The sequence below is a fragment of the Escherichia sp. XD33 genome (assembly GCF_019375075.1).
GTDB lineage: Bacteria > Pseudomonadota > Gammaproteobacteria > Enterobacterales > Enterobacteriaceae > Enterobacter > Enterobacter flexneri_A.
Genome location: NZ_JAENDM010000029.1, coordinates 1 through 52,397, shown reverse-complemented (window position 1 = coordinate 52,397; position 52,397 = coordinate 1). Strand labels below are relative to the sequence as shown.

The following is a 52,397-nucleotide window of genomic DNA, read 5'->3' as shown; positions in this document are numbered from 1 at the left end:
GTCGGGGCTAAATCGCGCCAGCGCTGGCTGTTTTACGCGTATGACAGGCTCCGGAAGACGGTTGTTGCGCACGTATTCGGTGAACGCACGATGGCGACGCTGGGGCGTCTTATGAGCCTGCTGTCACCCTTTGACGTGGTGATATGGATGACGGATGGCTGGCCGCTGTATGAATCCCGCCTGAAGGGAAAGCTGCACGTAATCAGCAAGCGATATACGCAGCGAATTGAGCGGCATAACCTGAATCTGAGGCAGCACCTGGCACGGCTGGGACGGAAGTCGCTGTCGTTCTCAAAATCGGTGGAGCTGCATGACAAAGTCATCGGGCATTATCTGAACATAAAACACTATCAATAAGTTGGAGTCATTACCCCATCCTTTTAACAAAATTAAACTGTAAGTTATCTGGCAATGCTAAAAATAACACACGTATTAGATCATCGTCATTCTCGAATTTTTGGTATAAATAGGCTGCAACTTTGTCACTCTCTTGTGGCGTCATCCGCAATAATTGACCATGGTGTTTCATCTCTGCCAGCTTGAACGCTAAGCTTGTGACAACATTGTTTGATGAATCGTTCGCCAACTGCATTGCCTGATTGAAGGTGAGTTGTCCTCCAGCACCGACCTGACGAATAGAGGAATCATCACTGCGGATATAGCCATCAATAATGGATTCAGGCAATAACCACGCATCTTTATAAAGCTCCTGAATGATCATATCCCAATCTCTTTTCGCCAGAGTCATGACGATATCCAGAGGGAGATTTTCACGTAGCGCAAGATTCAACGGACCGACACCATCAGGTAGACGACTCATTCGCGTCATTATTTCGACAGAGAGCGGTTCACGGTTGAGCAACCCCAGAACCACAGGCTGGTAACCCAATTGCTGATCGGTCAACTCCAGAATCTCATTGTCAGGCATATATCTCGCCATACTTTCAATCGTTTGTTCATCATTGCTATTAATAAGTTGTTTGCGTAGGTTAGCTGAAATTCCTTTAAGCCTTGGGAGAGTTCGCATTATGGCAAGATCAAATGTCGCAATATCTCGTCCTTCAAATGCAGCAACTTTGCCTTCATCCAGCATTTGCAATTCTTGCACTAACTCAGGAGAAGGCTTAGGGCGAAACAGCGCTTCTTTTTTCATCTGATTACAGACATTTCCTGCCATGCGAATATTGCTTCGCTTAAAAATTTCTTTCAGAGCATCTTCATCATTAATTAGCCCCCAATAATATGCATCAGGATTTATTATCATCAGCGCTTTTTTGACATTTTCAGTGTCATGTTTGTCACTCGCACGGACCATGAATTCACTATTTGTCGAAGACGCAACAACAGGTGCAATTATGTCATTGATAAATATCCCACGCGCATTAACACTCCCCTTAATCGTAGACGGATTATCGTAATATGAGTCGATAAATACCAGTCCACTTGCATTTATCGAACCGGTAATTAACAGTGGTGAATCCGCAACTATATTCGTTGCCGTCACGTTACCGAGAATAACCCATGGATTAGAAAGAGAGAAAGTGGAAATATTACCTTTGACTGTCAAATTCCCAAGAACAATCAATTTTTGATTACTCTCTATATTACCTTCTACCACTAAATCGCCACGATGCACTTTCCAGTTCGATGCAGATAAACCGAAGGGGACAAGATTCACGCTACTGTTGATAGCTTGTTCAACTTGTTGTTTATCTTCAGCGGTAGCCGCAGAAAAAAATTGTTCAATATCAACTGCATTTGCAACACATCGAAGTTCCGCCTGTACTGGAAGACTCAGCATAAACAGGGGAAGTAAACCTATCCAGCCGCAAATCCTGGCCTTAAACATATGCACTCCATGCCATTAAAAAAGAAACAAAAGGGAAATGCATCTTTCCCTTTTGTATATTCGTTATTCTCGCGAAATACCATCCAACGTAGACAACACTTCCTCAGAAAGTTGCAATTTTTCAGCAGCCATATTCTCCCGTAAATGCGCAACCGAAGACGTCCCTGGGATCAGCAAAATATTCGGTGAACGCTGTAACAGCCACGCCAGCGCCACCTGCATTGGTGTTGCACCCAGGCTCGCAGCAACATCGGAAAGTGTGGACGATTGCAGCGGTGTAAAGCCCCCGAGCGGGAAGAACGGCACGTAGGCAATGCCATCGTGGGCCAAAGCATCAATCATTGCATCATCAGCACGGTGCGCGATGTTGTATTCGTTTTGCACACAGACAATTTCGGCAATCTTGCGCGCCTCTGCAACCTGCGTCGGTGTGACGTTGCTCAGGCCAATATGTTTTACCAGGCCTTGTTGTTGCATCTCTGCCAGCACGGTCAGGCTGGCCTCAATCGATCCTTCCGCTGGGCCATGACCATCCCCCATCATAACGCGCAGGTTAACCACATCCAGCACGTCCAGCCCGAGATTACGTAGATTATCGTGCACCGCTTTTTGCAGCTCTGCCGGAGAAAATGCGGGCAACCAGGATGCGTCCTCTCCACGCCGCGCACCAATTTTAGTGACAATTGTCAGGTCGTCAGAGTAAGGATAAAGCGCTTCGCGGATAATCTGATTGGTGACGTGCGGACCATAAAAGTCGCTGGTATCAATATGATTGACGCCCAATGCCAGCGCCTCACGCAGCACGGTTATAGCGACGTGGCGATCTCGTGGGGGGCCAAAAACTCCAGGACCTGCCAGTTGCATCGCGCCATAACCAAGACGGTTAACGGATTTTGTACCGAGAGTAAATGTGTTGCTGCTCATCGCACCCTGCCCTGTAATAAAACGGATTAAGAAAAATCAGTATAGAAACGAAAAGAGATAAATAATGCGAAGGTGTAAACAAGATTACTGGATGAGTTGCTCTGTTATCCTGAAAGACACCAAAACAAAACGCGTCAAGCGCCGCATCCGGCAATAAAAAAACCGCAACCTGTATCAGCGTTGCGGTTTAGGGATCACATGCTAAAAATTAGAACGTCCAGCATCAGGACGTTACTGTTTCGGTCGCAGATTCTCATCAAATACCAGGCGTTTCCTGCCAGGTTCAATTTCCCGCAATGGCTCGACTTGATGTAACGTCTGCTTACAGCGTGTCACCAGCACCTGGTACTCATGCGTACCCTGCTTTTTCCATGCCAACTCCTGCTCACTGAGTTCACGAATCGCTTTCGCCGGGCTGCCGACAATCAGGTAATTAGCTGGCATTTCTGCTTTGGCTTTCACAAATGCGGATGCACCAACAATGCTGTTCTCGCCAATCACCGCACCGTCCATCACTACCGCGTTCATTCCCACTAATGCATTGCGGCGGATAATGCAGCCGTGAAGGATAGCGCTATGACCAATATGTCCATCTTCTCCTACAACAGTATCCTGCTCGGGAAAACCGTGCATAACGCAATTATCCTGAATGTTCGCGCCATCTTTCACCACGATACGACCAAAATCGCCACGCAGGCTGGCATTTGGCCCAACGTAAACGCCCTTGCCGAGAATAACATCGCCGATCAATACCGCTGTCGGATGGACAAAACTCTCTTCTGGCACAACCGGAGTCAGACCGTCTATCTGATAAATTGGCATAACGCCTCCTGTTCAATATTCAAGCCGCCAAAACGTTGAAAATACAGGCTTCCCGGCGCAGGCAGTTCACCGACCGAGGTTTCACCTTTTTCACTAACGAACGCTAAAGCAGCAGGCGCTACGCGCTGATAAATGTTGATACACAGCTGACGCGCCGTATGCCCTGCCCAGTGTGCCGGAAGCAACTCCTCCGGCAACAATGGGTCTTTAAGGACGACACGGCGATAAAAATGGATCAGTAAAAGCTGAATATGAAATGCCCGCTCCGGGGTTAACTCGTCTGCCGCCTCTTTTAAAAGCGGCACCAGCGGGCGGAATGACTGAATAAAGGTTTCGTACATGGCATTTTGTTCAGTTAAATGCCAGCACTCTTCTACTCTGGCACGCAGTGCTGCGCGAGAAAGCGCCAGTGGTATTTGCGCTTCAAAACAAATCACGTTATCCGCCACACCCGCTTCATGCAAAAGTGTCTGTACATCGGCCAGTTTTTGCGACGGCGATGCCATCAGGCTGGGTGCCAGTGCGCCAAAACCTTGCCAGATCAACTGCTTTTTGACATCAGCCAGCGTTGATTTATCTAAACCTTCCGAGAGCAACAGGAGCCATTTACCATCCCATGCAGGTTGCTCTGCGCGATAAATTTTACTTTCTGCCCGTCGCGTCAGGCGCAAGCCTTTATCACTGAGGCTATAGAAACTGCGTCGCCCGATGCGGGAAACATCCAGCCAGCCTTCTTTATTAAGACGAAACAAAGCGGTGCGCACGAAACGCTCACCAAATCCCAGCCCTTTCAGCAAAGCAGCCAGACTACCCAACCAGATTTCACCACCACGATGGGAAAGCGAATCACCATACAGAGAGGAGATCAAAGATGTGCCACTGACCGGAACAGCGTTTACAGCATGTTGGATAAAAGTATCAAGTTTACTCATTCGCTTCAGTCTGTTGTTATTATTGTGATTTATGAATCATAGCACAGGTCGTATCGACTTCTGGCCCTGGCGCTTTACCCCACCAGGGCCAGACGATACGTCAGGCACCAACAATATTGCGCAGATCAAACACCCGACACGCCTTGCCTTCTGAACGCGGGATACTGCCACAGTTAACGATCATCACATCGGTAGAGATCCCCACCATCGACTTAATCCGATGGCGCAGCTGGTGGCATACCTGGCAACGCTGCTCATGCGTCAATGTCAGGCTACTTTCTTTCAACTCCACTTTCACAGAAAGTGAATCAAGATGCCCCCGGCGGTTCACCTCCAGTTGGTAATGCGGCGATAAATGTTCGAATTTGACAATCTCTTCTTCCAGTTGTGACGGAAAGACATTTACACCGCGAATAATCAACATGTCATCGCTGCGTCCGCTGATGCGATCCATGCGGCGCATAGTCCGCGCCGTTCCTGGTAACAGTCGGGTTAAATCACGCGTGCGGTAACGAATGACCGGCAATGCTTCTTTGGTCAGCGTGGTGAATAACAGTTCGCCATGTTCACCATCGGCAAGCGGTGTGCCGTCATGAGGATTAACAATTTCAGGATAGAAATGATCTTCCCAAATGGTTGGGCCGTCGGTAGTTTCCAGACACTCCATCGCCACCCCCGGCCCCATCACTTCTGACAGGCCATAAATATCCAGTGCGGTGATCCCCAGGCGACGCTCAATTTCTTTACGCATGGCCTGTGTCCACGGCTCAGCACCAAACACTCCAACCCGCAGCGAGCAACCGCTGGCATCACCGCCCAACTGCCGCTCCAGCTCTTCAATCAGGTTAAGGCAATAAGATGGCGTAACCATGATCATATCTGGTTGAAAATCACGGATCAGTTGCGCTTGTTTTTCTGTCTGCCCGCCAGACATCGGGATCACCGTAGCGCCCAGACGTTCGGCACCATAGTGCGCACCCAGCCCACCAGTAAACAGCCCGTAACCATAGGCGACATGAATTTTGTCTTTGGGCGTGCCACCCGCCGCACGCAACGAACGCGCTACAATATTGGCCCAGTTATCAATATCGTTTTGCGTATAGCCGACAACTGTCGGTTTACCTGTGGTTCCCGAAGAAGCATGAATGCGCACCACTTGTTCCATCGGCACGGCAAAGGTGTCGAAAGGATAGTTGTCGCGCAGATCCTGTTTGGTGGTACAGGGAAATTTACGCAGGTCTGAAAGTTCCCTGAAATCATCAGGATGTACGCCTGCTGCGTTGAATTTGCGCCGATACATCGGGACATTTTCATACGCGTGTTTGAGCGTCCATTTCAGACGCTGTGTTTGTAACGCCTGTAACTCATCAACAGACGCGGTTTCAATCGGGTCAAGCTTTGTATTGGTTATCATTGTAGGGTACTCGCAGGTTGATATGCTCAAACACGCTCCAGAATCATGGCGATGCCCTGACCGACACCGATGCACATGGTGCACAATGCGTAACGACCGTTACGCCGATGCAGCTCATGGCTGGCAGCCAGTGCCAGGCGGGCACCACTCATTCCCAACGGATGGCCTAAGGCGATAGCGCCTCCGTTGGGGTTAACATGTGGGGCATCATCAGGCAGCCCCAATTCGCGTAGTACACCCAACGCCTGGGCCGCGAATGCTTCGTTCAGTTCAATCACGTCCATATCGTGAATACTCAGCCCCGCGCGTTCCAGCACCCGGCGAGTTGCAGGCACCGGACCAAGCCCCATCAGGCGCGGTTCCACCCCGGCGGTTGCCATGGCTACGATACGCGCTCGCGGTGTCAGTCCTTGCGCTGCTGCCATCTGTTCACTGGCAATAATCAACGCAGCGGCTCCGTCATTCACCCCGGAGGCATTGCCTGCGGTGATCACTCCATTGGCACGAAATGGTGCTTTTAGTCCACGTAACTGTTCCAGCGTCGTTTCCGGGCGCAAATGCTCGTCATGTTGTATTTCTGTTACAACACCTTTCTTATTTTTCAACACAACCGGAACAATCTCTTCAGCTAAAATGCCTGAAGATTGCGCTTTTGCCGAACGTTGCTGACTGCGTAGCGCAAAACTATCTTGATCTTCTCGCGAGATTTTTAACAGTTCAGCTACATTCTCTGCCGTTTCCGGCATGCTGTCAGTTCCAAATTGTTGAGCCATGAGCGGGTTCACAAATCGCCAGCCAATAGTGGTATCAAACATCTCAGCCTGACGAGAAAATGCACTGGTTGCCTTGCCCATAACAAACGGTGCCCGAGACATTGACTCCACGCCACCGGCGATCAGCAAATCGCCATCGCCCGCTTTAATCGCCCGTGCGGCGAACCCCAGTGCGTCCAGCCCGGAACCACACAAGCGGTTAATGGTTGTGCCGGAAACACTCTGCGGCAGCCCCGCCAGTAAAGTCGCCATCCGGGCTACGTTACGGTTATCTTCTCCCGCCTGATTAGCACAGCCGAGGATCACATCATCGATACACTCCGCATCGAGACGCGGGTTTCGCACCAGCAGCTCCCGCAAAGGGATAGCAGCCAGATCGTCAGCCCGAACACCTGATAATGCCCCGCCGTAGCGACCAATTGGCGTACGAATTCCGTCACAGATAAAGGCTTCACGCATCAGGCTTCTCCTGTAATGGTGCCGCCGATGCGGTGAGATTTACCGCGAAACAGCGCAACCGTTTTTTGTTGTTGGTTAACAATTTCGATGTCGTAAACACCGGTTTGCTTGCCCTGATGACGTACCTGCGCAGTAGCAGTTAAGGTGTCTCCGGCAAAGCCTGGACGTAAAAAATCAATCGTGCAGGCAGAAGCGACGGCTGCCAGCCCCTGGCTATTGCAGGCGTAGGCAAAGGCAGTATCAGCCAGTGAAAATAGCTGCCCGCCGTGGCAACTTTGATGACCGTTAAGCATTTGTGCAGTGACGGTCATGGTCACTACAGCAAAGCCTTCATCCATTGAGATAATGTCGATGCCAAGCGCTTTGGCGCAGGCATCGTTCTCATACATTGCATGGGCATTTTGCCAGGCCTTATGACTCATAACCGCTCTCCAGAAGCGCCCGTTGGCGCAGCAATGAACATGGGCGATAGCGTTCTTCGCCATAGTGATGCTGTAGATTTTCAAGGAGCCTTAATATTCGCTGCCAGCCAAGTTGCGCTCCCCAGGCAAGTGGGCCATATGGATAATTCACCCCAAGACGCATGGCGGTATCGATATCCTGTTCAGAGGCCACGCCTTTTTGAAGCGCATCAAGGGCTTCATTGATGATCATTGCTACCGTTCGCCAAATCAGCATTCCTGGGTAATCTGCAATTTGCAGCACTGTTTTGCCCTGCTGTTGCAGGTAATAAATGGCCTTGCGGGTCGCTGAGTCCGGGTTCACCGCTGCCGCAGCAATGGTCACCACCTTGCTCGCCATTTTGTCGACCACTACCACCGGGCGTGCCAGTCGTATTGCCAGCGCCTGTGCCGTCTCGCCTTGTGTCTCAATCAATAAAACATCGTCAATTTCCGTGACACCGTCACTTTTCTTTTCTACTTTCATTGGGCTAAAACTGTCGCTTACCGCTTCCAGGCCAACAACTGCCTCACGTTCCGCGCGCCAGTCGTACACGCCCAGCCCACTTTTCTTGCCCAACCGTCCACCAATCACCAGTTCCTGTTGCACCAGCGAAGGTAAAAAACGACGCTCCTGCCAGAAAGCGTTAAACACCGAACAGGTGACAGCAAAATTGACGTCCTGACCAATCAGATCGGTTAATTCCAGCGGCCCCATCGGGAAACCAGCGCCATCGCGAAGTGCAGCGTCAATCACTTCTGGTGCAGCAACCTGCTCTTCCAGTGCCCGCCAGGCCTCGGAATAATAAGGACGCGCAACACGGTTAACGATAAATCCGGGGGTCGAATGACAGCGCACTGGCTGCTTACCCCAACTCAATGTCAGTTCACACAACTGCTCGACAACTTCCGCTGCCGTTGCCAGCCCACTGACCACCTCCACCAACTTCATCACCGGTGCCGGGTTAAAAAAATGCAGCCCCGCAACACGTTCAGGATTTTTTACCTCCGCAGCAATCGCGGTTATAGAGATTGACGAAGTGTTAGTGGTCAATAGCGTTTGTGGCGGGCAAACTTCCGCCAGTTGTGCAAAGAGCGCTTTTTTAACTTCCAGACGTTCAGACGCCGCTTCAATAACCAGATTCGCTGCTGCCAGCGCGTGAATATCGGTCACCGGGATCAGGCGTTTCAATGTGCGTTCACAGGTTTCAGCGGTCAGTTTTCCCCGCGTCACGCGTGAATTTAGCCGCGCGTGTATCCCGTCGATTGCGCGGGTCAGCGCTTCAGCAGAAATGTCATACAGTAAAACCTGATGTCCATGACTGGCAGCAACTTCAGCAATGCCTGCCCCCATGGTGCCGCTCCCAATCACTGCCACAGTTTGCACATTTATCATCATGCTATTTCCCCGTGAACTGCGGTGAGCGTTTAGCCAGGAACGCACTGACACCTTCACGATAATCTGCGCTCCGTCCGGCAAGTCGCTGATAGTCACGTTCCAGATCCAGTTGCGTATCGAGCGTATTGGTTTCAGCGCTATTTATCGCTTGCTTGATAAGTCCAAGACCAAATGTCGGTTGTGTCGCCAGATGCCGTGCCAGCTGTTGCGCGGTATCTGCCAGCGTTTCATCATCAACAACCTGCCAGATCATCCCCCATTCGTGCGCCTGTTCAGCACTCAGTTGATTCCCCAGCAGTGCCAGCCCCATGGCGCGCGCTCGTCCGGCAACGCGTGGCAGTAACCAGGTTCCACCGCAATCGGGTATTAAGCCTAACTTACTAAACGCCATGACGAATTTTGCTGAACGGGCAGCAATAACGATGTCGCCCCCCAGTGCCAGTGTTGCGCCTGCCCCTGCCGCCACGCCATTGACTGCACAGATCACCGGTTTTGGCAGTTTTGCCAGGCGACGTACCAGTGGGTTATAGAAACGTTCAACTGACATCCCTAAATCCGGTGCGGGGCCTGTGGGATCAACGTTACGATCGTTAAGATCCTGACCAGCACAAAATCCGCGCCCGGCACCTGTAAGTAACAGGCAACGGATAGTGTCGTCGCGCTCGACCTGTTTCAGGCACTCTGCCAGTTGTGCGTGCATCTCATCATTAAAACTGTTCAGGCGTTCCGGGCGGTTGAGCGTTAGTGTCATCACGCCCTTTTCTACATGACTGAGGATGAATTCCATCATTAGCGTCCTTTAAAGTCGGGCGTGCGTTTTTGTAAGAAAGCGGAGATGCCTTCATGACGATCTTCTGTTGCCGCCAGCAAGGTGAATAACTGTCGCTCCTGGGCAAGTCCGGCTTGCAAAGCCACTTCCTGCGACTGGCGCAGCGCTTGCTTTGCCGCTTGTAAGGCCAGCGGCGAGTGACGTGCCATTTTCGATGCCAGCTGTAAGGCGTATTCGAGGGTTAAATCGCTGGGGAAGACGTCGCTAACCAGCCCGGCCTGCTGTGCTTGCTGAGCGGTGATACTTTCTCCGCTCAGCACCATTTTGCTGGCTAACGATTTACCGACACTACGGATTAAACGTTGCGTTCCGCCTGCGCCAGGCATGATGCCGAGAGTGATTTCCGGCAACCCAAAACGCGCGTTCTCTCCGGCAACCACCACATCGCACAACAATGCCAGTTCGCAACCCGCCCCAAGCGCGTAACCATTGACGGCTGCGATAAGTGGTTTATTAAAGGCCTGCAATCGCGCCCATAGCTGCGGACGTGTATCGTTTAAGGTGGCCGCGAGATCTTTTTCTGCCATTTCGTTGAGATCGGCCCCAGCGGCAAAAAAGCGTGCATTACCGGTAATCACACAGACCGAAATGCTGGTATCGGTAGCCGCAGCTTCCAGTTCATTTACCAGTTGCATCAGCAGGGCATTATTTAGCGCATTACGTGCGGCGGGACGGTTAAGGGTCAGCAACAATACTCGTTGCTGACGGCTGACGATCAGTTCGCTCATGCCATCCCCTTCGCGTCAAAGTCAACCACCACATCGCTGGTCAGCGGCAGTGCCTGGCAACTCAACACATAACCTGCGGCCAGTTCATCCGGTTCCAGACTGTAATTGGTTTCCATCGCCACTTTGCCACGCAGCACTTTGCATTTGCAGGTCGCACAGACGCCGCCTTTGCAGGCATAGGGCAGATCTGCCCCCTGGCGCAATGCCGCATCGAGAATGCTTTCATCGTCGGCATTAAGCACGATTTCCCGATCCCGCCCATCCTGACGTACAGTCACTTTTTGTCCGTCACTTTGCACGTTAACGCTACGTTTGACGCGCGTGCCAGGCGTATTAAACCGCTCCAGATGAATGGTTTTATCTGGCATTCCCAGTGCTTTTAAGGCGGTTTCCGCGTCATCCATCATCGCCGCCGGACCACAAATAAATGCCTCATCATAAAGACGAAAATTAATGAGCGAGGCCCCAAGTGACTGTAATTTTTCACCGTCAATACGCCCGTGAAGCAGATCGCTGTCGAGGGTTTCCTGACTGAAAATGCACAACAACTGTAAACGCTGAGGATATTTGTCTTTCAGGTCTGCCAGTGCCTGGCGAAACATCATGCTCTGGCTGGTACGGTTACCGTAGATCAGGGTGAACTGACTTTCAGGCTCGGTTTGTAAAGTGGTGGCGATAATCGCCAGCATTGGCGTAATACCTGATCCTGCTGCAATTGCCAGATAGCGCCCCTGGCGTTCGGCCTGCGGCTGATAGCCGAAATGCCCCTGCGGCACCATGACCTCCAGCGTCATACCCTGGCGGATGTGTTCGCGGGCATAGCGGGAGAAACGTCCGCCTTCAATGGCTTTCACCGCCACACTAATTTCGCCAGGCAGATAGCTGCGGCAAATGGAGTAACAACGGCGTAATTCTTCACCATCAAAGCTGGCTTTTAAGGTCAAATGTTGACCGGGGCGAAAGCGATACGCCTCCTGCAAAGGCTGGGGCACCGCAAAGGTAATGGTCACCGCATCACGGGTTTCCGGCTCCACTTTTGCCACCGTTAAGGAATGAAACGTTGTCATGGCATCCTCAAATACATTTGAAATAATCGAAAGGTTCGCGGCAACTATCGCAGCGATACAATGCTTTGCAGGCCGTGGAACCAAATTCACTGATAAGTGTGGTATGGACGCTGGCACAGCGCGGGCAACGTACTTCTGGCGGCAAATGGGCATGGCAACTGTGTCCGGCGGGCGGGCTAATGCCATACTGTCGCAGACGCTCACGGGCATCGGGGGTCATCCAGTCGGTGGTCCATGCCGGGTCGAGTTGCAGCACAACCTGAACGGGGGTAAACCCGTGGGTTGTCATTGCCTCACGTATCGCGCCAATCAAATGTTCCGTTGCCGGACAACCGGAATAAGTCGGCGTAAAGCCGATCACCCATCCTTCTCCCATCTGTGTCACATTACGCACCATGCCTAAATCGGTAATGGTCAGCACCGGGATCTCCGGGTCCGGGATCTGGCTGAGTAGCGCCCATATCTCATGCACCTGCGGCGGTGCAATGGTGGCCAGACGTTGCATACCCATCTCCTCTGTTACCACTGCTGACCGGGCAAGACACGCTGGAGATACTGCATTTCTGCCAGCATGGGCCCAAGGTGTTCGGTATGCAGTCCTTTTTTACCGCCAGTGCGATACGCCTGCTCTTGCGGTACGTTCAATGTGGCTTCGTTGATCCCGGCAAAAACTTCGGCTTCCCACGCTGCGCGTAAAGTGCGTGGGTCAACCGCAATACCCTCTTCACTCAGTGCAATATCAATCTCGTCGGCATCGAACAGTTCGGCGGTAAAACGCCACAACTTGTTGATGGCCTGCTGCATCTTTTGCCCTGATACGTCAGTACCATTGCCCAGTCGCTCCAGCCAGCCACGACTAAAACGCAGGTGATAACGCGCTTCTTTAATTGCTTTGGCAGAAATCGCCGCCAGTTGCGGCTCGCGGCTTTCCATCAGACGGGTAAAGAGCGCCACATGCCATGCATCGATGAAATACTGGCGTGCAATGGTGTCGGCAAAATTGCCGTTTGGTTGTTCAACCAACAATAAGTTGCTGAACTGGCGCTCGTCTCGGGTGAAGGCCAGGGTATCTTCATCGCCTTCTCCCGCTAATTCAGCGGCATACGATAAGAAGTTGCGTGCCTGACCTAATAAATCGAGGCCAATGTTTGCCAGTGCGAGATCGATTTCCAGTTCCGGTGCATGACCGCACCATTCCCCCAACCGCTGGGAGAGCACCAGGCAGTTATCGCCCAGGCGCAAGGTGTAAGCCGTTAACTGATTCATTTCCAACCTCACATGTGCTCAATGCCATCAGGGATGGAGTAAAACGTTGGATGGCGATAGACCTTGCTTTCAGCCGGATCAAAAAATTCACCGCGTTCTTCCGGTTGCGAGGCAACAATTTCACTCGCCTTCACCACCCAAATTGAACATCCTTCGCTACGACGGCTGTAAGCATCACGGGCATTTTCCAGTGCCATCCGCTCATCGGCAGCATGTAAACTGCCAACATGGCGGTGTGATAAGCCCTGTTTGCCACGCACGAAAACTTCGTATAACGGCCAGTAAACATTACTCATTTTGAATCTCCTTATGCGACCTTACGGGCATGTTGTTTTTGTGCATGGGCCAGCGCTGCTTCCCGTACCCAGGTACCTTCTTCCCAGGCTTTACGTTTGGCGTCGAGCCGCTCCTGATTACAAATTCCGCGACCGTTTATCACTTCGTTAAACTCCTGCCAGTCGATCTCACCAAAGCGGTAGTGCCCGCTTTCAGTATCAAAATGCAGATCCGGGTCAGGAACGGTCATACCGAGCATTTCAACCTGTGGAACGGTGTTATCCACGAAACGCTGGCGGAGTTCGTCGTTGGTGAAACGTTTGATTTTCCAGGCGAGACTTCTGGCGCTGTTTGGCGAGTTATCATCGTTTGGCCCGAACATCATTAAGGCTGGCCACCAGAAACGGTTAATGGCGTCTTGCAACATCTGCTTTTGAGCTTCGCTGCCCTGCGCCAGTGCCATGCAGGCTTCAAACCCCTGACGCTGGTGAAAACTCTCTTCTTTGCAGATTTTCACCATTGCTCTGGCATACGGGCCATAAGAAGTGCGGCATAACGCCACCTGATTGACGATCGCTGCGCCATCCACCAGCCAGCCGATAACACCGATATCAGCCCAACTCAATGTCGGATAATTAAAGATGGAGGAATATTTCATCCGTCCGTCGAGCATTTTTTGGTAGATGTCTTCTCTGGCGCAGCCCAGTGTTTCGGCGGCGCTATAGAGATACAGGCCATGACCTGCTTCATCCTGCACTTTGGCTAACAGAATGGCTTTACGCCGCAAGGTTGGTGCGCGAGTGATCCAGTTACCTTCAGGCAACATACCAACAATCTCGGAGTGCGCATGCTGCCCAATCTGGCGGATCAATGTCTTTCGGTAAGCATCGGGCATCCAGTCCTGCGGCTCGATAGCCGTTTCCTGGGCTATCCGTTGCTCAAAGCGTTCTTCTTGGGTCACGTCATCACCTTTACGATTCCAGTTTTTGTGATTTAATTAAAAACACGAATCACGTTGTTTTGTAAAAGTTACACAATGGTTAACTAAAATCACAAATTTTGTATGTTTGAACTGTGACAGATTTCGCACCATATTTTTATAAATCATTATTTATCAGTGCATTAATGTTTTCCGCAGTTGCTATACAGATCGCATAGTTAACATTTCGTTAAAAGATCCCTTGCTTTTTATGATTCGCGATTTAACTATTAGCAACAGAAATGTGAAACATCTGGAGAGTAGCGATGCAGCAGTTAGCCAGTTTCTTATCCGGTACCTGGCAGTCTGGCCGGGGCCGTAGCCGTTTGATTCACCACGCCATTAGCGGCGAGGCATTATGGGAAGTGACCAGTGAAGGTCTTGATATGGCGGCTGCCCGCCAGTTTGCCATTGAAAAAGGTGCCCCCGCCCTCCGCGCGATGACCTTTATCGAACGTGCGGCGATGCTTAAAGCGGTCGCTAAACATCTGCTGAGTGAAAAAGAGCGCTTCTATGCTCTTTCTGCGCAAACAGGCGCAACGCGGGCAGACAGTTGGGTTGATATTGAAGGCGGTATTGGGACGTTATTTACTTACGCCAGCCTCGGTAGCCGGGAGCTGCCTGACGATACGCTGTGGCCGGAAGATGAATTGATCCCCTTATCGAAAGAAGGTGGATTTGCCGCGCGCCATGTACTGACCTCAAAGTCAGGCGTGGCAGTGCATATTAACGCCTTTAACTTCCCCTGCTGGGGAATGCTGGAAAAGCTGGCACCAACGTGGCTGGGCGGAATGCCAGCCATCATCAAACCAGCTACCGCGACGGCCCAACTGACTCAGGCGATGGTGAAATCAATTGTCGATAGTGGTCTTGTTCCCGAAGGCGCAATTAGTCTGATCTGCGGTAGTGCGGGCGACCTTTTGGATCATCTGGACAGCCAGGATGTGGTGACTTTCACGGGGTCCGCGACGACCGGACAGATGCTGCGAGTTCAGCCAAATATCGTTGCCAAATCTATCCCCTTCACGATGGAAGCTGATTCCCTGAACTGCTGCGTACTGGGCGAAGATGTCACCCCGGATCAACCGGAGTTTGCGCTGTTTATTCGTGAAGTTGTGCGTGAGATGACCACAAAAGCCGGGCAAAAATGTACGGCAATCCGGCGGATTATTGTGCCGCAGGCATTGGTTAATGCTGTCAGTGATGCTCTGGTTGCGCGATTACAGAAAGTCGTGGTCGGTGATCCTGCACAGGAAGGTGTGAAAATGGGCGCACTGGTAAATGCTGAACAGCGTGCTGATGTGCAGGAAAAAGTGAACACATTGCTGGCTGCAGGATGCGAGATTCGCCTCGGTGGTCAGGCGGATTTATCTGCTGCGGGTGCATTCTTCCCGCCAACCTTATTGTACTGTCCGCAGCCGGATGAAACACCGGCGGTACATGCAACAGAAGCCTTTGGCCCTGTCGCAACGCTGATGCCAGCACAAAACCAGCAACATGCTCTGCAACTGGCTTGTGCAGGCGGCGGTAGCCTTGCGGGAACGCTGGTGACGGCTGATCCGCAAATTGCGCGTCAGTTTATTGCCGACGCGGCACGTACGCATGGGCGAATTCAGATCCTCAATGAAGAGTCGGCAAAAGAATCCACCGGGCATGGCTCCCCACTGCCACAACTGGTACATGGTGGGCCTGGTCGCGCAGGAGGCGGTGAAGAATTAGGTGGTTTACGAGCGGTGAAACATTACATGCAGCGAACCGCTATACAGGGTAGCCCGTCGATGCTTGCCGCTATCAGTAAACAGTGGGTGCGTGGTGCGAAAGTCGAAGAAGATCGTATTCATCCGTTCCGCAAATATTTTGAGGAGCTGCAACCAGGCGACAGCCTGCTGACTCCCCGCCGCACAATGACAGAGGCCGATATTGTTAACTTTGCTTGCCTCAGCGGCGATCATTTCTATGCACATATGGATAAGATTGCTGCTGCCGAATCTATTTTCGGTGAGCGGGTGGTGCATGGGTATTTTGTGCTTTCTGCGGCTGCGGGTCTGTTTGTCGATGCCGGTGTCGGTCCGGTCATTGCTAACTACGGGCTGGAAAGCTTGCGTTTTATCGAACCCGTAAAGCCAGGCGATACCATCCAGGTGCGTCTCACCTGTAAGCGCAAGACGCTGAAAAAACAGCGTAGCGCAGAAGAAAAACCAACAGGTGTGGTGGAATGGGCTGTAGAGGTATTCAATCAGCATCAAACCCCGGTGGCGCTGTATTCAATTCTGACGCTGGTGGCCAGGCAGCACGGTGATTTTGTCGATTAATCGGTGAATGAAGGGCAACGGCGAATAGTTGCCCTTTTATTTCACTAAGTTTTGTGACGTTGTCACATTATGCATGATGTGTACATCTATTTTCAGGGCATCCACTGTATGAAAAGCTGGCACACCTGCCAAACAACCTGGCAGGTGCAGGCAATCCCCTTTGCATCAGTACTGATAATGTGAACCTGACTAAACCGCCCACAGAGCGCGGTTGCTAACAAGAACACAACATCTGACGAGGTTAATAATGGGAAGCCCCTCTCTGTATTCTGCCCGTAAAACAACCCTGGCGTTGGCAGTCGCCTTAAGTTTCGCCTGGCAAGCGCCGGTATTTGCCCACGGTGGTGAAGCGCATATGGTGCCAATGGATAAAACGCTTAAAGAATTTGGTGCCGATGTGCAGTGGGACGACTACGCCCAGCTCTTTACCCTGATTAAAGATGGCGCGTACGTGAAAGTGAAGCCTGGTGCGCAAACAGCAATTGTTAATGGTCAGCCTCTGGCACTGCAAGTACCGGTAGTGATGAAAGACAATAAAGCCTGGGTTTCTGACACCTTTATTAACGATGTTTTCCAGTCCGGGCTGGATCAAACCTTTCAGGTAGAAAAGCGCCCTCACCCACTTAATGCGCTAACTGCGGACGAAATTAAACAGGCCGTTGAAATTGTTAAAGCTTCCGCGGACTTCAAACCCAATACCCGTTTTACTGAGATCTCCCTGCTACCGCCAGATAAAGAAGCTGTCTGGGCGTTTGCGCTGGAAAACAAACCGGTTGACCAGCCGCGCAAAGCCGACGTCATTATGCTCGACGGCAAACATATCATCGAAGCGGTGGTGGATCTGCAAAACAACAAACTGCTCTCCTGGCAACCCATTAAAGACGCCCACGGTATGGTGTTGCTGGATGATTTCGCCAGTGTGCAGAACATTATTAACAACAGTGAAGAATTTGCCGCTGCCGTGAAGAAACGCGGTATTACTGATGCGAAAAAAGTGATTACCACGCCGCTGACCGTAGGTTATTTCGATGGTAAAGATGGCCTGAAACAAGATGCCCGGTTGCTCAAAGTCATCAGCTATCTTGATGTCGGTGATGGCAACTACTGGGCACATCCCATCGAAAACCTGGTGGCGGTCGTTGATTTAGAACAGAAAAAAATCGTTAAGATTGAAGAAGGTCCGGTAGTTCCGGTGCCAATGACCGCACGCCCATTTGATGGCCGTGACCGCGTTGCTCCGGCAGTTAAGCCTATGCAAATCATTGAGCCTGAAGGTAAAAATTACACCATTACTGGCGATATGATTCACTGGCGGAACTGGGATTTTCACCTCAGCATGAACTCTCGCGTCGGGCCGATGATCTCCACCGTGACTTATAACGACAATGGCACCAAACGCAAAGTCATGTACGAAGGTTCTCTCGGCGGCATGATTGTGCCTTACGGTGATCCTGATATTGGCTGGTACTTTAAAGCGTATCTGGACTCTGGTGACTACGGTATGGGCACGCTAACCTCACCAATTGCTCGTGGTAAAGATGCCCCGTCTAACGCAGTGCTCCTTAATGAAACCATCGCCGACTACACTGGCGTGCCGATGGAGATCCCTCGCGCTATCGCGGTATTTGAACGTTATGCCGGGCCGGAGTATAAGCATCAGGAAATGGGCCAGCCCAACGTCAGTACCGAACGCCGGGAGTTAGTGGTGCGCTGGATCAGTACAGTGGGTAACTATGACTACATTTTTGACTGGATCTTCCATGAAAACGGCACTATTGGCATCGATGCCGGTGCTACGGGCATCGAAGCGGTGAAAGGTGTTAAAGCGAAAACCATGCACGATGAGACGGCGAAAGATGACACGCGCTACGGCACGCTTATCGATCACAATATCGTGGGTACTACACACCAACATATTTATAATTTCCGCCTCGATCTGGATGTAGATGGCGAGAATAACAGCCTGGTGGCGATGGACCCAGTGGTAAAACCGAATACTGCCGGTGGCCCACGCACCAGTACCATGCAAGTTAATCAGTACAACATCGGCAATGAACAGGATGCCGCACAGAAATTTGATCCGGGCACGATTCGTCTGTTGAGTAACCCGAACAAAGAGAACCGCATGGGCAATCCGGTTTCCTATCAAATTATTCCTTATGCAGGTGGTACTCACCCGGTAGCAAAAGGTGCCCAGTTCGCGCCGGACGAGTGGATCTATCATCGTTTAAGCTTTATGGACAAGCAGCTCTGGGTAACGCGTTATCATCCTGGCGAGCGTTTCCCGGAAGGCAAATATCCGAACCGTTCTACTCATGACACCGGTCTTGGACAATACAGTAAGGATAACGAGTCGCTGGACAACACCGACGCCGTTGTCTGGATGACCACCGGCACCACACATGTGGCCCGCGCCGAAGAGTGGCCGATTATGCCGACCGAATGGGTACATACTCTGCTGAAACCATGGAACTTCTTTGACGAAACGCCAACGCTAGGGGCGCTGAAGAAAGATAAGTGATTGTTTCAGACAAAAAAACGGCACCAGGTGCCGTTTTTTACTTATGAGCGAACCAGATTAATACCGTACACACACCGACTTAGTTTCACACCAACCGTCCAGCCAGTCGGGGCCAAAATCACGGCCCGTTCCTGACTGCTTCATCCCACCAAACGGTAAGTTAGCGTCAATTAAGGTATGGCTGTTTACCCACACCGTCCCTGCCTGTAAGCGATCGCTATATTCCAGAGCCTGGGAGAGATTTTGCGTCCAGACACTGGCAGTTAAGCCATATTCCGTGTCGTTTGCCAGTTGTAACGCCTCTTCTCCATCCGCTACTCGCACCAGGTTTACCACCGGACCAAACACCTCTTCACGAGTTAAGCGCAATTTAGCATCGGGATTTACCACCAGCGTTGGCGCAACATAATACCCCTCTCCGGCTGGTCCATTCGACCCGCGAATCAGCTCTGCTTGCTGTGCCTGCGCATCGTCGAGGAATGAACACACTTTGTCGCAGTGCGCACGAGAAACCAAAGGGTTAATCTGTGCAACAGGTGACATCCCCGGTCCCACTTGCAACGATTTTACCGCCTGCTCAAATCCACTAACCAGCGTGTCAAACAACGGCGCTTCAATATAAATTCGCGAACTGGCGGCGCATACTTGCCCTTGATTCAGGAAGCTTCCGGTCATCAAGCCTTCAATAACCCATTGCGGATCAGCATCTTTTAATACAATTGCCGGGTTTTTACCGCCCAGTTCCAGCGTTACACGCGTTAAGTGATCAGCAGCAGTTCTGGCAATACCTTTTCCCGTCGCGGTTGAACCGGTAAAACTGATTTTCGCAACATGAGGATGTGACGTCAGGGCCGCGCCGCATACAGCACCTGACCCGGTGACGACATTAAAAACGCCATCAGGGATACCAGCCTCGCTGGCCAGTTCCGCCACGCGCAACATCGTCAGTGGCGTGGTTTCCGAAGGCTTAATCACGATTGAACAGCCTGCTGCCAGTGCTGGCATCACCTTCCACATACCAATCATCAACGGAAAGTTCCATGGCACAATTCCCGCCACTACGCCAACCGGCTCTTTACGCGTCCAGGCCTGATAACGCGCCCCCTGGGGTAAGGGAATCGACAAGTCCAGCGTTTTACCCGCGATTTTGGTCGTTAACCCGGCGGTATAACGCATCCAGTTCAGCGTACAGCCCACTTCAAAAGCACGGGAAATGGCAATTGACTTGCCTTGCTCCAGGGTTTCCAGTTGCGCCAGCTCCTCACTGTGCTGCTCCACCAGATCAGCAAAACGTAGCAGAATACGTTCACGCTCTGCGGGTAATCGCCCGGCCCAGCGACGCGAGACAAAGGCCCGCCAGGCAGACATGACTGCGTTATCTACATCCGCTTCGTTGGCATCAGCAGTAGACGCAATTTCTTGCCCGGTGGCCGGATCAAAGATCGCCAACCGTTTTTCACTTTGTGCGGGGCCAGGACGACCATCAATATAAAGACCGTGTTGACGATCGAGAAACTGTTGGACCTGGCTTAATACTGCTACATGCGGCTCTGTCATCACTTTTCCTTATTATTTACCCAGTGTGATTTCAGTGTACGCAGCGACAAGAAAAGTCACTTTTTTCGCTGTGACATTCGCTTTGTCAGCTGTGACAAGCTCCGCAAATCGTGACAATAACCGCTTATGTCTCTATGCCTGACAAGACTTATTTCCTATAGTCAGGCTCATTAGCTTCGTTTATTGCAACACAAATGCAACAATAAAAATACATTTCACAGAGCGAAAACGTGCCATGAACCCCGCAATGGATAATGAGTTTCAGCAATGGCTTTCCCAAATCAATCAGGTATGCGGAAATTTTACCGGACGCCTGCTGACTGAGCGTTACACGGGTGTACTGGACACGCATTTTGCCAAAGGACTAAAGCTGAGTACCGTGACAACCAGCGGGGTGAATTTATCCCGCACCTGGCAGGAAGTAAAAGGCAGCGACGATGCCTGGTTTTACACCGTTTTTCAGCTTAGTGGTCAGGCAATAATGGAGCAGGATGAGCGTCAGGTGCAGATTGGCGCAGGCGATATTACGTTACTCGATGCCTCACGCCCCTGTTCGCTTTACTGGCAGGAGTCTTCTAAACAGATTTCATTACTTTTGCCACGCACTCTGCTGGAACAATATTTTCCCCATCAAAAACCTGTCTGCGCAGAAAGACTGGACGCTGACTTACCCATGGTGCAACTCAGTCATCGTCTGTTACAGGAAAGCATGAATAACCCGGCACTTTCTGAAACAGAAAGTGAAGCTGCGCTACAGGCGATGGTGTGTCTGCTGCGCCCGGTACTTCATCAGCGGGAATCTGTCCAACCTCGCCGTGAACGTCAGTTTCAAAAAGTGGTTACGTTGATAGACGATAATATTCGCGAAGAGATATTACGCCCGGAGTGGATAGCCGCAGAGACGGGTATGTCAGTACGTAGTTTGTACCGAATGTTTGCCGATAAAGGTTTGGTCGTCGCGCAATATATTCGTAACCGTCGTCTCGATTTTTGTGCAGATGCGATTCGCCATGCCGCAGATGATGAAAAACTGGCAGGCATCGGCTTTCATTGGGGATTTTCTGACCAGAGTCATTTTTCAACGGTATTTAAGCAACGCTTTGGGATGACGCCAGGCGAGTATCGACGTAAATTCCGCTAACTAATTCGCGTTGCATGTACTGCAACGCCAATTAGTTAAAACAGATATTTGACTACGCATATTTCAGGGCAAAAGGCAATTTGACAGGAGTTTTTGAATATTCACCTTGTTTCCGGAAAATAGATTAATCGCCTTCTCCTGTAGCGTTATCCCGATATTGCGGTTTTGCTATTAAAATTTTCGCACCCATTTACCGTTTATCCCTTGTACATATTCCCCCGGTTTGGCCCGAGCTACGAGCTTTTGCCCGGCGAGTTTCGCGATATCATCTACCGACACATTATTTTGCTTTGCCAGTTGTTGGTAACTCGCTTTACGTTCGGCATTAATGTCGGCTACTAATTTCTCTGTTTCAGCATCCGTTTTCAGCGCAACCAGATAACCGTAAAATGTTTCACCTACCCGCCCCTGAGTTCTGGCTTCATCCAGAGTCAATGCCATTACATTGCTGCTTACCAGCCCAACAAGAAACGCACAAAGAAGTAATGTTTTCTTCATCATCACCTCAGAAAAGATCGCTACGAGTTTCAAGCAGCTCTTCGACATCTTTGTCTGCCTTGATGATGATCTCATGCTCAATTTTAACGTTCATATTGATAGTGATCGGTTCCTTAGGTGCAGCGACTTCAATGCGAGGCGTACAGCCAACCAGCATAAAAGATGACGTCAACGCAGCCAGTAAAATTTTCATTGTTTTTCCTCACACTCTTTTCCTTGCGGACAGTCATTTCCCGGCAGACGTACGTTCTGCTCCAACCATGCCTGGAGATTATCGCCAAAGCGTAAACTGCGCCACAGCGTAAAAATATTCTCTTCATGATGGTAATTAAGGTTTACCGTACCGCTTTTACCATCAACGCGACTGGTACCTGTAATGTTGGCCTGCATGGTTAATAAACCGAGATTATCTAAATTAATATTTGTCGATGAACGGCTAATTTCCATATAGCGCAACCAGTTAATTGCTGAACCCGCAGTCATATTGTCTTTCACCACCGCATCTGCGGTGTCTTTATCCAGCCGCAAGGTCATTGGCCCGCTGTTTGCCAGCCAACCATCTTTCACTATCCATTTTTCGTTGTTTAGCCATAACGGCAATGCACCACTAAATGCCCCGGACATGGCGAATTGTTTCGGATTGACGGCGCTAACCAGTTCGCTGGATGAGAGATTATTCAGCCGCAACAGCGCCGGGTCATGCTGCGGCATACGTAATTGTTTCATCAGTACGTTACCGCCTAACACATCGACGCTAACATCAGTCAACAGCAAGGGTTCTTCTTCAGTCCACGGATAACGCCCTTGCAAATCAGCCGTAATATTTTTCGCTGTCACCAGATTAATCACTTCGGCAATTCGCAACGTAACGGGGCCGCGAGTCCCCAGATGCCAGGCTCCATCGGCAAAACGGAAAGGCAGGACAAAATCGACACCGTTCACCTGATTATCTGGCATCCAGGCACTACCGCCTTTCAACACGCCGTGCCCTCCCGCGCGGAATCCTTGTTCAGGCGCAGCAGAAAATGCAACCTGAGCATACAGTTCACCATCGCGTAAGTTCATCTTCCAGTCGGGTGGCACCAGCGGCTGGAATACAGTCAGTGATTGTTTAGGCCACCAGGCGTTACCGCGCAGACGAATACCGTCCCAGCGACCGTTTACCCGAACCGGGCCAATCTCACCAGCATGTAAATCGCCTTTAAAGAGGAAATAGGTCGGATCGCGCCCATCGACGCTAAATTTTAAGATTGATGGCGGTAACACACTGCCGCCAGTGAACAGCGTTTGCCCGGCGTCCAGTGACAGCGCGCCGCTGAAGGAGGGATGCTGTGCGTCACGTACCCAGACGACGGGCTTGTCGAGAATTAATCGCGGCTTTTCTACCGTCATCGTACCGTATTGTAACTGGTCGAAACCGGTGGAGAGATCGGTCAGCGTAATCGTGCTGTCATGCCACTCACCTTTTCCTGCGACATCCCAGGTGGCATTCATCGGTGTAAAACTCCCTTTTCCCCAGTAGCGCCACTGCCAGCGGCCAGCGTCAGGGAGAAAATCATTCGCCAGCCCATCCATATGCAGCACGAAATCGCCCAGTTCATTTTCATGCGCCTGCAAGATGGCCTGCAAACGTCCGTCAACACCACGTTGGGTGACTTTTACACCCGCTAAAGGCCAGCGGATTTCATCGATGTCCAGCGAATCGATGACTCTTCCCTTCGAACGTAATAACGCGCCTGGCTCAAAGGCCAGCGTTGGGTCAGTCAGACTTCCACTTAGCTGCGCGGGTAAGCGGGCATATAAAATGAGGTCCGCCTGTTTCGCTTCACCGGTTAGCTGCAGAGGCAGCTGGCTGTTATCCATGCTTAATTTTCCTGGGCCAAAATTTAGCACCGCGTTGCCTTTACCCGCTTGCCCCTGGGTCAGCACACTCAGTCGTCCGCTGATCAGAGCGTTCTCAAGCCCTGCCTGCCAGTTGTCGACTTTGACACCCAGTCGGCCACTCAAAGGAAAACCTGCATACGGCCAACTCCAGCGACCATCGCTTACGGTCAATTGTTGACGAGTAATTTGCCACGGCAAATCGAGCAACGGATCGCCGTTATCCCGTGCCAGCACAATCAATTGCCCGCTATTTTCCTGCCAGTCCAGTTCTGCATCCACCAGTGACGGTTCCTGCGGCAAGTTTAACGTCGCAGTAGCATGCCCACTTACAGGAAGTCCATCCGGCACGAGCGGCATAGTAAATTCCCCCACCAGTTTAACCGGCGGCTGATTTTCAAACGCGACGACATCCAGTTCGCTGACTGTAAGTTGTTGCCCTTTCAGCTGGCCTTGAAATTTAACTTTTTCGCCCTGATAACGCAGTTGCTGGATATCAGAGGTTAATGCGAGAGAGAGTTTTCCCTGCCATTCCTGCCAGGGAGAAAAAATCAGTTTATCGATATTGATCCAGGTGTTAGGCAGCATGGACTGCCACTGCGCGAGGGTTTTTGGAGCAGCTGGCGATTGCTCCGTCTGCGGCAATTTCGCCAGACAAGCAGAATCAAGTTCTACCGTGCCGACGTTCAATAACCAGCGGCTGGGATGTGAAAGGCTGGCGTTGGTGATATGCGCAAGCTGACAATCTCCCACCAGATAACGGAGATCGGGAATGATTAAACCTTTACGCGTAATGCGTGGGCTTTCATCTAATGCAATACGTGTCCCGAGCGGTAGCCAGATGCCCGCCAGCGTGGGAACCCACAGCCCGAGCGTCATCAACAGCGTCAACGGCACAAGAATAATCAGTAATAACAGCGCGAGAACGGCTTTATATTTACCCAGCATGGGTAGTTAATATCCTGATTTAGCGAAAAATTAAGCATTCAATACGGGTATTGTGGCATGTTTAACCGTTCAGTTGAAGGTTGCGCCTACACTAAGCATAGTTGTTGATGAATTTTTCAATATCGCCATAGCTTTCAATTAAATTTGAAATTTTGTAAAATATTTTTAGTAGCTTAAATGTGATTCAACATCACTGGAGAAAGTCTTATGAAACTCGCCGTTTATAGCACAAAACAGTACGACAAGAAGTACCTGCAACAGGTGAACGAGTCCTTTGGCTTTGAGCTGGAATTTTTTGACTTTCTGCTGACGGAAAAAACCGCTAAAACTGCCAATGGCTGCGAAGCGGTATGTATTTTCGTAAACGATGACGGCAGCCGCCCGGTGCTGGAAGAGCTGAAAAAGCACGGCGTTAAATATATCGCCCTGCGCTGTGCCGGTTTCAATAACGTCGACCTTGACGCGGCAAAAGAACTGGGGCTGAAAGTAGTCCGTGTTCCAGCCTATGATCCAGAAGCCGTTGCTGAACACGCCATCGGTATGATGATGACGCTGAACCGCCGTATTCACCGCGCGTATCAGCGTACCCGTGACGCTAACTTCTCTCTGGAAGGTCTGACCGGCTTTACTATGTATGGCAAAACGGCAGGCGTTATCGGTACCGGTAAAATTGGTGTGGCGATGCTGCGCATTCTGAAAGGTTTTGGTATGCGTCTGCTGGCGTTCGATCCGTATCCAAGTGCGGCGGCGCTGGAACTCGGTGTGGAGTATGTCGATCTGCCAACCCTGTTCTCTGAATCAGACGTTATCTCTCTGCACTGCCCGCTGACACCGGAAAACTACCATCTGTTGAACGAAGCCGCCTTCGATCAGATGAAAAATGGCGTGATGATCGTCAATACCAGTCGCGGTGCATTGATTGATTCTCAGGCGGCAATTGAAGCGCTGAAAAATCAGAAAATTGGTTCGTTGGGTATGGACGTATATGAGAACGAACGCGATCTGTTCTTTGAAGATAAATCCAACGACGTAATTCAGGATGACGTATTCCGTCGCCTGTCTGCCTGCCACAACGTGCTGTTTACCGGGCATCAGGCATTCCTGACAGCAGAAGCTCTGACCAGTATTTCTCAGACTACGCTGCAAAACTTAAGCAATCTGGAAAAAGGCGAAACCTGCCCGAACGAACTGGTTTAATCTTGCCGCTCCCCTGCATTCCAGGGGAGCTTATTCAGATAATCCCCAAAGACCTTTCATCCTCTATTCTTAAAATAGCCCTGAGTCAGAAACTGTAATTGAGAACCACAATGAAGAAAGTAGCCGCGCTTGTTGCGCTAAGCCTGCTGATGGCGGGATGTGTAAGTAGTGACAAAATTGCTGTAACGCCAGAACAGTTACAGCATCATCGCTTTGTGCTGGAAAGCGTAAACGGTAAGCCCGTGACCAGCGATAAAAATCCGCCAGAAATCAGCTTTGGTGAAAAAATGATGATTTCCGGCAGCATGTGTAACCGCTTTAGCGGTGAAGGCAAACTGTCTAATGGTGAACTGACAGCCAAAGGGCTGGCAATGACCCGTATGATGTGCGCTAACCCGCAGCTTAATGAACTCGATAACACCATTAGCGAAATGCTGAAAGAAGGTGCACAAGTGGATCTGACCGCGAACCAGTTAACGCTGGCGACCGCGAAACAGACATTAACTTATAAGCTGGCGGATTTAATGAATTAATAGCTGCCACAGCTCCCGGCGGCAAGTGACTGTTCACTACAGCGTTTGCCGTTGGGTAATGCACACATCCCAATCGCCGTACCATCCAGTTGACGGGCAACAGAAAGCGAACCGCCGATCATTGCACAATTTGCTTCTCCACTACTGGACATCGACGCTTTTAAACCTGGCGCTACGTGCGCCGCAGTCGCCTGCTGAACAGGCTCACTACTACACGCCGACAACAATAAAGCGGCACACCCTACCCAAAACGCTGCTCGCATCTCTTCTTCCTCTGATCTTCAAGCCAAACGACACCGCCATAAATAATAGGCAGCACAGAGGGCGACGTCGAGAGCTGTCCTGCGCGTTGCCCCGCATTTTTACTTTTTTATGGCTATTTTTTTGCCCTCTGTTTGATCAAAACATTCATTACGCTGATGTGGGGGACACAAAAGCGAAAATGCAGAAGAAAGCCATTTGCTAAAATTGAAAGATTACTACTGGGCGCGCAGCAATTTCGTGCGCCCCTCATTTGCGCAATGTAAGGGTGTCATATGATTACTATTGACGGTAATGGCGCGGTTGCTTCGGTGGCGTTTCGCACCAGTGAAGTTATCGCCATCTACCCTATTACCCCCAGTTCCACGATGGCAGAACAGGCTGATGCCTGGGCCGGAAACGGCTTGAAGAACGTTTGGGGAGACACACCACGCGTGGTTGAAATGCAGTCGGAAGCGGGTGCTATCGCTACCGTGCATGGCGCTTTGCAGACGGGTGCCCTTTCAACATCGTTTACGTCATCGCAGGGTTTGCTGCTGATGATCCCGACGCTGTACAAACTGGCAGGCGAACTCACACCGTTTGTCCTGCATGTAGCGGCACGTACCGTTGCCACACATGCACTCTCTATTTTTGGCGATCATTCCGACGTCATGGCGGTGCGCCAGACGGGTTGCGCGATGTTGTGTGCAGCAAACGTCCAGGAAGCGCAAGACTTTGCTCTCATTTCGCAAATCGCGACGCTGAAAAGCCGCGTGCCATTTATTCATTTCTTTGATGGTTTCCGCACGTCCCACGAAATCAATAAAATTGTCCCGCTGGCCGATGACACGATTCTTGATCTCATGCCGCAGGTCGAAATTGATGCTCATCGCGCCCGGGCGCTCAACCCGGAACATCCGGTGATCCGCGGTACGTCCGCCAATCCTGACACTTATTTCCAGTCTCGCGAAGCCACCAACCCCTGGTACAACGCGGTCTATGACCATGTTGAACAGGCGATGAATGATTTCGCTGCCGCGACAGGTCGTCAGTATCAGCCGTTTGAGTATTACGGGCATCCGCAAGCGGAACGGGTGATTATCCTGATGGGCTCTGCCATTGGCACCTGTGAAGAAGTGATTGATGAATTGCTAACCCGTGGCGAAAATGTCGGCGTGCTGAAAGTTCGCCTGTACCGCCCCTTCTCCGCTAAACATTTACTGCAAGCTCTGCCGGGATCCGTACGCAGCGTGGCGGTACTGGACAGAACCAAAGAACCCGGTGCCCAGGCAGAACCGCTCTATCTGGATGTGATGACCGCACTGGCAGAAGCCTTTAATAATGGCGAGCGCGAAACTCTGCCCCGTGTCATTGGTGGGCGCTATGGTCTTTCATCCAAAGAATTTGGCCCGGACTGTGTACTGGCGGTATTTGCCGAGCTCAACGCGGCTAAACCGAAAGCGCGCTTTACGGTTGGTATTTACGATGATGTGACTAATCTGTCACTGCCGTTGCCGGAAAACACCCTGCCAAACTCGGCGAAACTGGAAGCCTTGTTTTATGGCCTTGGTAGTGATGGCAGCGTTTCCGCGACCAAAAACAATATCAAGATTATCGGTAATTCCACGCCGTGGTACGCACAGGGCTATTTTGTTTACGACTCCAAAAAGGCGGGCGGCCTGACGGTTTCTCACCTTCGAGTGAGCGAACAGCCGATTCGTTCCGCTTATCTCATTTCCCAGGCTGATTTTGTTGGCTGCCACCAGTTGCAGTTTATCGATAAATATCAGATGGCTGAGCGTTTAAAACCTGGCGGCATTTTCCTGCTCAACACACCGTACAGCGCAGATGAAGTGTGGTCGCGCTTGCCGCAAGAAGTTCAGGCCGTGTTAAACCAGAAAAAAGCGCGCTTCTATGTGATTAACGCGGCGAAAATCGCCCGCGAATGTGGCCTGGCGGCCCGTATTAATACCGTCATGCAGATGGCTTTTTTCCATCTGACGCAAATTCTGCCTGGCGATAGCGCCCTCGCAGAATTGCAGGGTGCGATTGCCAAAAGTTACAGTAGCAAAGGCCAGGATCTGGTGGAACGCAACTGGCAGGCTCTGGCGCTGGCGCGTGAATCCGTAGAAGAAGTTCCGTTGCAACCGGTAAATCCGCACAGCGCCAATCGACCGCCAGTGGTTTCCGATGCCGCCCCTGATTTCGTGAAAACCGTAACCGCTGCGATGCTCGCCGGGCTTGGTGACGCCCTCCCCGTTTCGGCGCTGCCGCCAGACGGCACCTGGCCGATGGGCACTACGCGCTGGGAAAAACGCAATATCGCCGAAGAGATCCCCATCTGGAAAGAGGAACTCTGTACCCAATGTAACCACTGCGTTGCCGCTTGCCCACACTCAGCTATTCGCGCAAAAGTGGTGCCGCCTGAAGCGATGGAAAACGCCCCTGCCAGCCTGCATTCGCTGGATGTGAAATCGCGTGATATGCGCGGGCAGAAATATGTCTTGCAGGTGGCACCGGAAGATTGCACCGGTTGTAACCTGTGCGTCGAAGTTTGCCCGGCGAAAGACCGTCAGAATCCAGAGATTAAAGCCATCAATATGATGTCTCGCCTGGAACATGTCGAAGAAGAGAAAATCAATTACGATTTCTTCCTCAACCTGCCAGAAATCGACCGTAGCAAACTGGAACGTATTGATATTCGTACATCGCAGCTGATTACACCGCTGTTTGAATATTCAGGTGCTTGCTCCGGTTGTGGCGAGACGCCGTATATTAAATTACTGACTCAGCTCTATGGCGACCGGATGTTGATCGCTAACGCCACTGGCTGTTCTTCAATTTATGGCGGTAACCTGCCCTCTACACCGTATACCACCGATGCCAACGGTCGTGGGCCGGCATGGGCGAACTCTCTATTTGAAGATAATGCCGAATTTGGCCTTGGTTTCCGCCTGACGGTCGATCAACACCGTGTCCGCGTGCTGCGTCTGCTGGATCAATTTGCCGATAAAATCCCGGCGGAATTACTGACGGCGTTGAAATCAGACGCCACGCCAGAGGTTCGTCGTGAACAGGTTGCAGCTTTACGCCAGCAACTCAACGATGTTGCCGAAGCACATGAACTGCTACGTGATGCAGATGCACTGGTGGAAAAATCAATCTGGCTGATTGGTGGTGATGGCTGGGCTTACGATATCGGCTTTGGCGGTCTGGATCATGTATTGAGTTTGACGGAAAACGTCAACATTCTGGTGCTGGATACGCAATGCTATTCCAACACCGGTGGTCAGGCGTCGAAAGCGACACCGCTGGGTGCAGTAACTAAATTTGGCGAGCACGGCAAACGTAAAGCGCGTAAAGATCTTGGCGTCAGTATGATGATGTACGGTCATGTTTATGTGGCGCAGATTTCTCTCGGCGCGCAGCTGAACCAGACGGTGAAAGCGATTCAGGAAGCGGAAGCGTATCCGGGGCCATCGCTGATCATTGCTTATAGCCCGTGTGAAGAGCATGGTTACGATCTGGCACTCAGCCACGACCAGATGCGCCAACTCACAGCTACCGGCTTCTGGCCGCTATATCGCTTTGATCCGCGTCGTGCCGATGAAGGCAAACTGCCGCTGGCCTTGGATTCACGCCCGCCGTCAGAAGCACTGGAAGAAACGTTACTTCACGAGCAACGTTTCCGTCGGCTGAATTCGCAGCAGCCAGAAGTGGCAGAACAGTTATGGAAAGATGCTGCAGCTGATTTGCAAAAACGCTATGACTTCCTGGCACAAATGGCCGGAAAAGCGGAAAAAAGCAACACCGATTAAATGCTCTGGATAAGGATTATCCAATTCTAAAAAAAAAGCCCGGACGACTGTTCGGGCTTGTCTTTTTATATGTTGGAAAATCAGTGGCAATGCAATGGCCCAACAGAAAATAAAATCTGTGACAATAAAGGCATATAACCCGCGCAGAATAACGTATAGCAAATTAAAAGTATAATTTTTATTTTGTATGTATTATCTTCGATACATTCACCAGACTTATTATCATTTCAGAGGAATTATTTGATTAAGGTTTTACTTAAGGCGTAACAAATGATATTTATCGGCTAACTGAACTTCTCCTTTAGGATGTTTTCACTCCCCGAAATGGGGATAAAAGGCAAATAAAATAACTAAAGGATTTATTCAATGAAAAGCAAAGTACTGGCACTTTTAATTCCTGCCCTGCTCGCCGCAGGTGCTGCACATGCAGCCGAAGTTTATAATAAAGACGGCAACAAATTAGATCTGTATGGCAAAGTTGATGGCCTGCATTATTTTTCTGATAATTCAGCGAAAGATGGCGACCAGAGCTATGCGCGTCTGGGTTTTAAAGGCGAAACCCAAATTAACGATCAACTCACTGGCTACGGTCAATGGGAATACAATATTCAGGCAAACAACACTGAATCTTCAAAAAACCAGTCATGGACCCGTCTGGCATTTGCCGGGCTGAAATTTGCAGATTACGGTTCTTTCGATTACGGACGTAATTATGGCGTAATGTACGACATCGAAGGCTGGACCGATATGCTGCCTGAATTTGGCGGTGACTCTTATACCAATGCAGACAACTTTATGACTGGTCGAGCCAATGGCGTCGCGACTTATCGTAATACTGATTTCTTCGGTATGGTAAATGGTCTGAACTTCGCGGTGCAGTATCAAGGTAACAACGAAGGAGCCAGTAATGGTCAGGAAGGCACCAACAACGGACGTGATGTTCGCCATGAAAACGGTGACGGCTGGGGTCTTTCCACAACATATGATTTAGGCATGGGCTTTAGCGCTGGTGCGGCATACACCTCTTCTGACCGCACCAATGACCAGGTTAACCATACTGCGGCGGGTGGTGATAAAGCAGACGCGTGGACTGCTGGGCTAAAATACGATGCTAACAATATTTACCTGGCAACCATGTATTCAGAAACGCGTAATATGACCCCGTTTGGCGACAGCGATTATGCTGTGGCTAACAAAACCCAGAATTTTGAAGTCACTGCACAGTACCAGTTTGATTTTGGTCTGCGTCCGGCAGTCTCTTTCCTGATGTCTAAAGGCCGTGACCTGCACGCTGCGGGTGGTGCAGACAACCCGGCAGGTGTTGATGATAAAGATCTGGTTAAATACGCCGATGTTGGCGCGACTTACTATTTCAATAAAAACATGTCCACCTACGTTGACTATAAAATCAACCTGTTGGATGAAGATGACAGCTTCTACGCTGCCAATGGCATCTCTACCGATGATATTGTCGCTTTAGGTCTGGTTTATCAGTTCTAAATCCTCCTGCCCGCTGTTATGGCGGGCTTTTTCTGCTTATTCTTCCTCCTTTGATCTAAATTAAAAATGTGAACTCCGTCATTACACAAAAAGTGTCATCTGGCGTTACACTTTATGCGGATACTAAAACAGGAGGTTTTATGAACAGAACGATTCTTGTCCCTATCGATATTTCCGATTCAGAATTAACTCAACGCGTGATTAGCCACGTTGAGGAAGAGGCAAAGATTGATGATGCAGAGGTTCATTTCCTGACGGTAATACCTTCACTGCCCTACTATGCCTCTCTGGGTTTAGCGTATTCCGCAGAATTACCGGCAATGGATGACCTGAAAGCGGAAGCCAAATCGCAACTGGAAGAGATCATTAAAAAATTTAAACTGCCAACCGACAGAGTGCATGTCCATGTTGAGGAAGGCTCGCCCAAAGACCGCATTCTGGAATTGGCGAAGAAGATCCCCGCTCATATGATCATCATTGCTTCCCATCGACCGGATATCACCACTTATCTGCTCGGTTCCAACGCCGCAGCTGTAGTGCGTCACGCAGAGTGCTCCGTGCTGGTTGTGCGCTGACACTAACGCCCGCACATTGCTGCGGGCTTTTTGATTCATTTCGCAAATGTGCTGACATTTTCCCCTCTAATCCGTACCATACACGCCACAGTTTTTTATATCAGATTTCTTATGCTGGGCGTTCCGGCATGACGCATACTCTTCTGATGCCATATAACGAATTGAGTCGCTTTTAAATGTCGCAAAATCAAGAAATTAGTAAGAAAGAACAATACAACCTGAACAAGTAAGGGCAAAAATCACAACTCTCTGACTCATAAGTATTTTACTTATTTTTCAATGTGTTAAATATCATCAGCGACAACAATAAGCTACGATAACCCACTCTTTTTTTGCCCCTTTTTTGCCCCTTTTGCAGCGCTTTGCCCCATTTTTGCCATCAACAATTTTCCTCATCAAGTCATTTCAAAGCCTAATAGGTGCCCTACTTTTTTCCTCAGTACCACGTCGCCAGCAGGAAACAACCTAATCCCGGTTCGGATCTAAAATTGCTAATGATAATCATTTTCATTTTGTATTACTTATGCTATAAAACATAGCCGTTGCTATGTTTGTTCTAATTTTGCTCACTATAGGTACTAAATTATGTACTCAATAAAAAAAGTAACCATGCTCTTGGGGTGCCTCGCCCTCACCTGCTCGATCGCATTTCAGGCGAGTGCAACTGAAAAATTCAAGGTCATTACAACATTTACCATCATCGCAGATATGGCCAAAAACGTGGCTGGAGATGCTGCAGAAGTCTCATCCATAACCAAGCCCGGTGCAGAAATTCATGAGTATCAGCCTACCCCTGGCGATATTAAACGTGCGCAGGGGGCACAACTGATTCTCGCCAATGGTATGAATCTGGAATTGTGGTTCCAACGCTTTTACCAGCATCTTAATGGGGTTCCAGAAGTAATTGTCTCTTCGGGTGTGACGCCAGTAGGGATCACTGAAGGCCCCTATGAGGGCAAACCTAACCCCCATGCCTGGATGTCGCCAGATAATGCTCTGATTTACGTCGATAATATTCGTGATGCGTTGATAAAATACGATCCGGCAAATGCACAAACCTACCAACGTAATGCCGATACTTATAAAGCCAAGATTACCCAAACCCTTGCCCCCCTGCGTAAGCAGATTGCTGAACTCCCTGAGAATCAGCGATGGATGGTCACCAGTGAAGGGGCTTTTTCTTATCTCGCACGCGATTTGGGGCTAAAAGAGCTTTATCTGTGGCCGATTAATGCCGATCAACAAGGCACGCCGCAGCAGGTACGTAAGGTTGTTGATATGGTGAAGAAAAATCATATCCCGGCAGTCTTTAGCGAGAGTACGATTTCCGATAAACCAGCGCGTCAGGTTGCGCGTGAAACCGGCGCGCACTACGGCGGTGTACTCTATGTCGATTCCCTGAGCACAGAAAACGGCCCGGTACCTACGTATATCGACCTTCTGAAGGTTACTACCAGTACGCTGGTACAGGGAATTAAAGCCGGGAAAAGGGAGAAATAATGATGCAATCTGCGGGCATTGTCGTTAATGATGTTACTGTCACCTGGCGTAACGGGCACACAGCACTGCGCGATGCATCCTTCACAGTACCAAGTGGATCTATTGCCGCTCTGGTTGGGGTAAACGGTTCCGGAAAATCGACGTTGTTTAAAGCGATTATGGGATTTGTGCGTCTGACCAGCGGAAAGATATCTGTTCTGGGTATTCCCACGCGACAGGCGCTACAGAAAAACCTGGTTGCCTACGTCCCTCAGTCAGAAGAGGTTGACTGGTCATTTCCTGTACTAGTGGAAGATGTGGTGATGATGGGCCGCTATGGGCACATGGGTATGTTGCGTATAGCCAAAAAGAGGGATCGTCAGATTGTCACCGATGCGCTGGAACGTGTCGATATGGTGGATTTTCGCCATCGACAAATCGGCGAGCTTTCCGGTGGACAAAAGAAACGCGTCTTTCTGGCGAGAGCGATTGCACAGCAGGGTGATGTGATCCTGCTGGATGAACCTTTTACCGGCGTTGATGTGAAAACCGAAGCGAAAATCATCAGCCTGTTGAGGGAGTTACGCGCGGAAGGCAAGACGATGCTTGTCTCAACGCACAATCTCGGCTCAGTCACGACATTTTGCGATTATACGGTCATGGTCAAAGGCACCGTCCTGGCAAGCGGGCCGACAGACACCACTTTTACAGCCGAGAACCTGGAGCTGGCTTTTAGCGGCGTACTGCGCCATGTCACACTTAACGGCTCGGAAGAAAGCATTATTACTGACGATGAACACCCTTTTGTGGCACATCGACCGTCAGCGGTGCAGAGGGAAGCAAGATGAACGTGCTACTGGAACCCTTCAGCTATGAATATATGCTCAATGCGATGTGGGTCTCGGCGATGGTCGGCGGTCTCTGCGCTTTCCTGTCATGCTATCTGATGCTAAAAGGCTGGTCGCTGATTGGCGATGCGCTGTCGCACTCTATTGTCCCGGGTGTTGCGGGGGCATATATGCTGGGGCTTCCGTTTTCTCTGGGAGCCTTCTTTTCCGGCGGACTGGCAGCGGGCAGCATGCTGTTTCTTAACCAACGCACTCGCTTAAAAGAAGATGCCATCATCGGCCTGATCTTCTCCTCCTTTTTTGGCCTGGGGCTGTTTATGGTGTCATTGAACCCGACATCCGTGAACATTCAGACCATCGTCCTGGGCAATATTCTGGCAATCGATCCGGCGGATATCCTGCAACTCACTATCATTGGCATTCTCTCGATCATCGTGCTTTTTTTCAAATGGAAAGATCTTATGGTGACCTTTTTCGACGAGAATCACGCCCGTGCTATTGGATTGCATCCGGGCAGATTAAAAATCCTCTTCTTCACCCTGCTGTCAGTTTCGACCGTTGCGGCGCTGCAAACGGTTGGTGCCTTTCTGGTGATCTGTCTGGTGGTGACTCCCGGTGCAACAGCATGGTTGTTAACCGATCGTTTTCCCCGCCTGCTCATAATTGCTGTAACTATTGGCAGTGTAACCAGTTTCCTCGGCGCGTGGGTCAGTTACTTTCTGGACGGCGCGACAGGTGGAATCATCGTGGTGGCGCAGACACTGCTGTTTCTTTTAGCATTTGTATTTGCGCCCACCCATGGGCTTTTGGCAAATCGTCGGCGTGCGCATAAAGCGCTGGAGGATCGCTCATGATGGCATTATTACTGGAGCCACTGCAGTTCACCTTTATGAGTCACGCACTGCTGATTTCACTGGTAGTTTCCATACCCTGTGCGCTGCTGTCGGTCTTTCTGGTCCTGAAAGGTTGGGCACTGATGGGTGACGCGATGAGTCATGCGGTTTTTCCTGGTATTGTGCTTGCCTGGATTCTGAGGTTACCTCTGGCTACAGGGGCATTCGTCGCCGGAGTATTCTGCGCGGTGGCGACGGGATACCTGAAAGACAACAGCCGAATCAAGCAAGATACAGTGATGGGGATTGTTTTTTCTGGCATGTTTGCCGCAGGTCTGATCTTGTATATTGCAGTCAAACCAGACGTACATCTTGACCATATTCTTTTCGGCGACATGCTCGGGGTAACCATCGGCGATATAATCCAGACGGTGATTATTGCCGGGCTGGTTACACTTGTTATTAGCGTAAAATGGCGGGATTTTTTGCTGTTCAGCTTTGATTATCAACAGGCGCAGGTAAGCGGTTTGCATACGAGATGTCTGCATTATGGGCTGCTGTGCATGGTCTCTCTGACCATTGTGGCGACGCTGAAAGCGGTAGGTATCATTCTCTCCATTTCTCTGCTCATTGCGCCTGGCGCCATTGCGGTACTCCTGACACAACGCTTTCATATTGCGCTCCTACTGGCGATTGGCATATCGGTAATAGTGTCAATGACTGGTGTCTGGTTGTCCTTTTTTATCGACAGTGCACCAGCTCCGACGATTGTCGTCTTATTCGCGGTTGTGTTCATCATGACGTTCACCGTTACCAGCATCAACGCACGCACAAAGGGAAACACCCATACACAGGATTTGTCATCACCCAATTAGCACAACATCCGAGGACAGCATCGTCCGCTGGCCCACAGAAGTCCGGAAAGTCATGGAAGGTCGTTGTTGGGAGGAGGTACAAATTCTCTCATGCAAAAAATACGTAAAATCGATAATAGCTGGAAATAATTCAATACATGCACTCTCAAAAGTGCATCAGCCAGCCCCCCACGCCAGAGACGTGTTGCTGTGGCGACCGTCATCACTTCCGGTCAGCACATCGTGCGTTTTCCCCTTGTCGTCGGTCACCTGCAGATAATCCCCGGAGAAAGTCGACACACGGCTGTAAGCCACATCTTCGAGGGAGTTCGCCATTGTATAAAGCGGCGAGTTTTCCTGCATTCGCTCTTCATTAGTCTGATCAACAGATTTGGTGGATGGCCGCATAAAAATCTGTCATTGCTTCCCGATTTTCTTTCAGTCGGTTCAGATCAACATCCAGAACGTCAGCGATTTGTTGTGCAGTCATCCGGCACGCTGCCAGAGACTCGACTTTCGAATACGGAATCATTTGTCACCCCCATTGATATGCAGGGTGTCTTCTTCCTGTATTTTTCGTGAAGGATTTTTACTGCAGCGTTGTTCCAGGTGACCTGATGGTGAATGCGTTTATGGCTGGCACCCATCAGTGAAATTTTTACGCACGACGGCGCATACATGACGGAGTAAAAACTTTTAACGTAGGTTCCGGAATCCAGATACAGCTCGGTCATTCCGCCGCTGTTTTTCTGCGTCTGTTTCTGCCCTAACTGGACAGCACCGATCGTCATAAACAATTCACCACAGCGACCGAGATTCGTGTACGTATTCACATCCTCGTTAATGCGCCCCATGAATGAGAACGGTCGATCAACCGAACAGATAAAGCTGTTCATTGCCTTGCGTTTCACCCACGAAGCATGGCCGCCATTGTCACCAAGAAAATCCCCGCCCTGCGACATAGCGATGGAAAGAGCAGGTATTGATTCGTAGTACGCTAGCATTTCAGAAAGGATCGCATCCAGTTTCCTTATCGGAAAATAGGCCTGGTCATAGTTGCGATCCACCCGAAACTGGAACTCGTGATAATCATCATCGAGCTGAATGAAGTATTTACACCCGACCAGTTTTGCCAGGTCGAAACAGGCATTACGGGCGTAAAAAATTGAGCGGCGGTCACAGAAATTATCGGCTTCGTCAAAACGACTGGCGATATCGGCTTTGGAAAACACCAGCACCTGTTCACCAAATTCAGCCATGTACTGATGCCGTGTCTTATCTTCATCATCAACAACGATAAAAATTTTCCCGGTATAGCCAGCACGACGCAACGTCCGGTAAGTCAGAACTTTGTCCGGTCGCCCGTGAGTCAGAATAAAGGCGCAAAAATCATCACGCATATTCCTCCTCCTCACCACCATGCATGATCTCCACCATGCGCTGCGTCATCCGGACAAATCCATTTTCAATAGCCTGCTGATAATCAATGATCACCAGCGCCGACTCCTCGAAAAAACACTGAATTTCAGAGGGGGCGTGAGCGTAATAGTCCGCAATTCTGCTGAAATTAAACACCGTGTGACGTTCTGCCGCACACAGGAGGAATTTCTCAATATCAGGCTCAAGGGACGCCGAACGTATCCGGCTGATCAGCTCCTGAGTTTTCGTATCGTCGTACAGTTCACTGATATCCGGTTTACCGCCCGACGGCTCATAAACAGGCGTATCAATTTTCGTCGTATACGGCTCCTCCTCATTTCCTGTACCGGGCAAAACATCCGTCAACAGTTCATCAATTTCTGTCGGGATGAAGCCTGTCAGGGAGACATCAAAATCAGCATTGATTAGGTCCGACAGCTCCATCCGCAACAGATCTTCATCCCAGCCAGCATTCATCGGCAGGCGATTATCTGCCAGGCGGTACGCCTTTTTCTGCTCATCCGTCAGGCCAGACAGAACAATGACCGGAACAGAATCCATTTTGAGCATTTCAGCCGCCATAACACGACCGTGACCCGCAATAATTTCGCCCTTTTCGTCAATCAGCACCGGATTAGTCCAGCCGAATTGCTTAATACTTTCTACCAGTTGTGCCACCTGCTCAGTACTGTGCGTCCTGGCGTTGTGCGCATACGGTGACAATTCTTGTAATGGGCGATAGACTATCTTTAATTTCTCGCTCATACAGCCTTGCTTTATGAATAAAACGCACCCCAGCAGCCAGTGCTACTGGGGACGGAGGTGTTGCTGGTAAAGTTAGGTATTGGATCAATGAGTGAGTCAACATAATATTAAACTCACAATTATAAATCAGCCATATATTAGGAGCGCCAAAAAAAACCTGAAAACAATATAATAACAGGATAAATTTCAAGGCGACCAAGAATCATAGCTATGCACATTAAACATTTTGCAATGTCATTAAGCACTCCGAATGACGATGCAGTAGCCCCAAAACCTAATCCCATATTATTAATACATGCAGCCACTGTTGCAAATGATGTAAGAAAATCATATCCCATACCATTTAACACCAGTATAAAAAACACCGTGAAGAGAGTATAAAGAAAAAAGAAACTCCATACAGACCTCATTACACGATCTGTAACTATCTTCCCTCCTACATTTACACTCAACAACGCTCTGGGATGAGAAAGCTGATTTATCTCGTGTTTGCTTTGTTTGAAAAGTATAAGAAATCGAAGTGACTTAATTCCACCACAAGTTGAACCTATACATCCCCCAAAGAAACTTGACAACAGCAAAAACACTATCGTGTGCGTGGGCCAACTTGCATAATCCTGCGTAGCTAAACCATTATCAGTGAGCATGGAGCTGGCAAGAAAAAACGAATGAATAAAACTTCCATGCAAGTCATACATACCTATATGCCAGACCTGGAAAGAGGTAACAATGATCACACCTAAGGCTATTAACAGAAAGAAACGAAGTTCAATATCTCTGATTAAAGGTTTTATCGTTTTCCTGCTAATAACAATATACCAAAGAGTGAAGTTGAAAGCCGATAGCAGGGAAAAAGAACCAGCCACCAGCTCAACCAAATAGTTATTAAAATATCCGATACTCTCGCTATGAGTTGAGAAACCACCAAGCGAAACTGTGGAAATCCCGTGACAAATAGCATCAAACAAAGGCATTCCTGCAAGTCTATAACAGACAATACAAGCAATACCTAATAAAGAATAAGTTATCCACAGTGTCCGTGACGTATCGGCCAGGCGGGGAGTGAGTTTGTCATCCTTAAATGGCCCCGGCATTTCTGACTGATAAAGCTTTGCACCACCAATACCCAATAATGGCAATACAGCAACCGCCAGAACAATAACTCCTAAACCACCTATAAAATTTAACTGTGACCGATAGTACAAATATGCCCGAGGTAATGAACTAACATCATCAATTACAGTTGCTCCTGTTGTTGTTATTCCAGAAACCCCTTCAAACAGAGCATCAATGAACGTTAAATTAAGTTCTGAGTCAATCCATAAAGGGAATGCACTAATAACAGAAAACAAAATCCAAAACATTACAATTATAATAAACCCATCACGGGTACGTAATTGAATGCCAGATTTCTTAGTTGTATACCACGCTCCGCCACCAATGCAAAAAAATATAACGAAAGTTATAAAGAAAACAAACAGGCTTTTTTCTTTATAAAACAATGCTACAACCATTGGTGGCAACATTGAAAGACTATAGAGCCAAACCAGGAACCCACACATATGAGTAACAACTCTTACATGAGATGTATTCATATCTAAATATTCTTTCAATTATAACCACCTTGCTGCAATATTATGATTATACTGTATAAAATTTAACTCCTCTTAGATCTTACTTCACTGTTCCTTATGAAACAATCATCAAAATGAATCATATTGTAGTTAAGATTTTACTTTAAACACTGCTCGGTTATGTATTGCTGAGCACCTTCAAGTTGGGCCTGCATCATTACCAGTCGTTCCCGGAGGGTGAAATAATCCCGTTCAGCGGTGTCTGCCAGTCGGGGGGAGGCTGCATTATCCACGCCGGAGGCGGTGGTGGCTTCACGCACTGACTGACAGACTGCTTTGATGTGCAACCGACGACGACCAGCGGCAACATCATCACGCAGAGCATCATTTTCAGCTTTCGCATCAGCTAACTCCTTCGTGTATTTTGCATCGAGCGCAGCAACATCACGCTGACGCATCTGCATGTCAGTAATTGCCGCGTTCGCCAGCTTCAGTTCTCTGGCATTTTTGTCGCGCTGTTCTTTGTAGGCGATGGCGTTATCACGGTAATGATTAACACCCCATGACAGGCAGACGACGATGCAGATAACCAGAGCGGAGATAATCGCGGTTACTCTGCTCATACCTCAATCTCTCTGACCGTTCCGCCAGCTTCTTTGAATTTTGCAATCAGACTGTCAGCCTTATGCTCGAACTGACCATAACCAGCGCCCGGCAGTGAAGCCCATATATTGCTGCAACGGTCGATAGCCTGACGGATATCACCGCGATCAATCATCGGCAAAGCGCCACGCTCTTTAATCTGCTGCAGCGCTACAGCATCCTGACTTTCTGGAGAAAAATCTTTCAGGCCAAGTTGCTTGCGGTAGGCATCCCACCAGCGTGAAAGAAGCTGGTAACGTCCAGCGGCTGTTGATTTGAGTTTCGGATTTAGCGTGACAAGTTTGCGGGGGTGATCGGAGTAATCAGTGAACAGTTCGCCACCGACAATAACATCATAACCGTGATTTCTGGTTTTCTGCCGTCCGTTATCTGTTCCTTCTGACCATGCCACCATATCAAGGAAAGCTTTACGCTGGGAATTAAGTGTCTGCATTAATTACTCCTTATGGGCACCGAACTTGTTACCGATGACCCTCATTGCCGCACCACGAATAGCATCAACACCAATCAGCCCCACCCCACCACCAATGGCAACAGAAAGTGATTTAGGCCATCCGACATACTCAAGCGCGGATGCAAAGGTCAGCGTCAGAGCACCACAAAGCAGAATCTCAAGCGTTTTTCGTTTCCAGCCGCCGCCACAGCCAAAATAGGCAATGCGCAAACCAGCCATAATAATTGACATAACCACTGCACCCAGCGGCGTATCTCCACGCCACCAACTTTGTAAGAGTTCCAGTAAGTCAGGCCAGGAATGAGGGGCATTGTGCATTTTCATAAGCCTCACCTCCGAGAGTTCGGATGGTGCTAAGTGTAAGATTCAGGCTCACAGGCTTGCTAACAAGAAGTCGAGGATGTTTCCGGAGCCTAACAACGAAAAAGCCCCGGGACATGCCGGGGCCAGATGGAGTGCCAGATTAAGCTTCTGGCGGTATATACTCGTGTTTGATATCGTTAAATCGCCAAAAGTAACAATTCAAACAAAGAGGATTTTTATGTCTGAAAAAAACAAACCACAAGGTGAAAATAAACCTCAGCAACCCGTGGCACCAAAACCAACTCCAACACAAAGTACTACAGACTTTGCTACACGTCGTGTTTTTGTTGGAGATTCTGCCGACTCAGTCATTGAACATATAAAAAAAAAGCCGAGATAAACATCGCCGCTACCGGAGCAAGGATGGTATACATCCTTGCTTTATCGAGACTCGTGCGGATTTTCTCATTTTCCAACAGTAACTCTCTTGCTGTATCACTCAAGTCAACAAGGCGATACCTTCGTATAAGCGGCAATAACTTATCAGGTCCTAAATATCCTGCATCAGCGAATATTTTAAAGCTCGAGGGCTCCATATCCTTATATTTTTCATGATATAGATGATCAGGAGGGGCATTGATCAGGCCCCTAACCTTCACAGATAAACCAGTACATACCAAGTAAATGGCGCACCATGTCCATAGTAATGTAAATGTGGTAATTCCGGCGGTGAGAAAATCGAAATTAGTTTTCTGTGTCAGCAATAAAAAAGATGAACCAATTCCAACAATCTGAATGTTCAGAAGTTTGTATCCATTCTCAACATTGGTTTTGTTAGAAAGATGAATCTCTCGTATCGTCTCTTCCCCTTGTTTTTCAAGATAATCGACGAGCTCATCATCTACTCCTAAAAAATAATCTTTAGGTAGTTCTCTCATCTCACCTCCACATCCTGTACTGAAAACAATTTTACCAGAATGTCTCGATTCTAGGTATTCCGCCAGGAATCGCGCTCCAGAAATGAAACATCAGGTTCGCCAGTACCAGAAACAACAAAACCCGCTCAATGGCGGGTTCTGGTAAAGTTCATGCGCTTGGTTCGCCTCGCGATACAGCTTTGCGAAGCATACCGGAATTGAAGCAGTTTATGCGTAAAAAATCAAGCTATTTTTTGAGCAAATGATTCTCGCATGGGAATATATAGGGCATACTCAGCAACAGCCAACCAATTAGCAATTCGCTTTTCGCATGTGCTAAAACACCACTCAGGATGTGCATCATTTAGCAATTCAGCCATTTTGCGCTTAGTCATCCCCCGTCCTTCATACCGTTGCCGGAGGACACTAATCAATCCAGGATGCTCTGCCAGCACCTCACTTATGACTCTATCAATACATAACGCCTCTGCATCAGTACAATGCGCCAGCCAGGTCTTTTGCTTGCCATTGATCATCTCTCGCAAAAACGCTTCCAGCTCAGGTTTCTCTATTCCCGCTTTTTTCATCCTGCGCAGGGCTTCATTGACGGCTGTTTTCGTCAATTTTTTGGATGCCAGCAACTGGTTAAACATATTTCCCGTCTTACCGCCGCCAATATACGACCAGCGCCCCCACATGCGCAGTTTTCCCTGAATCCAGACACTTTCCAGCGTGGTGAGACGAAGGTGTTCCCCGCTTTTGCCTGTATTTGTTGGGTAAATCATAAATAACCTTCCTTTCTCCAGATTTCTTGTGTGCGAAAAACACCTTCTGCATGCATCAGGCGTAATTCTTCTTTGGTGTAATCGCTGGTTTTTACCCGCCCGTCGATTAAATCGTGGCATGAGCTACAGGCAATCGCTGCCTGCATATCGTGTGGTTTTGTCGCTGTTCCGCACGTCCCCGCCAGCCTGTAATGCGCCAGCACAGATGTTTCGGGATTGTGATTGCAGTAGCCAGGAATTCTGACGGTGCACATCTGCCCCCGCGCCGCTTTACGTAAATCCACCATTACGCAAACTCCAGTAACTGTGCGGCCACATTTTCGACTTCCTCCGGAGAGGAAAATTTACGGAACAGGATCCAGTTCCACAGCACATTCAGTACGGATTTATAAACCTGCTGAAACTCGGTATCGTCCATATTTGTAAACGCGATAGATCTTGCCCTGCGTCCACGGCTACCGTCCGGATAAAAATGCTCGGTGTAAAATCCGGCCTCAATAGTTACCCATTCACGGAAAGCATCAAATGACTTTAGCAATGCCGTATCACAGGTTCTGCGTATCGCAATGGTATTCAGATATTGTTCTGCGGCATCACTCAGGGCTGGCGTATGTTCCCGGCCGACCGAGTCACACAGATAATCAACGAAACCGGACACAAGTTTTCGTTCACGAGAGGTGATCGCCCCACCGACAGGAGTCCAATAATCGAATCCGAGTTGCAGGAGTTTGAAAAAACGCTTGTGAAATGCGTAGTTACGCACACGCTTAAAGTCTGCGTGTATCCACTCACCTATTTTGATTTGATGCAGAAAATCGCAACTCTCCGGCGTCGCCGGGAGAAGTAAACCAGAAGAGGTTTGTTTGACCAGTTGTATATGCGCCATTTCTCAATCTCTCGATGGCGCAGCGCAGCAGATGCCAGTTGTTCAGGCTGACGAATAAAGTATAAATAAACTGGCTATGGTGTAAAGCCCCACATAGCATGAACAAACACTACATATCAAATAGCTGGTACAAGGATAGAAATACGACATTTATTATTAAAAACGATTAGATAAATTACATTTTAATGTTATGCAAAAGTTCTTTTTTATCATAACATTTCAATAAAAGCATTACAGATGCAATCATCCCGTCATCATCAATTATTTAAGGTGGTTAAACATGGAAAATAACAAGTTCGCACATCTCGCTCCTTTTTTATCCGTAATCCTTTTCGCTTGTTGTTTTATATGGGCATTATTTTTATAAAGTAGCCACATGATAAGTTGCTGGAATCATATTTCCCACTCAAGTCATTAACATTTGATAAGATATATCTAAAAGGACGCCTTTACATTATTTATGTGTATATAATTTATTTATATACACAGTAAAGGTATCCTGGGAAAATATTTATCGTTAAAAAATACATCATAAATAATTAAGCTGAAATTTCAGAACACAACTAATACACACAATAAGGTTCAGTAACAATAATCTATGTGGACTACATCGAGATTTTTTGATTAAACTTTAATAACTTATTCCTAACACACAGAATGCATAAACTAAAAGTAAAACAAATAGTTATACGAAAAACAACCATATTTATTATATCTTCTCCTCTAATCAACATATCAATTATGTGTTTCATAACAGCTTGACATAACCCTCAAAAACACGCATTTATAATGCATGTTTTTGAGGAGGTGGTTATGACACACAAGAGAATTCCTAAAGATTGGGTAATCAAACGCTCAACTCCGTTCTTCACAAAAGAGAACGTACCTTCAGCGTTATTAACACATCATAATACAGCAGCAGGTGTTTTTGGGCAGTTGTGCGTAATGGAAGGCACTGTAACATATTATGGTTTTACTGATGAGAATGCTACTGAACCGGAGATAAAAGTAGTCATTAATGCTGGCGCTTTTGCAACAAGCCCACCACAATACTGGCACCGTGTTGAACTAAGCGATGATGCTCAGTTTAATATTAACTTTTGGGTCGCTCCAGACTTCTCGGGCGAAAAAGTCTATAGCACCAAAAAATAGATGATCATATTAAAAATGCTTTAACAGTCAGACCCGGCAGGGCTATCCCCGACGGGTCTCATTTTTGTAAATATATTGGTTCTACATTGACAGGAGACTTCAACCATAAGAAGTAATCTGAATACTTGAGCAATAAATTTACTTAAGATTAATGAGCGCACCTTGCCGGACAAAGATAAACCAAGGTAACACCTTTTTTCTAGCCAGTATGTAATCAATCAGAAAGCCGCTCCATAAGAACAATAGCAAGACAATAAATTGCCACCACAGCCGCAATAGCCAACGCACACTTGAGAACCAGCACGACAACCTCCTGTATTGGACGTGCACCTGCCCTGATAAATATGAGGCTGTCTCGTCAGTGATTCAATACAACTATTGGGTATAGTTTCTGTGATTTTGTTCTGTAGAAATGGAATACAACAACCAGTCACTACCAGCACTTCTTTAAATACGCCAAGTCCGACGGAAGCCAACATCTAGTCTGCTTTGAACGAGGAGCTAACTTTGGTGTATATAGAAACATAATCACTACAGGTAGTTCCGAAAAAATTTCTCTATCGTGATACTTGCTGGTTTTATTTTAATCTCTGTAATTTTTTACGCAGAGCATTAACTCGTCTCTGAACCCCTATTTTTGGATTAAAGCTCAAAGCTTTTTCATAGGCATCAAGAGCATCACTAAAGTTACCAAGTAAATCATTTGCTTCACCTTTGATGCGAAATGCGGCTGCAGCCCAGTCAGTTCGGTCTTTCGCTCCTTCATTAAGAGCCATTTCAATTGCTTTCAATGCTTTTTGAGCATTCTTCTCACTGGGATGTTCTCTTAAAAGCGCTCTCGCGGCCTCTACTTTAAGGTTGAAATTTCCTTTATATAGACAAGCATCTTTATACGCTTCCACGTCAATGGGAATACCGATGGCAGTGTATCTGAAGTATCCAATATTTTTGCATTTCACTTTCAGCGATCTTAGCTCCCCATTTTCATCGAGATCGAAGAAATAACTATCAGCCCATCCATACTCAGGTTTAATGGAAAATATTGTTGTTTTTGACCACAGATTTATTACCTCAAGGATATTTCCATCTTTACCGGGCGCTGCGGCTGTCTGAACCGATGCGTATTTACCACAATGAGAAATTCCGATATTATAGATATTTGCTTCATAATGACGTCTAAACTTTTCATTTCCTTCAACATCAATAGCAATCAAATCAGCTTGCAGCGCAGAACCAAATCCAGCGTCATGAACAATATAATCACCTGTGTCAGCGACAGCAGCATTAAATGGTCGGGCAATAGTTCTGAGCTTATGAAGGATACGAAAAGTTGGTTTATTAACTAAAACAACTGTTCCAAATCCACTTTCCCGGTGCCCTCCCCTTCCATTGCCATCAAAGTCACTACAGCCTACAACCCAATGTTTGTTTGCAGACAGATACGCCTGTCCAAAAAAATAAGGAGAATCAATAGTAAGCCAATCGTTTTCGATTGATATATTTCCGTTTTGTTTCTTGAGTTTAGGAGTTATGTTAGCTGTTAACTCATGCAAACTTGAAGGCGTCATTGTTTTTGCAGAAGTTATCCTGGAGGTAAGCAAATTGAATAGTTGTGAAATAAATCCCATTTATAAATACTCCTGAGTAGCTTTTTTAAAACGTTGGCACTTATATGGCCCTCCGTGGACAAAGTGGATCCAAAAATGTCCATTCTATCTAAGGCCAGACGAACGTTCTGGTTGAAAATCTGAGTATCGCTTCGTCGCTAATTCGCCGTTAGACATATTTAACCACTTTTAGCAAAAATATGCACATTTTTCATCCAAGAAAACAAAAAATCGCCATCCGCAACAATCTGCTTGTTTTCGTTAAATTTTGACAATCACGCCTTTTTCTTCTCGGCAGAGCTGAAAAATGCTAAAGTCGTATCTGGGTGGATTAATCGTATACATGGGAAAAGTAGATACGGAAGAAAGGGGAAAAGTAAAAGGTAGATGCAAAAGAAAGGTCCGCTTTGAGCGAGGAGCGGACTTGTTAATATCGAGCCTATCTCGTAATGATATAATTGAAGACATGTTGTAGGCCTAGCAGGATATCCATGACTCATCAAACTGTCAGTAAAACATCCCACTTACGCCTATGTTTTATTGATAGATTAACCAACTTTCCATACATTTACTGCTTGTTCCGACATCCATTTTTGAAAATCATTGACAGCCTCTAAATTCCATTCAGGATACTGTGTAATCTTAGCCGCTAATTTATACTTTGATTTTCCATATTCATTTTTCTTCACTTCAAATGAAGCTCTTTTTAGATTATCTTTATCCATCAAAACCATATTTCCTAACCTATCCTTTACGTCATTAACCCCCTCCCCAAACGAATTGCACCACCCTTTCTCTGGGTTAAATGGACAAATATGTTCGAGTGTAACTTTTTCATGATCGCAATTATTACCAAGATATTGTTCAATTTCAGCCAAGAGAAATCTAATTTTTTTGGCTGTTTGTCTACTTGGCATTCGATGAAATTCAAAAGCATTAAAGAACACGTTATCATCAGGATATAACCTCTTAAACTCCTCCCCATTTTTCACATTGCTAGCTCTCTTGTATTCCTTATTGGAGATCTTAATCGCAATTTGATTATACATGCTTTCTTGTTCACTTGGTGATAAATGACAAATAACATTGTATCTAATTGATAAAATATATAAATAACGAGTCAGGCTGACGAACTCATCTGGATTGAATTGATTAAAAGCTGATAGCAATACTGTTAATGGCTGTCTAATATTAAAGAGTCTAATGCCGTTCAGATAATGAATGGCCTTCTTGTATTTAGTATCTTGCTCTGCCCACCATGAATCATTCGGGTTAATCAATGATGCATAAATAGGTGCGGAATTTATCAGTGATCTTAAATAATCGTATGCTTCTTTAGGGGTTGTAATTACTTTTCTCATTGAAGTGTATAAATTATTTTTTGTGACCATTTTTCTATGAGAATTATGATGATACCTAATGTAATCAGAAACATTGCTTTCTCCCAACTGATCGATAATCTCCGACCATTGCTCATCTAACTCATCTAATTCCTCATCTCCGATTTTCTCATCCTTAGTTACTATCGAAAACAAATAGTTTTTTAAGAGATCTGGCGTGGATAACTGGACTCCTCTCGCATTTAAAGTTTCAAATACTTTGTATGCATTTAAATCATCTTGAACAACTATTTTTGTAAAAACCATACTCGAAGAAAAATCGGCAATAAACTGTGCGATCTCAGCGCCGGTATTACCGAACTCCTTCTTTTGGAAAAAATCAAAGCATTTCTTGAGTAGCTTATTTGTAGATGTAGTTCCACGAGTATTAGGAGCTTCTAAGTTTGAACAGATGCTTTGAAAATATCTTTTATTATTTCTATTTAAATCTAGCTTGCTAACCACCTTTAATGAAACGAAGTTTTTGTTACCCACAAATGTCTTTGTTATTGCATCAAGTCGCTCTGTGTTTTGTTCAACCTCCTCTCCTTTATCTATCAAGTTTTTAATGGCTTTCATGGCTGCTAGAACTATAATCGACAAGGTTACTAATCGTTGTTGACCATCAATGACCTCATGTTGATACTGTTCTTTTTGTTGAAGAACTATATATCCCATATAATGAAAACCTTCATCATCAAGTGCTGTAACATCACTCCAAAGGTCCTCCCATTGTTCTACATCCCAAGCATAGTCTCGCTGGAATCTAGGAACAATGTACTTATTTGACCCTCCAATTAATTCATTGAAGTTCTCATTTTTTGGTTCCATTAACATAAACTGTTTGGCCATATAATTGGAATCCTCTACTTTTTTAAAATTAATTTCATGCCTAAATTAAATGGGTTCTTGCATGATATATACTGCTAATAATTATCTTGACACTTCAGGGCCACTCTTTACCACCTTTACCGATAAAATAATACAGCATTTGTTTAAGTAATGTCCGCAGCTGGCACAAAGCAGGCAACCACACTAGTTCTACCCTGTGCCACAAAATGTCAATTTGCATCTGAACTAATGCACTTTAATCTCGTCACTTCAATAAATACCGAACATCCCCCTGATAAAACGACAATATGCGCTGCATAACTTCGCTCTTCCGGCACTCGCGACAGATTATGTTTAGGCGACTGTCGTAGCGACGTATTTCTCCGTCAGGTAATGACCAGATAAGGTCCGGATCAACCACAACCGGTTTCTTCAGCTTTGCCCTCGATAATTTTTTGCGGGCATTTTGCCAGTCTTTACGAGCCTGTTCAGACGGGAATAACCCGTAGCCAGAATTGTATACATCGCCACTGGCAACCAGCTCTCTGGCCAGAACGCTCATCAGATATCTTGTTGCCCCAGTTTTAGCTTCCAGTTGTCGTAACGTCTCGCGCCCACTCTGGCGTACGAGTTCAAGAACCTGCCCTTTAATTTTTTCCCGCTCTTCTTGTGTAAAAACTTTTGCCACAAGCCCTCCTGAAAATTACCTCATGACCAGAAATTAACACTTACCCCCTGAAGCCCGGCGGAATTTCGTTATCCGGTTCAGAAATATGATTCACACAACGCTGGTTGTTCGTGCCGCTTACCGGGAGCAACCAGGGGTTCTCAAAATTCCGGTCCGGTCCAAAAAACGTCGTCGCTCGCTGAACAAATTCCGTTCCCGTTTTCCCGGTAGCCGCCAAGTATCTTGCGTAACGCCTCACGCCATCCAGCATGGCCTCTGGTGGCACCCCCTCGCGTAATCTGGCCTTCCAGGCACTGAAAGCGGATTTCTTCGGGTTTGCCCCAGCACGCAACGGGTACTCCCGCCAGACCTGTTCGAACACATCCGGATAATCCACTCGTCCCACAGACTGCCCGGTGTTTTCCGGGACTACCCGATCGGCTTCCCGCTGAATGGCGGAATCGGCTTCAGGCTGCTGCAGTTGGTGTGATTGCTCCGCCCTTGCGGTCATCACCTGCTGCACAGCGCCCGAATCGGCTTTCAGCGCATACGCTGAATCGGCTTCCGGTGTCGTGCCTGCTGGCTGACCAAGATTGACGGTCTGAACATCCCCTGCCTGGTTCGTGGCGTTTTTTACGCCATGGACCATAGTGTTTTGATCTTCTTGATCTGTATCTTTATCTGTATCTTTATCTGTCGTGACTCGTCGTGACATGTGCGTGACATTTCGTGACGCGCCGTGACAATCGCCATTTTGTTCCCGCTTTCTTTCCCTCTCTCGCTGCGCCCTCTTGCGCTCTGCAGGAGATTTTGCGGTTTGCGAAATATTGCCGTTGTCCTCTTTAAGCACCTGGCGTTTTTCCCATCCAGTGATTAAATCACCATCAAGTACCCGCCCCTGCATCGTCTGCAAAATTGAATCAATTACCTCTTCTGTCACGTCGAGCGCACTTGCCAAATCTTCTGTCGTGACATCAATGTGACCTCGCGTGACATTTCGTGACGCGCTCACCAGGAGGTGGATATACACTGCCATCACTGTTGCAATTGGCTGTCCTGACACCCTGGCAATTGTTCGCCACTTAGGGTCATTTGGCATGTCATGCCATAATCTGAGCCAGGCGTTAGCCATACTCACCTCTTTTGATACCGAATCTTTTTACTCACAAATTGCCGGAAGTGATCCGGTATGAATATTGCGAGTCAATGCACAGCCACAATATTTCCTGCAGGGCCACCACGATTCATCTGGTTGAAACCAGCGATCGCCACTGCGACAAAATCATCAGCGTCTCTCACCAGTCGTTCCCGCGTCTCCACTAGTTCCCGAAAATAGGCTGAGCTATGGCTGCGCATTCGGGCCACCAGCAGAGGTGGCATTGCTTTTTCGATAGCTGGTAACAACGCCTGAATTTTTTCAACTGCATCAGGGGTGTCTTTCTCTACCCAGCGGAAAATTTTCTGGGTATTGCGAGCCAGGGCTTCCGGATGGCTGTCGTCATACAGTTCTGGGAACGTCATACCCAGTTCAAAATAAGCCCTGGTTATTTCAGCTGCCGGAACTTTTTCACCGTCCGGATGCGCCCAGGCATTCATCGCCATGCGGATGTGTTCATGCTTGATTTTCATGAATCAAGCTCCTAGAAAGTGGTTGTGTTAACATTTTGGTATCTTCCAGCTCGGGCCAAATATTCATCCAATCAAAAGGCCTTAGTTGCTGACGTGTAACTTCACCATTACTGGCTCGCTCAATAAGGACACATAACGATGCCCCTAACACTTGACCTTTACTCAATGCCTTTCTTAGATAACCGATGCTGGTACCACACTCGCATGCAAACATACGCTGTTCATCTGACGAAAGAGAATTGAGAAATAGGTAATGCTGCCAACTTACTGATTTAGTGTATGATGGTGATTTTAAGGTGCTTGCGTGGCTTCCATTTCCATCAGATGTCCTTCCTGCTCCGCTACTGAAGGCGTGGTGCGTAACGGCAAAAGCACTGCCGGACATCAGCGCTATCTCTGCTCTCATTGCCGTAAAACATGGCAACTACAGTTCACTTACACCGCCTCTCAGCCCGGTACGCACCAGAAAAT

49 protein-coding genes and 3 pseudogenes are annotated in these 52,397 nt (G+C 48.3%); 16 read left to right on the top strand and 36 right to left on the bottom strand.

All coding sequences use genetic code 11. The features are described 5' to 3' along the window. Positions 1–357, top strand: a pseudogene (locus K0778_RS16600) (IS1-like element IS1B family transposase); the annotation flags it as partial. Between the two features lie 16 nt (positions 358–373). Here K0778_RS16600 and K0778_RS16595 read toward each other — a convergent pair. From K0778_RS16595 to paaA, 15 genes and pseudogenes are all read right to left on the bottom strand, one after another. Further along, positions 374–1,849 (bottom strand): annotated as a pseudogene (locus K0778_RS16595) (polymer-forming cytoskeletal protein); the annotation flags it as partial. A 63-nt stretch (positions 1,850–1,912) separates the two neighbouring features. Then, positions 1,913–2,773, bottom strand: a complete 861-nt coding sequence (gene pdxI, locus K0778_RS16590; RefSeq protein WP_000097802.1) for a pyridoxine 4-dehydrogenase — start codon at positions 2,771–2,773, stop codon at positions 1,913–1,915. 231 nt (positions 2,774–3,004) lie between these two features. Next, a complete protein-coding gene (gene paaY, locus K0778_RS16585) occupies positions 3,005–3,595 on the bottom strand; it encodes a phenylacetic acid degradation protein PaaY (protein WP_001123464.1) in 591 nt (196 codons plus the stop codon). Next, positions 3,577–4,527, bottom strand: a complete 951-nt coding sequence (gene paaX, locus K0778_RS16580; protein WP_001619404.1) for a phenylacetic acid degradation operon negative regulatory protein PaaX — start codon at positions 4,525–4,527, stop codon at positions 3,577–3,579. Before paaX ends, paaY begins: the two co-directional genes overlap by 19 nt. A 100-nt stretch (positions 4,528–4,627) precedes the next feature. Continuing rightward, the gene (paaK, locus tag K0778_RS16575; protein WP_000632293.1) at positions 4,628–5,941 is read right to left on the bottom strand and encodes a phenylacetate--CoA ligase PaaK; all 1,314 of its coding nucleotides are present in this window, start codon (positions 5,939–5,941) and stop codon (positions 4,628–4,630) included. Positions 5,942–5,967: 26 nt separating this feature from the next. Next, on the bottom strand, positions 5,968–7,173 hold the full coding sequence (gene paaJ / locus K0778_RS16570) for a bifunctional 3-oxoadipyl-CoA/3-oxo-5,6-dehydrosuberyl-CoA thiolase (RefSeq protein WP_001206186.1): 1,206 nt from the start codon (positions 7,171–7,173) through the stop codon (positions 5,968–5,970). Then, the gene (gene paaI, locus K0778_RS16565; RefSeq protein ID WP_000018413.1) at positions 7,173–7,595 is read right to left on the bottom strand and encodes a hydroxyphenylacetyl-CoA thioesterase PaaI; all 423 of its coding nucleotides are present in this window, start codon (positions 7,593–7,595) and stop codon (positions 7,173–7,175) included. Before paaI ends, paaJ begins: the two co-directional genes overlap by 1 nt. Next, the gene (gene paaH, locus K0778_RS16560) at positions 7,585–9,012 is read right to left on the bottom strand and encodes a 3-hydroxyacyl-CoA dehydrogenase PaaH (RefSeq protein WP_063084535.1); all 1,428 of its coding nucleotides are present in this window, start codon (positions 9,010–9,012) and stop codon (positions 7,585–7,587) included. The genes paaI and paaH overlap by 11 nt, the downstream gene beginning before the upstream one ends. Position 9,013: 1 nt before the next feature. Further along, a complete protein-coding gene (gene paaG, locus K0778_RS16555) occupies positions 9,014–9,802 on the bottom strand; it encodes a 2-(1,2-epoxy-1,2-dihydrophenyl)acetyl-CoA isomerase PaaG (protein ID WP_000969784.1) in 789 nt (262 codons plus the stop codon). Next, a complete protein-coding gene (gene paaF / locus K0778_RS16550) occupies positions 9,802–10,569 on the bottom strand; it encodes a 2,3-dehydroadipyl-CoA hydratase PaaF (protein ID WP_001292353.1) in 768 nt (255 codons plus the stop codon). The genes paaG and paaF overlap by 1 nt, the downstream gene beginning before the upstream one ends. Next, a complete protein-coding gene (gene paaE / locus K0778_RS16545; protein WP_023281895.1) occupies positions 10,566–11,636 on the bottom strand; it encodes a 1,2-phenylacetyl-CoA epoxidase subunit PaaE in 1,071 nt (356 codons plus the stop codon). The genes paaF and paaE overlap by 4 nt, the downstream gene beginning before the upstream one ends. A 7-nt stretch (positions 11,637–11,643) precedes the next feature. Beyond that, entirely contained in the window at positions 11,644–12,141 is a 498-nt protein-coding gene (gene paaD / locus K0778_RS16540) for a 1,2-phenylacetyl-CoA epoxidase subunit PaaD (protein ID WP_001189197.1), read from the bottom strand. 14 nt (positions 12,142–12,155) lie between these two features. Further along, entirely contained in the window at positions 12,156–12,902 is a 747-nt protein-coding gene (gene paaC, locus K0778_RS16535; protein ID WP_001072842.1) for a 1,2-phenylacetyl-CoA epoxidase subunit PaaC, read from the bottom strand. 8 nt (positions 12,903–12,910) lie between these two features. Then, the gene (gene paaB, locus K0778_RS16530) at positions 12,911–13,198 is read right to left on the bottom strand and encodes a 1,2-phenylacetyl-CoA epoxidase subunit PaaB (protein WP_063084533.1); all 288 of its coding nucleotides are present in this window, start codon (positions 13,196–13,198) and stop codon (positions 12,911–12,913) included. Positions 13,199–13,209: 11 nt separating this feature from the next. Then, positions 13,210–14,139, bottom strand: coding sequence for a 1,2-phenylacetyl-CoA epoxidase subunit PaaA (gene paaA, locus K0778_RS16525; protein ID WP_000191072.1), 930 nt, complete (start codon positions 14,137–14,139; stop codon positions 13,210–13,212). A gap of 284 nt (positions 14,140–14,423) precedes the next feature. Between paaA and paaZ the strand changes: the two genes are divergently transcribed. Both paaZ and tynA read left to right on the top strand, forming a co-directional pair. Further along, positions 14,424–16,469, top strand: coding sequence for a phenylacetic acid degradation bifunctional protein PaaZ (gene paaZ / locus K0778_RS16520; RefSeq protein ID WP_001186495.1), 2,046 nt, complete (start codon positions 14,424–14,426; stop codon positions 16,467–16,469). 247 nt (positions 16,470–16,716) lie between these two features. Then, positions 16,717–18,990: a primary-amine oxidase gene (tynA, locus tag K0778_RS16515; protein ID WP_000535469.1), complete on the top strand. Its 2,274-nt coding sequence runs from the start codon at positions 16,717–16,719 to the stop codon at positions 18,988–18,990. A gap of 57 nt (positions 18,991–19,047) precedes the next feature. Here tynA and feaB read toward each other — a convergent pair whose 3' ends face one another. Then, entirely contained in the window at positions 19,048–20,547 is a 1,500-nt protein-coding gene (feaB, locus tag K0778_RS16510) for a phenylacetaldehyde dehydrogenase (RefSeq protein WP_000138615.1), read from the bottom strand. Between the two features lie 235 nt (positions 20,548–20,782). On the opposite strand from feaB, the gene feaR reads away from it, so the two are divergent. Next, positions 20,783–21,688: a transcriptional regulator FeaR gene (gene feaR, locus K0778_RS16505; protein WP_001320272.1), complete on the top strand. Its 906-nt coding sequence runs from the start codon at positions 20,783–20,785 to the stop codon at positions 21,686–21,688. Positions 21,689–21,859: 171 nt separating this feature from the next. On the opposite strand, the gene K0778_RS16500 is transcribed toward feaR, so the two are convergent. Genes K0778_RS16500 through K0778_RS16490 form a run of 3 tightly spaced genes read right to left on the bottom strand, consistent with a single transcriptional unit; the run spans position 21,860 to position 25,015 of the window. Beyond that, positions 21,860–22,186 (bottom strand): YdbL family protein, encoded by a 327-nt coding sequence (locus tag K0778_RS16500; RefSeq protein WP_001300734.1) that lies wholly within the window; start codon positions 22,184–22,186, stop codon positions 21,860–21,862. Between the two features lie 7 nt (positions 22,187–22,193). Next, positions 22,194–22,379: a YnbE family lipoprotein gene (locus tag K0778_RS16495; RefSeq protein WP_000698145.1), complete on the bottom strand. Its 186-nt coding sequence runs from the start codon at positions 22,377–22,379 to the stop codon at positions 22,194–22,196. Continuing rightward, on the bottom strand, positions 22,376–25,015 hold the full coding sequence (locus K0778_RS16490) for a YdbH family protein (RefSeq protein ID WP_072651201.1): 2,640 nt from the start codon (positions 25,013–25,015) through the stop codon (positions 22,376–22,378). Before K0778_RS16490 ends, K0778_RS16495 begins: the two co-directional genes overlap by 4 nt. A 207-nt stretch (positions 25,016–25,222) precedes the next feature. Here K0778_RS16490 and ldhA point away from each other — a divergent pair, with 207 nt between their 5' ends. Both ldhA and hslJ read left to right on the top strand, forming a co-directional pair. Continuing rightward, positions 25,223–26,212 (top strand): D-lactate dehydrogenase, encoded by a 990-nt coding sequence (gene ldhA, locus K0778_RS16485; RefSeq protein WP_000762229.1) that lies wholly within the window; start codon positions 25,223–25,225, stop codon positions 26,210–26,212. Between the two features lie 110 nt (positions 26,213–26,322). Then, positions 26,323–26,745: a heat shock protein HslJ gene (hslJ, locus tag K0778_RS16480; RefSeq protein WP_001296048.1), complete on the top strand. Its 423-nt coding sequence runs from the start codon at positions 26,323–26,325 to the stop codon at positions 26,743–26,745. Here hslJ and K0778_RS16475 read toward each other — a convergent pair. Beyond that, complete coding sequence (locus K0778_RS16475; RefSeq protein WP_001295715.1) at positions 26,742–27,008, bottom strand: DUF333 domain-containing protein; 267 nt, start codon at positions 27,006–27,008, stop codon at positions 26,742–26,744. The genes hslJ and K0778_RS16475 overlap by 4 nt on opposite strands. Before the next feature lie 273 nt (positions 27,009–27,281). Between K0778_RS16475 and nifJ the strand changes: the two genes are divergently transcribed. The 7 genes from nifJ to sitD all read left to right on the top strand — a co-directional run bounded on the left by nifJ (position 27,282) and on the right by sitD (position 36,916). Then, on the top strand, positions 27,282–30,806 hold the full coding sequence (gene nifJ / locus K0778_RS16470) for a pyruvate:ferredoxin (flavodoxin) oxidoreductase (protein WP_063084531.1): 3,525 nt from the start codon (positions 27,282–27,284) through the stop codon (positions 30,804–30,806). 366 nt (positions 30,807–31,172) lie between these two features. Then, entirely contained in the window at positions 31,173–32,306 is a 1,134-nt protein-coding gene (ompN, locus tag K0778_RS16465) for a porin OmpN (protein WP_153449104.1), read from the top strand. 140 nt (positions 32,307–32,446) lie between these two features. Further along, on the top strand, positions 32,447–32,881 hold the full coding sequence (gene uspF / locus K0778_RS16460; RefSeq protein WP_001300461.1) for a universal stress protein UspF: 435 nt from the start codon (positions 32,447–32,449) through the stop codon (positions 32,879–32,881). 585 nt (positions 32,882–33,466) lie between these two features. Next, entirely contained in the window at positions 33,467–34,381 is a 915-nt protein-coding gene (gene sitA, locus K0778_RS16455; RefSeq protein WP_000286867.1) for an iron/manganese ABC transporter substrate-binding protein SitA, read from the top strand. Next, the gene (gene sitB, locus K0778_RS16450) at positions 34,381–35,208 is read left to right on the top strand and encodes an iron/manganese ABC transporter ATP-binding protein SitB (protein ID WP_000983721.1); all 828 of its coding nucleotides are present in this window, start codon (positions 34,381–34,383) and stop codon (positions 35,206–35,208) included. The genes sitA and sitB overlap by 1 nt, the downstream gene beginning before the upstream one ends. After that, on the top strand, positions 35,205–36,062 hold the full coding sequence (sitC, locus tag K0778_RS16445) for an iron/manganese ABC transporter permease subunit SitC (RefSeq protein WP_001101728.1): 858 nt from the start codon (positions 35,205–35,207) through the stop codon (positions 36,060–36,062). Before sitB ends, sitC begins: the two co-directional genes overlap by 4 nt. Further along, entirely contained in the window at positions 36,059–36,916 is an 858-nt protein-coding gene (gene sitD / locus K0778_RS16440) for an iron/manganese ABC transporter permease subunit SitD (protein WP_000968131.1), read from the top strand. The genes sitC and sitD overlap by 4 nt, the downstream gene beginning before the upstream one ends. 159 nt (positions 36,917–37,075) lie before the next feature. Here the strand turns inward: sitD and K0778_RS16435 are convergent. From K0778_RS16435 to K0778_RS16405, 7 genes and pseudogenes are all read right to left on the bottom strand, one after another. After that, a pseudogene (locus K0778_RS16435) lies at positions 37,076–37,258 on the bottom strand (Ail/Lom family outer membrane beta-barrel protein); the annotation flags it as partial. Between the two features lie 104 nt (positions 37,259–37,362). Then, positions 37,363–38,295, bottom strand: a complete 933-nt coding sequence (locus K0778_RS16430) for a hypothetical protein (protein ID WP_001204028.1) — start codon at positions 38,293–38,295, stop codon at positions 37,363–37,365. Continuing rightward, positions 38,288–39,079, bottom strand: a complete 792-nt coding sequence (locus K0778_RS16425) for a ParB/Srx family N-terminal domain-containing protein (protein ID WP_001291105.1) — start codon at positions 39,077–39,079, stop codon at positions 38,288–38,290. Before K0778_RS16425 ends, K0778_RS16430 begins: the two co-directional genes overlap by 8 nt. A 137-nt stretch (positions 39,080–39,216) precedes the next feature. Beyond that, a complete protein-coding gene (gene trkG, locus K0778_RS16420; RefSeq protein WP_001097895.1) occupies positions 39,217–40,674 on the bottom strand; it encodes a Trk system potassium transporter TrkG in 1,458 nt (485 codons plus the stop codon). A gap of 137 nt (positions 40,675–40,811) precedes the next feature. Next, a complete protein-coding gene (locus K0778_RS28610) occupies positions 40,812–41,276 on the bottom strand; it encodes a lysis protein (RefSeq protein WP_000092309.1) in 465 nt (154 codons plus the stop codon). Then, complete coding sequence (locus K0778_RS16410) at positions 41,273–41,749, bottom strand: glycoside hydrolase family protein (protein ID WP_001194112.1); 477 nt, start codon at positions 41,747–41,749, stop codon at positions 41,273–41,275. The genes K0778_RS28610 and K0778_RS16410 overlap by 4 nt, the downstream gene beginning before the upstream one ends. Positions 41,750–41,752: 3 nt before the next feature. Next, on the bottom strand, positions 41,753–42,094 hold the full coding sequence (locus K0778_RS16405; RefSeq protein ID WP_029488570.1) for a phage holin, lambda family: 342 nt from the start codon (positions 42,092–42,094) through the stop codon (positions 41,753–41,755). Positions 42,095–42,257: 163 nt separating this feature from the next. Between K0778_RS16405 and K0778_RS16400 the strand changes: the two genes are divergently transcribed. Further along, positions 42,258–42,473, top strand: a complete 216-nt coding sequence (locus K0778_RS16400; RefSeq protein WP_175984715.1) for a hypothetical protein — start codon at positions 42,258–42,260, stop codon at positions 42,471–42,473. On the opposite strand, the gene K0778_RS16395 is transcribed toward K0778_RS16400, so the two are convergent. The 4 genes from K0778_RS16395 to K0778_RS16380 all read right to left on the bottom strand — a co-directional run bounded on the left by K0778_RS16395 (position 42,442) and on the right by K0778_RS16380 (position 44,661). Beyond that, positions 42,442–43,011, bottom strand: a complete 570-nt coding sequence (locus tag K0778_RS16395) for a hypothetical protein (RefSeq protein ID WP_059328899.1) — start codon at positions 43,009–43,011, stop codon at positions 42,442–42,444. The genes K0778_RS16400 and K0778_RS16395 overlap by 32 nt on opposite strands. Before the next feature lie 221 nt (positions 43,012–43,232). Beyond that, positions 43,233–43,775 carry a DUF1133 family protein gene (locus tag K0778_RS16390; RefSeq protein ID WP_000640144.1) on the bottom strand — a complete coding sequence of 181 codons (543 nt, stop codon included), beginning with the start codon at positions 43,773–43,775 and terminating at the stop codon, positions 43,233–43,235. Beyond that, positions 43,772–44,062, bottom strand: a complete 291-nt coding sequence (locus K0778_RS16385) for a DUF1364 domain-containing protein (RefSeq protein ID WP_000228038.1) — start codon at positions 44,060–44,062, stop codon at positions 43,772–43,774. The genes K0778_RS16390 and K0778_RS16385 overlap by 4 nt, the downstream gene beginning before the upstream one ends. Next, complete coding sequence (locus tag K0778_RS16380) at positions 44,062–44,661, bottom strand: DUF1367 family protein (protein ID WP_063084529.1); 600 nt, start codon at positions 44,659–44,661, stop codon at positions 44,062–44,064. The genes K0778_RS16385 and K0778_RS16380 overlap by 1 nt, the downstream gene beginning before the upstream one ends. Before the next feature lie 813 nt (positions 44,662–45,474). Between K0778_RS16380 and K0778_RS16375 the strand changes: the two genes are divergently transcribed. Then, positions 45,475–45,813, top strand: coding sequence for a DUF1971 domain-containing protein (locus K0778_RS16375; RefSeq protein ID WP_000149055.1), 339 nt, complete (start codon positions 45,475–45,477; stop codon positions 45,811–45,813). A 578-nt stretch (positions 45,814–46,391) separates the two neighbouring features. Here K0778_RS16375 and K0778_RS16370 read toward each other — a convergent pair. The 5 genes from K0778_RS16370 to K0778_RS16350 all read right to left on the bottom strand — a co-directional run bounded on the left by K0778_RS16370 (position 46,392) and on the right by K0778_RS16350 (position 51,926). Next, positions 46,392–47,441 carry a tetratricopeptide repeat protein gene (locus K0778_RS16370; RefSeq protein WP_063084527.1) on the bottom strand — a complete coding sequence of 350 codons (1,050 nt, stop codon included), beginning with the start codon at positions 47,439–47,441 and terminating at the stop codon, positions 46,392–46,394. A 527-nt stretch (positions 47,442–47,968) separates the two neighbouring features. Further along, positions 47,969–49,651 (bottom strand): DUF262 domain-containing protein, encoded by a 1,683-nt coding sequence (locus tag K0778_RS16365; RefSeq protein WP_001118594.1) that lies wholly within the window; start codon positions 49,649–49,651, stop codon positions 47,969–47,971. Between the two features lie 244 nt (positions 49,652–49,895). Then, positions 49,896–50,318: a DUF977 family protein gene (locus tag K0778_RS16360; RefSeq protein WP_001151151.1), complete on the bottom strand. Its 423-nt coding sequence runs from the start codon at positions 50,316–50,318 to the stop codon at positions 49,896–49,898. Positions 50,319–50,358: 40 nt separating this feature from the next. Beyond that, the gene (locus K0778_RS16355) at positions 50,359–51,429 is read right to left on the bottom strand and encodes a hypothetical protein (RefSeq protein ID WP_001262352.1); all 1,071 of its coding nucleotides are present in this window, start codon (positions 51,427–51,429) and stop codon (positions 50,359–50,361) included. Positions 51,430–51,500: 71 nt separating this feature from the next. Then, entirely contained in the window at positions 51,501–51,926 is a 426-nt protein-coding gene (locus K0778_RS16350) for a toxin YdaT family protein (RefSeq protein ID WP_000693836.1), read from the bottom strand. 304 nt (positions 51,927–52,230) lie between these two features. On the opposite strand from K0778_RS16350, the gene K0778_RS16340 reads away from it, so the two are divergent. Continuing rightward, positions 52,231–52,397 (top strand): IS1 family transposase (locus tag K0778_RS16340; protein ID WP_047664789.1); only part of this gene is annotated, 167 nt, incomplete at its 3' end.

Coding starts and splice junctions, on each gene's coding strand:
- K0778_RS16490 (WP_072651201.1), bottom strand. CDS start 25,015: ATGCTGGGTAAATATAAAGCCGTTCTCGCGCTGTTATTACTGATTATT.
- paaG (WP_000969784.1), bottom strand. CDS start 9,802: ATGATGGAATTCATCCTCAGTCATGTAGAAAAGGGCGTGATGACACTA.
- pdxI (WP_000097802.1), bottom strand. CDS start 2,773: ATGAGCAGCAACACATTTACTCTCGGTACAAAATCCGTTAACCGTCTT.
- K0778_RS16355 (WP_001262352.1), bottom strand. CDS start 51,429: ATGGCTAACGCCTGGCTCAGATTATGGCATGACATGCCAAATGACCCT.
- ldhA (WP_000762229.1), top strand. CDS start 25,223: ATGAAACTCGCCGTTTATAGCACAAAACAGTACGACAAGAAGTACCTG.
- K0778_RS16430 (WP_001204028.1), bottom strand. CDS start 38,295: ATGCGTGATGATTTTTGCGCCTTTATTCTGACTCACGGGCGACCGGAC.
- paaJ (WP_001206186.1), bottom strand. CDS start 7,173: ATGCGTGAAGCCTTTATCTGTGACGGAATTCGTACGCCAATTGGTCGC.
- sitA (WP_000286867.1), top strand. CDS start 33,467: ATGTACTCAATAAAAAAAGTAACCATGCTCTTGGGGTGCCTCGCCCTC.
- feaB (WP_000138615.1), bottom strand. CDS start 20,547: ATGACAGAGCCGCATGTAGCAGTATTAAGCCAGGTCCAACAGTTTCTC.
- K0778_RS16390 (WP_000640144.1), bottom strand. CDS start 43,775: ATGATTTACCCAACAAATACAGGCAAAAGCGGGGAACACCTTCGTCTC.
- K0778_RS16425 (WP_001291105.1), bottom strand. CDS start 39,079: ATGAGCGAGAAATTAAAGATAGTCTATCGCCCATTACAAGAATTGTCA.
- paaK (WP_000632293.1), bottom strand. CDS start 5,941: ATGATAACCAATACAAAGCTTGACCCGATTGAAACCGCGTCTGTTGAT.
- paaX (WP_001619404.1), bottom strand. CDS start 4,527: ATGAGTAAACTTGATACTTTTATCCAACATGCTGTAAACGCTGTTCCG.
- hslJ (WP_001296048.1), top strand. CDS start 26,323: ATGAAGAAAGTAGCCGCGCTTGTTGCGCTAAGCCTGCTGATGGCGGGA.
- trkG (WP_001097895.1), bottom strand. CDS start 40,674: ATGAATACATCTCATGTAAGAGTTGTTACTCATATGTGTGGGTTCCTG.
- paaI (WP_000018413.1), bottom strand. CDS start 7,595: ATGAGTCATAAGGCCTGGCAAAATGCCCATGCAATGTATGAGAACGAT.
- K0778_RS16500 (WP_001300734.1), bottom strand. CDS start 22,186: ATGAAGAAAACATTACTTCTTTGTGCGTTTCTTGTTGGGCTGGTAAGC.
- K0778_RS16475 (WP_001295715.1), bottom strand. CDS start 27,008: ATGCGAGCAGCGTTTTGGGTAGGGTGTGCCGCTTTATTGTTGTCGGCG.
- sitD (WP_000968131.1), top strand. CDS start 36,059: ATGATGGCATTATTACTGGAGCCACTGCAGTTCACCTTTATGAGTCAC.
- paaD (WP_001189197.1), bottom strand. CDS start 12,141: ATGCAACGTCTGGCCACCATTGCACCGCCGCAGGTGCATGAGATATGG.
- K0778_RS16380 (WP_063084529.1), bottom strand. CDS start 44,661: ATGGCGCATATACAACTGGTCAAACAAACCTCTTCTGGTTTACTTCTC.
- K0778_RS16365 (WP_001118594.1), bottom strand. CDS start 49,651: ATGGCCAAACAGTTTATGTTAATGGAACCAAAAAATGAGAACTTCAAT.
- sitB (WP_000983721.1), top strand. CDS start 34,381: ATGATGCAATCTGCGGGCATTGTCGTTAATGATGTTACTGTCACCTGG.
- K0778_RS16375 (WP_000149055.1), top strand. CDS start 45,475: ATGACACACAAGAGAATTCCTAAAGATTGGGTAATCAAACGCTCAACT.
- paaY (WP_001123464.1), bottom strand. CDS start 3,595: ATGCCAATTTATCAGATAGACGGTCTGACTCCGGTTGTGCCAGAAGAG.
- paaH (WP_063084535.1), bottom strand. CDS start 9,012: ATGATGATAAATGTGCAAACTGTGGCAGTGATTGGGAGCGGCACCATG.
- K0778_RS16410 (WP_001194112.1), bottom strand. CDS start 41,749: ATGCAGACACTTAATTCCCAGCGTAAAGCTTTCCTTGATATGGTGGCA.
- K0778_RS16385 (WP_000228038.1), bottom strand. CDS start 44,062: ATGGTGGATTTACGTAAAGCGGCGCGGGGGCAGATGTGCACCGTCAGA.
- K0778_RS16395 (WP_059328899.1), bottom strand. CDS start 43,011: ATGAGAGAACTACCTAAAGATTATTTTTTAGGAGTAGATGATGAGCTC.
- K0778_RS28610 (WP_000092309.1), bottom strand. CDS start 41,276: ATGAGCAGAGTAACCGCGATTATCTCCGCTCTGGTTATCTGCATCGTC.
- K0778_RS16405 (WP_029488570.1), bottom strand. CDS start 42,094: ATGAAAATGCACAATGCCCCTCATTCCTGGCCTGACTTACTGGAACTC.
- tynA (WP_000535469.1), top strand. CDS start 16,717: ATGGGAAGCCCCTCTCTGTATTCTGCCCGTAAAACAACCCTGGCGTTG.
- paaE (WP_023281895.1), bottom strand. CDS start 11,636: ATGACAACGTTTCATTCCTTAACGGTGGCAAAAGTGGAGCCGGAAACC.
- nifJ (WP_063084531.1), top strand. CDS start 27,282: ATGATTACTATTGACGGTAATGGCGCGGTTGCTTCGGTGGCGTTTCGC.
- uspF (WP_001300461.1), top strand. CDS start 32,447: ATGAACAGAACGATTCTTGTCCCTATCGATATTTCCGATTCAGAATTA.
- feaR (WP_001320272.1), top strand. CDS start 20,783: ATGAACCCCGCAATGGATAATGAGTTTCAGCAATGGCTTTCCCAAATC.
- K0778_RS16350 (WP_000693836.1), bottom strand. CDS start 51,926: ATGAAAATCAAGCATGAACACATCCGCATGGCGATGAATGCCTGGGCG.
- paaC (WP_001072842.1), bottom strand. CDS start 12,902: ATGAATCAGTTAACGGCTTACACCTTGCGCCTGGGCGATAACTGCCTG.
- paaB (WP_063084533.1), bottom strand. CDS start 13,198: ATGAGTAATGTTTACTGGCCGTTATACGAAGTTTTCGTGCGTGGCAAA.
- paaZ (WP_001186495.1), top strand. CDS start 14,424: ATGCAGCAGTTAGCCAGTTTCTTATCCGGTACCTGGCAGTCTGGCCGG.
- ompN (WP_153449104.1), top strand. CDS start 31,173: ATGAAAAGCAAAGTACTGGCACTTTTAATTCCTGCCCTGCTCGCCGCA.
- K0778_RS16495 (WP_000698145.1), bottom strand. CDS start 22,379: ATGAAAATTTTACTGGCTGCGTTGACGTCATCTTTTATGCTGGTTGGC.
- K0778_RS16370 (WP_063084527.1), bottom strand. CDS start 47,441: ATGGGATTTATTTCACAACTATTCAATTTGCTTACCTCCAGGATAACT.
- paaF (WP_001292353.1), bottom strand. CDS start 10,569: ATGAGCGAACTGATCGTCAGCCGTCAGCAACGAGTATTGTTGCTGACC.
- sitC (WP_001101728.1), top strand. CDS start 35,205: ATGAACGTGCTACTGGAACCCTTCAGCTATGAATATATGCTCAATGCG.